Genomic DNA, 56,035 nt, shown 5'->3' with positions numbered 1-56,035 from the left:
CTGGTCGAAGCCCGAGGCCGCGCCGGATGGCGTCATGTGGGAGCCGCTGGTGCGGGTGAGCGCCAGGGGGCCCATCGAGCCAGTGACGGCGCCTGATTTGTCGAGCTTCGGCTCGACCAGGTCGCGCGGCCGGAATTTGGGCGTGTCGGAATTGGAGACGTTCTCGGACAGGACGCGCTGGCGCTCCTGGTGCCACTGCATCTTGGTGCGAAGCGCCGACAGCACCGGGAGGTCGTTGATGGACATCGTTGCGGCTCCTTCCGCCTCTCGGACCAAAGGCCCGAAGCTAGGCAGAATTTGCCGCGTGTATGGTTAACAGGTGGTTAAAGATGGCGTCGATGCATGTCCCTTGATGGAACACCACTTTGCGCCCCCCGTGATTCTACGCATCCAAAAGCGGCATTAACCCAACCGTTTGGCGGGCCATGCACAGGCCAAGAAGTCGTTTTGGATCGAGCGATTCATAGGTTATTAAGAGCTGGGGACGGCAAAACTTGCCGTGGGACGTTAAGAAATCGCAGTTTGGGGCATCCCACGCCGATGGTTGGCGCGTCTGACCATGGGCACGAGAAAAGCGCCATTTGTCGGGGACAAGTATGCAAGGCAGCCCAATCACCTTCATCGTGGCGTTCATCGTCGTTCTGGCGTTGATCGGCGTCGCCGCATGGTTGGTTCGCCGATTCGCCAGCAGCCGGCTCGGTGCCAACACCCAGCGCGGCCGGATGCCCCGGCTTGCCGTGATCGATGCCGCCGCGGTCGATGGCCGGCGCCGCCTGGTGCTGGTCCGGCGTGACAATGTCGAGCATCTCCTGATGATTGGCGGTCCCACCGACATCGTCGTCGAGCCCAATATCGTGCGCGCAGCGCCCGGCCGCGACCAGCTTCCGCAGCGTTCCAATGCCGCCGAGCCGCCGCGCCTTGCCCCGATGCCCGATACCAGCAGCTGGACCGACGAAGCTCCGCGGCCCGAACTGCTCGATCATCCCGAACCGCAAATGCCCGAGCCGCCGCCGCGGCCGCGCCCCTCCTTCGCCGACGAGGTACGCCGGCCCGCTCCCGCACTGGCCGAGCGCCGCAACGAACCGCCACTGGCCGGCTTTCCGCCTGAGCCGATCCTGCCGCCGCGCCCCGAGCGCGAGGCACGCCCCGAGCCGGTTCCGCCGCGCATCGCCCGCAACGAGCCTCCGCTGATGCCACGTCCCCCGCGGCAGACCGAGCCGGTGAAAGTGCCCCCGGTGCGCGCCGAGCGCGCGGCCGCGCCACCGCCTCCCCCGCCCGTGCCGCAGGCTCCGCCCGTTCCGCCGCCGGCCCCCGCTCCTGCCGCGCCCTCGAACGCCGAGCAGAATCTCGCCGAGATGGCGCAGCGTCTCGAAGCCGCACTGCGCCGCCCCGCCGGCGAGACGGTCGCGCCTCCGGTTGCGCCCGAGCCGCCCGCGCCGCCGCCGCCCCGCGCCGCGCGCAGCGAGCCGCCGGCACCCCCGGCTCCGCCCGCAAAGCCGGCCGCGGAGAAGACCAGCTTTGAAAATCTCGAAGACGAGATGGCCTCGCTGCTCGGCCGTCCGAAGCCGTCTTCGTGAGGCTGCCGGCCCTCCCGCGTAGAGTTGTTTTTCTTTCTGTCCTGATCGCCGCGGCTTCGCTCGCGATGCCTGCGCATGCGCAGGACATCAGCATCAATCTCGGCGGTCAGGGGGGCGGCGTCACCGAGCGCGCGATCCAGCTCATCGCGCTGCTCACGGTGCTGTCGATCGCGCCGTCGATCCTGATCATGATGACGTCATTCACGCGCATCGTGGTCGTCTTGTCGCTGCTGCGCACCGCGATGGGCACGGCGACCGCGCCGCCGAACTCGGTGATCATCGCGCTCGCGATGTTCCTCACCTTCTTCGTGATGGGACCTGTCCTGCAGAAGTCCTACGACGAGGGCATCCGCCCGCTCGTCGCCAACCAGCTTGGCGTCGAGGACGCACTCCAGCGCGCTTCCGTCCCCTTGCGCGGCTTCATGCAGAAGAACGTGCGCGAGAAGGACCTCAAGCTGTTCCTGGATCTCTCCGGCGAGCCGCCGCCGGCCACGCCGGACGACCTCGCCCTGCGCATCCTCGTCCCCGCCTTCATGATCTCCGAGTTGAAGCGCGCCTTCGAGATCGGCTTCCTGCTGTTTCTCCCCTTCCTGATCATCGACCTCGTCGTCGCCTCCGTGCTGATGTCGATGGGCATGATGATGCTGCCGCCCGCAACGATCTCGCTGCCGTTCAAGCTGATCTTCTTCGTGCTGGTCGATGGCTGGTCGCTGGTGGCGGGAAGCCTGGTGCAGAGTTACGGGGGCGGATAGCTGCGGCTCCATCCGCCGTCATGCCCCGGCTTGACCGGGGCATCCAGTACGCCGCGGCCTTTCGATTTCATCACTGCGGTCTCTGGAATACTAGATCGCCCGATCAAGTCGGGCGATGACACCGAGAACGTGGCGTACAGTGAGACGGCGTCGACAGCGCCCCTACCCCTTCACGTCATACTGCTTGCTGAGGTGATCGCCGATCTGCACCAGCATGGCGACGCTTTCGGGGAAGCCCGGCTTATCCGTCGCGGCCTGGTCGGCATCGGCGCGGAATTCCCAGCTATCGCCGTCGCGGACGATCAAGATGACGAGGTCATCCGGACCATCGGCATGGACCTTCAATTCGGCCCGCGCCATGGCGATGAGTTCGGCTTCGGTCTTGGCAGGCTTGCTCATATCGACGCTCTCCCGGCATGAAGACGCGCAGGTTGCCGCTTCAACGGGCACCTGTCGAGAGGCCTCGTAGTAGCAGGGTTCCTACCGCGTCATCTTGATCTGCCGCACGACGGGGATCGTGGGCAGCGAGCCGGTGTGGTCGGCCTCGTCCTTGGCTTGCGGCGAGGCCGGCGCGCGGGCGGTTGCGTCGGGGAAGCGCTGCTTCATCTCGCGCAGGAAGCCGTCGAGCGTGTCGACGCTGGCAGCGAGCTTGGCGATCTCGGCAAATTCGGCGCTGGAGGACGCTGCCGGCTTGCTCGCGATGTCGAAGGCGACCCGGTCCGCACTCTCGCTCATCAGCGGCGCATATTTCTCGCGGAAGCGCGACAGGCCGATCGAATCGTCGGCGAGCGCATAGCCGACGGCGGCGCGGATGATGTCGCTCTTCTCCACCGCGTTGAGTGGCTTGAAGTCGCGGAAGCGGTCGCCGTAATAGAGCTCGATCTGCTCGGCGGATTCGCGCCAGCGCCGCGCCGCCCAGAAGATGTCGGAGCGCAGGCGGAGCACCTCGCGTCCGGAAACGTTGGAGACGATGTCGAGCGCGAGATCGTGGCGGCCGACGTCGCTCTGCGCGCGCGCCTCCAGCAGCAGCCGCTGCTGCCGTAGCTCACCGGAGAGATCGCTGATGCGGCTCGCGCGCAGCGCCGAGATCGCCATGTCGGGCTTGCGGTTGGCGAGGTAGATCATGGACAGGCGCGCGGCGACCTGGGCGCGGGCTGCGCCTTCGAGGCGATGGTCGACCTGGTACTGCAACAGTTCGGCGGCCTGGTCGAGCAGGTCAATCGAGGCGAGACGGTCGGCGAGGCGGCGGATCAGTTCGTCGCCGCGGCGGCCGATCGGCGTCAGTTCGCGGAACTCGTAGAACATCCCGAGCGCCTCGACCGGCGGCAGCTCGTCGCCCTTGGGCCCCAGGAAGATCTGCGTGAACAGGTCGGAGGCGAGGTCCTGCGCCTGACGCGAGGCCTCGGCGTTCGGCTGGAGCCTTGTCGCGGTGCGCGCCGCCCTGAGCGCGTCCCGGTAGCGCCCGTTCTCGGCATATATCTGCGACAGCATCTGGAGCGTCTTGACCTCGATCGAGTCGCCCCGCCAGGTCATCGACAGCGTCTCGAGCTCACGCAGCGCGTCTTCCTTGCTGATCTCGTCGCGCTTCTGCCGCAGCGCCACTTCGAGCTGCTTGGCCTCGGCCGCCGCCTGACGATCGTTCGAGGCGACCGCGAATTTGTAGTCGTCGAGCGCATCCCTGTCGTGCCCGAGCGCCTCGGCGAGCCGGCCGCGCAGCACGGCGAAGCCGGGCGCCGCCTCTGGCGATATGCCGACCACCTCGATCTCGCTGCGGCGCTTGGAGGCGCCGGCATAATCCTTCACCTCGAGCGAGGCGCGCATCGCCTCCATCGTCACGATGCGCTGGATGTCGATCGGCAGCGAGGCGATGGCGAATTCGACGTTCTTGAACTTCTCGCGCGCATCCGCCCACTTGCCCTGGCGCGCATAGGCGAGCGCCTTCCAGAGTTGGGAATCGTGGCTGTTGCCGATCACGGGATTGGCGAGGTCCTTCAAGCCCTGCGCCGGCCGGCCGATCAAGATGTTCGCGATCGCATGCATGATCAGCGCGCCGCTCTCCTCCTTGTTGAGGGGATCGGCCAGCATCAGGTCGGTCACCGACTTGGCTTCGTGGTACATGGCGCGCGACATGTAGAACTGCGCGAGATCGAGCCGCGGCAGCGAGCGCTGCGCCGGCTCGACGGCCGCGATCGCCGTGATCAGACTGCCCTGGCGCGTCCAGAAATCCTCCGACTGGCCCTTGCGCCAGCCTTCCGGACTGAAGACCGGCCGCACCGCGGTCGGCGCGCGCTCGGCGGAGATATCGACCGGCGACAGCGTCAGTCCGCCCTTCTTGCCGAGAATGACCTTGTCGGATCCGACCTCGACGCCGACCTCGTCGGAGTTCGGCCGGATCGCGATGCCGTGCGCGGATTCCAGCAGCGAGAGATCGACGAGATCCTGCCGCTTGATGAAGCCGCGCACCGGCCGCTGCCCGGTGACGACATAGAGCGTGTCGCCGGCGTCGGGATCGGTCAGCTTGTGCAACAGGCCCGGATTGGCGAAGGGGATCGCGATATTGGCGAGTGCGGGGTCGGTGATGTTGCGCGACATCATCAGCGGCAGCGGCGTCGCCTGGATCTTGTCGGCGAGCGTCAGGAGCCAATTGGTCTCCTTGCCGACCTCCTCGCTCGTCAGCGAGTAGACCAGCGGCCGGGTGAGACGGATGCGGACCGCCTGCCCCTTGTCGAGCGGCATGCGGCTGACCTCGCCGATCATCGCACCGCCCCGACTGCGGATCGCCTCGACGTCGATCGGCTTCGGCGTATCGAACACCAGCCACACCGTATCACCGCGGCGGAACGCCGCCGCAGGCGTTGCCACCTGAAGCGGGAAGATCACGCGCAAGCCATCGCTGTCGCGGCGCACATCGACGCTGGCCACGGTGGGCTGCGGCGCAGCCGGCGCCTCGGCAGGTGCGACCTTGACGCTGTCCTTGACCGGCTTTTTCGCAGCCTCCTTCACGACCTCCTTGGGCGCTTCGGACACCGCGGGCTTGACGGGCGCGACCACAGCTTCCGTTGCCGACGCCGCAGGCTTCGACACGTCCTTGTGCGGTTCCGCGGCATGCGGTGCTTCGGCCGCTGGAGCCGGCGCAGGCTTCGGTGCTTCGGCCGGCGGCATCGCCGCCGGAGCTTCCGGCTTCACCTCGGGCTTGGCTTCGATCTTGGCTTCGATCCTGGCTTCGCGCGCGATCGTCTCGGACGTCGGCGGCGCGATCTCGCGATGGACCTCCTTCGGCTTCTCCGCCGCCGGCTTTTCCGCCGCCGGCTTTTCCGGAGCCGGTCCATGGCCTTGGGCCATAGGCTTCGCCTGCGCGATCACCGCCTCAGCCGTCGCGGCGGTCTTGCCCTTGTCGGGTTGGAAGGAGATGTCGACGACGTAATTCTTCTCGTCGCGGAAGGAGTGCACGTCCGAATCGCCGATCAGCGCGATCTCGACACTGGTCTGGTCGATGTCGGACTTCTGCTTGATCGAGGCGACGTTCGGGGGCGCGGCGACGACCGCGTCCGCCAGATCGAAATTGAGGCCGGCATTGAACGCGAGCGTCAGCTTCTGCTCGTTGAGCACGGAGGACACGCCGACGCCGTCGGGCATCTCGAACACGAAGCGCACGAAAGTCGGCTGCACCGAGGCGCGCACGCGGATCTGCGGACGCTTCTTGGTCTCGGCTGCGGCGCGCTGGGCGCGCAAGGCACGTTCGGCGACACGCGCACGCTCGGCCAGTTCCCTGACCACGTCCATGGGCAGGCTTGGCGGCGGCCCCTTCCAGCCCTCCGGCAAGAGATCGATGAAGGTGCGCTCGCCGGCATTCATGGTGTTGACGGTGACGCGCCGCGCCAGCGACAGGCGGATGGCGCTGCCGTCGGGATCGCGGCGGGCAGAATTGACGTAGTCGGGCGCACCTTCCGGAACGCGATCGACGGGAACGTCGACCGCCCGGTCGAAGCGAATGATGAGAATGGAGCCGGCCGTCGTCACCTCGGAGGGAACGTCCTCGCCGAGCTTGATCACCAGACGGGCAAAGCCGCCACCGGCCGAGAAAGTCGCCTCGCCCCGGACCACATCGGCGGCGCGGGCGGGCGCACCAAGGCCGATAAGCAGGCAGGCCGCCAGCACGGGCGCCTTGCGGACATGGCGCGACAACCCCCGCGCCAAAGCGCGGGCTCGCGACATAAATCCAGCGGCAGCCTTCTGCGCCATTGGCGGCGTTTCTTCCAATTCGGCGGTCCATGCCGGCACTGGCGCCGGCCCGTGCCGTCGACTGTAGGTTTTGCCAATTAAGGACTTGTTAATGCTGTAATGACGAATTCACCCGGCACAGTGCGTCGCGACGCCTGCTTGCGGGCTCGGGCGTTCGTGCTTCGAAATCTGGGGAGCAAGTGTTAAGGAGGTGTTAACACCCCCTTCGTCCGCACCCGTCAGGAATGCCAATCAAACCCCGCGATTGGCCGGCAAGGCATTCAACTTGCCTCGCGCTTCGCGAATTGACTGCAAGGTCAATCGCTTTTCCGAGATTCGGCTCTCGATGTACTCACGCTCGAGATCGGTCAACTGTGTGTTCAACAACCGCTGATAGCGGCGAATGCTATCGTCGTGAGCTTGAATGAGCGCGAACCTTGCATCCATATTCACCTCCGATTCGTTCCGCCTCAACCGAGCCAACTCAGTCGTAATCGACGCCATAACGCGCGAACTCGTCGCCGATGTTCTTCTGAATTGTCCTTGCAGTCGAAATGTCAGATTTTCCGCCGATCGCATCGCCTTGCTTCAGCTTGGCAAGCCCGCGACCAAAAAGCGCGCTCGCCAATTCGGGGGCGACTCGCAAGGCAGCATTGTAGTCATCGATCGCCGCACCGAACTCACCCATCTTCAGGTGGATCAGCCCACGCGAGTCGTACACGGCAGCGCTGGTCGATCCCGATTGAAGCGCTCTGTCGCAATCCTCCAGCGCTTCTCGCGAGGCGCTGAGAACCGCGCGGGTCCAACATCGTCCGCTCCATGCCGCCCGCGAGGCGGGCTGGAGACGGATTGCCTCGTCGTAATCATGCGCCGCGCGCTGGTGGTCGTTTTTCTTCAGATAGGCTCCGGCGCGGTTGACGAAGGCAGCGCCATAGCCGGGATCGAGCTTGATCGCATCATCAAAGGCTTCGATCGCGAGCTCATATTCACGTCTCCTCAAGTGAGCCACGCCGCGGTTGTTGAAGGCCTTTGCGTATGTCGGATTGAGTGCGATCGACTGATCGAAGTCGCTGATGGCGCTGTCGTAGTCGCCCTTTGCCGTGTAGGCGCTGCCGCGATTGTTATACGCGATTGCCAGAGCTGCCGACGAATCTGGACGCGCCTGTATGAAAGTCGTGCAGGCGCCGATCCGGGCATCGAGCGAGGTGGTACCCGTCCCGTTGCACAGTTCGATATTGCTGAGATAGCTGTCCTTCACCCCGGAGTTCTGGGCCGCGACCGGCAAGCCGACCCACATCAGGACGACAAGCGCCAGTCCGCCTTCGGCAACGGAGGATCCTGGTTTCATGTCAGGCTCCCGATCTTCTGAGATCTGGCGATTGCACCGGCTCGGACCAATTCTCTAGCAGCCGCGACAGATGTTCAGATTGAGCCTTTGCTCGGCCCTTTGCTCGGGTTGGCGTGGCCCCGCTGCGCCGGGCTTCTTCGTATATTTGGTCTTGCCCTCTTCGATCAGAGTGGAAAACCTGGTGGTTCCGTCGTCCGAGATTTCGACGTGAGGTGTAGTGCCTCGAATGCCCATCGTCGCGACCGGCGTTTCGATCTTCATGTCACCGGTCTTCGCAACCTGGCCGGCAACAAAAACGAACGTACCCTTGGTCAGGTTGAAGGCTGTCGAATTGGACTTTCCACCCGGCTCGTAGACGTATTCGTCCAATGTCATGCGGGCGTTGCTCGACAAGTTGAACGAAGTTCCATCGACGAAATTGATGCCGACCCGACTGTCGGCACCGGTTCGAACCACATCGCCCAAATAGACGGGATCACCGACTTTCGTCTGGATGGATTCGGCCCCGACGTTTGCCTGGACAATGGCGGCGCCCGCATGCTCGATGATGACCGAGCCATCGGCTGTCACAACTTTCCCGATTGGCTTTGACGACGAGTCCAGCACGGCGCGCCGCGGAGAATCGTCCTGCGCCTGAACCGGGCGGGGTGACGAAGCGGCCAGCGCAAGCACGAGACCTGCCACGAGAACAATCGCTGCACGAGCGCCCATGGCTTCCTCCTTTTCGAAGATATGATCCTCGAGCATCCGAACGGCTCCGACAGCGCTGGCGAAAGCCATCGGGGATAATGGCAGACCAGCAACAGCAAACCACGACAGCCAAAATGGTTATTCCGGGGTAATCCGAATGGCTGATCGCCGTGTCCAAAAGAGTCACTATCCGCGCCAGGCAATTTCAAACAGCTTTTAGCGCTGAAAGCGGTACCGTCGGGCGAAACGTCAGCAATTCTGCCGTGATCAGCCTGGGCGGAATTCTCAGAAACGACAACTTTTTAGCGGGCATAGCTGAGGTTGCCGGCACAAAATTGTTCCCGATCGCGTGACGCGGCAAGCCGGCCAAGACGCGGCGGCATAGGGCGACGCCTGAGGCCGACCGCTAGGGCAATCGAGGTTGAAAAATGGCCGTCACGTCCACTGCAGAGCACGGGGGCGAGCGCGAAGCCGCTGCGGGCCTGCATCGCCGCGTGAAGACGGCGAAGAGCAATCCTCCTGATGTACCCGCTATTCAATCTCATGAGCGAGCCTCTGCCGGCCGTTTCGGGATGCTGTCGCTCACGGCATTGCTCTTCTCGATGATCAAAGAGGTCAGGGCCGCAGACCCGAACGCAACGTTCCTGGACGACGATACGATTACATACAAGGACTTTGCACACGGCACGTTCGAGCTCACGACCAAGGAATCAATCCCGCGGCACATCATCGTCGAGGACCCCGGACAAACGGTCGTGCTGAGCAAGGTCGGCTCCGGGCTTACCGTGAATCAGCTCGACAACAGCGCGACCCGCATGGAGGAGCTGCGGGTGGCCCAGCAGGAGGCGCTCGAAAATTTCTCGAAGGGATTTGGCAAGAACGGGTCCGGCACGCCTCCGTTCGTCGAATCTCTGCCGCTGGAGCCGATCAATTTCATAGCGCCCGCGGCGCCAAGCGCACTGCTGCCGTTGCAGCCGATCATCGTCACGGTGCCCGACATCATCACGCCCGTGCGGACGCCGCCGATCTTGAATGTGCAGGCGGGCCCGCTTGAACTCGACACGGTCGCGTTCGACGTCTTCGCCGCAACGAGGGGAACCTTCAGCGCCAGCAGCTCCAGCGCCGCGCTGACTTTCGGCATCAGCGGAGGCGCTACGGGCGCTACCGCGCTGGAGGGAGCGATCTACGACGTATCGAAGACCAGCTCTTATGGCACGCTTTATCTGAACAGCTCGACTGGCGCCTATGCCTTCGTTCCCAACAGTGGCGCGATCAACGCGCTGAAGACGCCGACCACCGATAGCTTTGTGATCACCGTGTCCGACGGGTCGCTTTCGGCTCAACAGGCCTTCACGATCAACATCAACGGAGCCGACGACGCGGCGATCATCTCCGGCACGACGACCGGCTTGTCAATCGAATCCGGCGGCGTCGCCAATGCCCCATCCGGCCCACCTGTCACAACCGGCCCACCTGTCACAACCGGCAAGCTTTCGGATATCGACGTCGACGACCCCGCCAACACTTTCACGGCCGTCAATTCCCCGACGAAGAGTGCACACGGCTACGGCACTTTCACCATGACCGCCGACGGCGTCTGGAGCTACACGCTCGATCAATCCAACAGCGCAGTGCAGGCTCTGAACGTCGGCAAGACGCTGACAGACACCTTCACGGTGACCAGCATCGGCGGCACCCCGCAGTTGATTACCATCACGATCAACGGCTCCAACGACGCTGCCATCATTTCCGGGACGACGACCGGCACCGTGACGGAAGCCGCGTGTTGGAAGCCCGGGACTCCGATCGCGACCGGCAAGCTTGCAGATACGGATGTCGACAATACTCCCGACAGCTTCACGCCGGTGACCTCGCCCAGGGCGAGCGACCACGGTTACGGCTGCTTCCGGATGACGGCTGACGGCGTCTGGACCTACACGCTCGATGACACCAATTGCGCCGTCCAGGCGCTGAACGCCCACGACACCCTGACCGACACCTTCACCGTGACCACCGTCGACGGCACCGCGCAGGTGGTGACGATCACCATCCACGGCACGAACGATCCGGCCATCATCCACGGCTGCATCACCGGCTCGGTGACCGAGCCCGATTGCAGGGAACACGGCAAGCCGACGGCGAGCGGCAGACTGACTGACACCGACGTCGACAACACGCCGAACACATTCACGCCGGTCACTTGTGCGACACGGAGCGCGGGCGGCTACGGCACTTTCACAATGACCGCCGCCGGTGTGTGGACCTACACGCTCGACACCGCCAACTGTGCCGTGCAGGCGCTTCCTTCCTGCGAGACTTTGACCGACACCTTCACGGTCACGACCATCGATGGGACGGAACAGACCATAGCCATCACAATCCACGGCGCCGACGATCGCGACCATTTCGGCCACGCGGCAGCTCTCAATGCCGCCGATCCGCCCCACGCCACCGCGCCGCCCGAAGACAATGCGGCTGCGAGAGCCTTTGCCGCCGGTCCGACGGTGGCTGCGAGCACCCATGACGCGAACACGGATGGCATCGGCGCCTCCGGCGAAAGTCCGGATCATGGCAAGATCGGCACAAACGGCGGTCGCGACGCCTCTCACGACGGGCACGAACAGACCCTTCTTGCCGGCGGCTCCAGAGACGATCATTTCGTCTTTGCCTCGACGTCGAATTCCAGTGCAGCGCGCCCTGATATCATCTCTGGTTTCAAGGCAGACTCTGAGCGGGGCGACCTGATAGCGCTCGGCGCGCTCACCCTCTCCGTTCTGGCACTCGACCCCTCCAGCACGACGGTGCCCGCACATACGATCGCCTGGCTCTACGACAGCTCGGCGAACCAGACCATCGTGTACGTCAATCCGACGGATCAAAGCCTGAGCATCGGCGATTCCAGTCTGGTGGAAATCCATCTCGATGGCTTCTCCACCGTCCAGACGTCGGATTTCATGCTCGCGCAGGAAACGTCGGGTCATGCGATGGCAGCCGCGCCGGCCAATCTGGAACCGGGCGCGGACAACGACGCGGCCGGTAGCCCGACGACGGCGACCAGCCCCTCATCAGGCGAAATCGTCCATGAGCGAGCCGCCCTGATCGACGGAGACGGGCCCGGGCAAGCTGCAAAGGCGAGCGGGTGCAGGTTCGATGCCGATTGCGACCGGATTGCCCTCGTCAGGCACACCGAGTTCGTTCAGCCCGACGATACGAACACGCGATCGGACGCCCCCACCGGCGGGAACGTGGCCTCCGCGGTGAGCCACGTGCAGCCCGTCCACCAGCTTCATTCCACGGCAGTCGCGGAGAATAGGTTCGTATTCGACAAGCTGACACCGTTCGACAACGGCAAGGAGATCGCGCCCGCTCCAGAGAGCGTGGCCGCCAAGGACAGCGGCCCGGTCGCACCGTCCACGGTCGACCCAAGCGTCGAGTCCGGCCCAGACTCCATCGAGACGTCACGCCACGAAAATCACTTGCGCGAGCATCATCATGGGGAGCCGATAGCCGAGAACGATCTTCCCCGAGTTGCTTTTGTTCACCTCGGGGACTCATTTCATTTCAAGCAGCACGGCTCTGACGGTTCGGGTGACATTGCGCCCGCGCCCTGGCACACGGCGGTCGAACCCTACGCCATCAAGGATGGCGCTGTGCATGGCCACCATTCAGAGCTCAGCGCAGGATGGGACGATCCTTCGGACCCGTCCGGTCATCACGAACATGCTGGCGTCGTCCACGGATTCAGGGCGGCGTCGATGCCTGAGCCGTCCCCGCCGCATATTGATCCGGCTCACGGCGCAGGCTCAGCTCACGCCCATGTGCCGCACGATCTGATCGTGTGATGTCCGCAGGGCAATTGATCTTCAGTGTTGTTTCCCCGTGCCATCCGATGCGGCGGAGCTGTCCCGCTCGGGACAAGCATCGTCAATGTCGCCATCCTCTTCTTGCGGCGGCAATGCATGCTGATGGTCAAGCGCGGATGTCCAGGCCAACGTCATCGCCGCGATGAGCAGCCGATTGACGGCTTCGATTGCGCGTTCTGCTACGGACGAGTAATTCATGGCTTCCGCCCGCGCGGCTGATTGCCGCTGGCGGGAGCCTAGGACGAACTCTCCAGCACCACTGTACTCCAGTTCACAGTTGCACGCGTCAACTCATCGCAGCCTCAGAAGATGCCGCTTGCTTCAGCTGCATCTGCAACGCGAGCCGACGAGCTTCGTGCGGCAAAGACATCAAGCTCGCGATCACCCCACTCCCCGGCGCGTTTGATCTGCGTACTTGGTTGCCGAGTAGGCTCGCACAACCTCAGAGGTGTTGCGGTCCATCAACGACTCTGAATCAAATGTGATCATTGCGATGCGAATGCGATTGGTCAACTTTTTTGGGGGAGCAATCAATGAGCGGAGAAGCCAACTGCATTGTATGTAGCCAGGCAAGAGCGGTCGTAGCCGTCTTTCCAATCGCGCGGGGCTATGCACTAAAGGTATACGAGTGTTCCTGCTGCCACAGCACCCTTCATCTCGTGACTCGCACGACGAAGGCTGCGCTGATCAGGCAGCACTGCGAGACCCTCCTTCCCGTCGAGAAGCCGCTGAGCGCGACGGGTCCCAGGGTTCAACAGCGGTTCGCGCACTAGACACGCAAGGCGTCTAGCCGCGTACAGGCCGAACGACCGCGCGATTGCGCGCAGGCTGCCGCAGCGCGCCGCGCCTTCGGAGCCTTCAATTCGGCTTTTGCGTCGGCTTGCCGTCGATCTTGGGGAGATCGCCGGCCGCGGCCGATTGATCGCCGCCGCCATTGGCCCGGCGGGCCATCTCGACCGTCAGCCGCTCGGCGGCCTCCGGCGACATCACGCCCATGATGTCCGACATCTTTCGCGGCGCGATCTGCGAGGCGATCTCGATCAGCACGCCCATCTCGAGCCGGTCGAACACCCGTGCGGCGTCCTTGGGCTTCATGCCCTCATACATGGTCACGAGGCCCTTCATGCGCTGGGCTTCGGCGGCCTTCTGCTCGGCCTGGGTCGCGGAGATGCGGGATTCCACCGCCTTCATCTCCTCGACCTTGTTTTCGATGCGCTTCTCGGCCGACTTCAGCAGGCTCTCGCGGATGTCGATCTCGCGCTGGCGGGACTCGATCTCCTGGCGGCGTGCCTGCAAGCGCTCCAGGATCGCGCGCTCGGAGGCCGAGACCTGCGGCTGGGCCTCGTCCATCTTGACCACAGTGCCCTCGGGCTTGGTTTCGGGCGCGGCGGGCTTTGGCGCCTCCTTCGGCGCGCCGTGGGTAGATCCCGTGATATCGGAGTCTTCCCGCCCCGTCGGAAAGTTCAGATTCTCCTGCGCCCAGGATTTCTTGATCTGGCTCGGCTGGTAGTCGAAGACATAGCCGCCATTGATCACGAGGCCCACGACCTTGAGCGTGGCGAGCCCTGCGACGGCGACCAGGACGACTGGAATGACGCGGATGTTACGAAAGGATTTCATACCCTGACTTTATGCCGCAAGGCCGTTGGATCGTCGGCGCTCGGAGAAGGCTTCGGCCGCAGCCGCCACCGCCTTCGCCGATGAGGGCTTGGCCGCGGGCACCGCGGCCGCTTCCGGGCTGGCCGCAGGGCGCGCGGCGATCGCGATCTTGGACAGGCGCCGCACCACATTGTCGGCTTCGCCGAGCTGCTTGTAGAGCTGGTCCGACATCTGCGTCGCCGCCGCCAGCTGGCTGCCGAGGTTCTCGTTGACGTCGCGTACCGCGAGCTTCAAGCCGCCAATCGCGCGCTCGGCGATCTCGGTGGCAGTGATCAGCTCGCCGATGACCGCCTTCAGCGAATGCTCGTCCGCCTTCAGCCGCGTCAGCCGCTTGTTGAGCATGACACAGTAGACGATGGTCAGCATCAGCAGGATAGCCACCAGCGTCTCGATCGCCATTCCCAGGGAGTGGTTCATGGGGCCTCCATCATCTTGTTCTGCTCGTCCACCTTCTCGAACATCGCAAGTGTCGTACTTGGCTTGCGCAGGGGTTTCGTCACCCGTATCGCGACGCGGTCGCCGACCCGACCCATCCGCCCCTCGGTCAGGGTGACGTCGCCGCAACGCACGGTCACGTTGGCATCCGCGTGCATGTCGAGCGGCAGGGTGTCGCCGACCTTGAGCCGCATCAGCTGCTTGAGCGGGATTTCGGCCTCGTAGAGCACGGCATCGACCGCGATCTCGGCCTGGTTGATCTCGGTGGCGAAATGGCCCTCCCAGATCGTGTCGCGGCCGAATTTTTCGCCCATGAACATCTGGAGCAGGACGCCCCGGATCGGCTCGATGGTCGCGTAAGGCAGCAGCAGCTCGATGTTGCCGCCGCGATCTTCCATGTCGATGCGCAGGCGCACCAGGATCGCGGCGTTGGCGGGACGGCTGATCGCGGCGAAACGCGGATTGGTCTCGAGCCGGTCGATCGTGAAGGTGACCGGCGACAGCGGCCGGAACGCCTGCTCGGCGTCGACCAGCACCACCTCGACCAGCCGCTTGACCAGCTCGGTCTCGATCGTGGTGTAGGGCCGGCCCTCGATGCGGAGCTGGCTCGCGCCACGGCGACCGCCGAGCAGCACGTCGATCATCGAATAGATCAGGCTGGAATCGACCACCGCCATGCCGAAGTTTTCCCACTCCTCGGCCTTGAACACCGAGAGAACGGCCGGCAGCGGGATCGAGTTCATGTAGTCGCCGAAGCGCACCGAGGTGATGCGGTCGAGCGAGACTTCGACGTTGTCGGAGGTGAAATTACGCAGGGAGGTCGTCAGCAACCGCACCAGGCGGTCGAAGACGATTTCGAGCATCGGCAGACGCTCGTAGGAGACCATCGCTGAATCGATGATCGCGCGAATGCCGGAATGGTCGTCGAGCGTGACGTCGCCGACCGCGAAGCCGAGAAGATTGTCGATCTCCTCCTGCGACAGCACCCGCTCGCCGGAATTCTTGCCGGCGCCGAGATCGCGGCTGCCGTCCTCGACCATGGCCGCCCATTGCAGGGCCATGGTCTCGGATAGTTCGTTTGCGGCAGCAGCCTTCGCGGCCTCCGCGGGATCCTCGGAATCAAGCGAGGCCTCCCATTGGGCGGCAATTGCATCCTGGTCTGGTTGGTCGGTGCCTGCCATGATCCCTAGCCCGTCATGCTCACTGGATCACGACTTCCTTGAACAGCACCGCGCTGACCTGGATCGGGGAAACCGCCGCATTGACGCGCTTGGTCAGCTCTTCCTTGAGGCGGAAGACGCCGGCGGAGCCGTTGAGGTCGGAGGAGCGCAGCTCGCGCACATAGGTCTGGAAGATGTCGGTGATGCGCGGCATCGTCGGCTTGATCGCCTCGATCTGCTTCTCTTCCTTCAGCTCCAGCACGATCTTGAGCTTGAGATATTGCACGCGCTCACCGGGCGCGCCGGCGAGGTTCACCATGATGTCGGGCACGTCGACGAAGGCCGGTGGCTTCGGCGGCGGCGCCGCCTCGGCGTGATGCTCGTCGTCGCCATGACGGAAGAAGAAGAACCAGGTCGCGGCACCGCCGCCGAGGACGGCGAGCAGACCGACGGCCAAGATGATGAGCTTGAGCTTGTTCTTTGGCGGAGCGGCTTCCGCGCCTTCGGCGGCTGCGCCGCCTTCCGCTTCATTGTCTGCCATGGTCGATAGGCTCGCTCATCTCATAAAGGGTCGAAAGAGCGAAGCCTCCTGGCAGACAGTGACGCGATACAAATGCCCCAGCGCAGTGCGCTCCTCTTACACGCAAACGCTACGGTAATAATGGTTAACGGAATCTTTCGATTGGGCCTCCACTAGGAAAAATCTGCCGGGCAAACATGGCTAACAGAACCTTTCTGCCGCCTTCTCGCACCCCTCAAAAATCGACAAGATATTGAAATTACATATTTTTTCGAGTTGGCACGGCTTTCGCTGAGAGAGGACCGAGGCCGGAGGGTTTGGGAGAACCTGGCGGTCTCGTTCACGGGTCGGCCAAGGCGCTTGGGAGAGCGAGGTGGCAGGCTCACTCAGGGGAGATTTCCGATGCAGAACGCGCTTCTGATCGGCTTGTCACGGCAGATGACGTTGGAACGGCAGATGGATGTCATCGCCAACAACGTCGCCAATGCCAACACCAACGGCTTCAAGGCCGACCATTCGCTGTTCGAGGAGTTTCTCAACTCGAACGCGCGTGAGGACAATTTCATCGCGTCCGACCGCCGGGTCTCCTATGTGCAGGACCGCGGCACCTTCCGCGACGTCGGCCAGGGACCGATGGAGCCGACCAACAACCCGCTCGACATGGCGATCGACGGCAACGCGTTCTTCGCGGTGCAGGCCAATGGCGGCGAACGCTACACCCGCGACGGCAAATTCTCGCTCAACAGCACCGGCCAGCTCGTCACCTCCGACGGCAGCCTCGTGCTCGGCACCGGCGGCCCGATCACCTTCCAGCCCACCGACCACGACATCAATGTCGCACCCGACGGCACCGTCACGGTGCTCGAGGGCACCGCCAAGACCGACTCGATCCGCGGCAAGATCCGCATGGCTGCGTTCGACGATGCGGCGAAGCTGACCAAGCTCGGCGCCAACCTCTACGACGTCGGCTCCGCGACCCCCCAGGCCATCACCAAGTCGACCGTGCGCCAGGGCTACATCGAGAAGTCCAACGTGAACTCGGTCGGCGAGATGAGCCGCATGGTCGAGGTCATGCGCAGCTACACCGCCATCGCCAACCTGCTCCAGCAGCAGAGCGACCTCCACAAATCGGCGATCGAGAAGCTCGCCGACGTTCCGGCCTGATTAGGGGATCACTGACATGCAAGCGCTCCACACCGCTGCGACCGGAATGGCGGCCCAGGAACTCAACGTCCAGGTCATCTCCAACAACATCGCCAACCTGCGCACCACCGGTTTCAAGAAGCAGACGGCGGCGTTCCAGGACCTGATCTACGAGCACGTCCGCCGCGTCGGCGCGCAGGCCTCGGACCAGGGCACCATCGTGCCTGTCGGCGTCGACATCGGCGGCGGCGTCAAGACCGTCGGCACGCCGCGCAGCATGACGCAGGGCACGCTGTCGCAGACCGGCAACGACCTCGACCTCGCGATCTCGGGCGAAGGCTTCTTCAAGATCCTGATGCCCGACGGCACCTTCCAGTACACCCGCGACGGCACCTTCCAGATGGACAACCAGGGCCGCGTCGTCACCGCGCAGGGCAACCCGGTGCAGCCGACCATCACCATCCCGAACAACGCCTCCGGCCTCGCCGTCAACGAGCAGGGCCAGGTCTCGGTGACGCTGCCGGGCTCGTCGACGTCGGCCGTTCAGGGCCAGATCGGCGTGACCCGCTTCATCAACAAGGCGGGCCTCCAACCCGTCGGCAACAATCAGTTCGTCGAGACGCCCTCTTCCGGCCCGCCGCAGGACGGCACCGCGAACTCCGAAGGCTACGGTAAGGTCACGCAGGGCAGCCTGGAGCAGGCCAATGTCGACGTCGTCTCGGAGATGAGCGACCTGATCGCCGCGCAGCGCGCCTACGAGATGAACGCCAAGGTCATCAGCGCGGCCGACCAGATGATGCAATCGACCACGGCGCTGTTCCGCTGAGGCAATGACGATGATCCGCACCACCCTCGCCACGATCTCCGCTCTCCTACTGCTGGCGCTGCCGGCGCAGGCCGCCGACGATTTCATCGCAGCGCCGACGCTGCGCGCGAGCGTCACCGTGACCTCGGACGTGGTGCGGGTCGGCGATCTCATCGACAATGCCGGCTCGGCCGCGCTGATCCCGGTCTACCGCTCGCCCGATCTCGGCACCACCGGCGCGCTGCCGGTCGCGCATGTGCTGTCGGTGCTGCGCGCAAAGCAGGTGATCGGCGTGATGACCGGCGACATCAAGGAAGTCCAGGTCACCCGCCTCGCCCGCACGCTCGCCAACAAGGACCTCGAAACCGCGGTGGCCTCGGCGCTCGAGCGCCGCTTCGGCCTTGGGGAAGCCGCCAACATCGCCGTCACGTTCGACCGCGGCGTCGCCGACATGCGGCTCGACGCCTCCAACACCGGTGCGCTCCAGCCGGTCGCAACCCGCTATGACGCCCGCAACGGCCGTTTCGACGTCGCCTTCGAGATCAACAACGACAACAATCCGACGCCGACTAAGCTGCGCTTCACCGGCACCGCGATCGAGACGGTGGAAGTGGCCGTGCTGACGCGCGACATCGACCGCGCCGATCTCCTCAAGTCCTCCGACATCGCGCTGGAGCGCCGGCCCAAGGCCGAGGTCACCGGCGAGCCCGCCTCGCGCGATCGCACGCTCGGCATGCAGCTGCGCCGGCCGATGCGGGCGGGCATGCCGATCCGCGTCGCCGACATCGTCAAGCCGGACTTCGTGTCGCGCGACCAGAGCGTCACCGTCATCTACCAGGTCCCCGGGATCTACCTCACCACGCGCGGCAAGGCGCTCGAGAGCGGCGCCGACGGCGACACCGTGAGCGTGCTCAATCTCCAGACCAAGCGCACACTAAGCGGCGTCGTCACCGGTCGCGGCCAGGTGACGATCCAGGGCGCGAGCCAGTCCGCGCCGATGGCGCCTGCGGTCGAGCAGACCTCCTCGCTCAAGCGCGACGAAGCGCCCACCCCCGCGGACGCTGCTGCTGCGCTCGCACAGAGCCTGGTCCAGGCCCCCGCGTCTCCGGCCCAAGCCGCTCAAGCCCAGATCGCCCAGGCCCAGATTCCGCAAGTTCGCGTCCCGCAAGCTCCAGCCAAGTCAGAGTAAGTCATGTCCAGGTTCAGTTCGGCTTCCCGTCTTCGTCGCGTCGCGATCTCTGGTCTGCTGCTGGCAGTTTGCGCGCTGGCGAGCGGCTGCTCCTCGATCGACCGCCTGTCGCAGATCGGCGAGCAACCGAAATTGTCGGCGATCGACAATCCGACGACGCAACCCGGCTACAAACCGGTGCAGATGCCGATGCCGAAGCCGGAAGTCGCCTCCTACAATCCGAACTCGCTGTGGCGCAATGGCAGCCGGGCCTTCTTCAAGGATCAGCGCGCGACCCATGTCGGCGACCTCCTGACCGTGACCGTGAACATCACCGACAAGGCCAACATCGCCAACGAGACCCAGCGCAGCCGAACCGCCAAGGAGGATTCGGGGATTACGGATTTCATCGGCAGCAAGACGGTCACGCAGCCGCTCAAGATCCTGCCCGGCCGCCTTCTCACCACCGACTCGACATCCTCCGCCGACGGCAAGGGCTCGGTCAATCGCACGGAGGCCTTGCAGACCAACGTCGCCGCGGTCGTGACCCAGGTGCTGCCGAACGGCAACCTCGTCGTCGAAGGCAAGCAGGAGATCCGCGTCAACTACGAGATCCGCGAACTCATCGTCGCCGGCATCGTCCGCCCCGAAGACATCCAGAGCGACAACACCATCGATTCCAGCAAGATCGCACAGGCCCGCATCGCCTATGGCGGCCGCGGCCAGATCACGGACGTGCAGCAGCCGCGCTACGGTCAGCAGGTCATGGACGTGCTGTTGCCCTTCTAAGCCTCTCCCGAGCTCCCACATCGTGTTCGCGAACCTAGGCGCGAACGACGATGTACTACGCGGCCCTCGCTAGCTCCCCTGGCAAGGGCCGCATGTATTTTGTAAAGCCGATTGGGACGACTGACGGCGGGGATTGCCGTAGGAGCCTCACGTAAACTCCGCCTCCACCACGCCCAGCCCGTCCAGCTCCATCCGCACCTTGTCGCCGGCCTTCAGCCACAGCGTCTTCACCAGGCTCCCCGTCAGCACGAGTTGCCCCGCGTGCAGACCCTTGCCTTCGGCGGCGAGGTGGTTGGCGAGCCAGGCGAGTGCGTTGTGGGGATGGCCGAGCACGTCGGCGCCGGTGCCGTGGCTGACCTCTTCGCCATTGACGATGGCGCGGCCCTTGACCGCCTTCAGATCCGGCACCGACGAGCGCGGCACCGCCTCACCCAGCACGCAGCCGGCGGCGAAGAAATCGTCGGCGATCAACGTCGGCGCACCCATCGATTCCCACTTCACATAGCGGTCGTCGACGATCTCGATCGCGGGATGATAGGCCTCGACGGCCTCGCCGACCCATTCGGCCGTGAACGGCGCCTCGCCGGCGGCGAGATCGCGCTGCAATCGCACCGCGATCTCGCACTCGACGCCGACACGGACATAGTCGGCAGCCGCGAGCTTGGCCCCGCTCTCGTGCACGCCCTTCTGGAACACGCCGCCGCCGCAGGGATGCGGGATGCCGATATAGTCCTGCATCACCTGGCTGGTGCAGCCGATCTTGTAGCCGACCAGGGGCCCGACATGCGGCAGCAGCAGATCATGCAGCGCGCGCTGGACCTGATAGCCCTCGGCCTCATCGGCGGGCGGATGATCCAGGGCCGCGAGCGGCGCGCGGTTACGGCGCGCGAGCGCAATCGCCTTTGCGGCTTTGAGAATCTTGTCCATTGGCGCCGGCTCCCACGCTACGCAATTGAGGTCGGCACTTCAGCATCCCCGCCGCGGCGTGACAAGCGCGGGCCAACGGACGGCGCACGGGGCGCCCTCAGCCCTTGACGAGGCCGAGCCGGATCAGGCTCTCGGCCGTCGCGAGGATCGCCTCGTCGTTGGAACGGGCCTCCCAGCCGAGCAGCGACCTCGCCTTGGCGCTGGTTGAATGCCGAACCCTTCCAAGCATCGGCACGACCGCGCGCAGCAGCGGAATCCGGTTCGCGGCCAGCCGCACCAGCCAGTCCGGGGCCTGGAGCCGTGGAACTCGGCGCGCCCTGGGTCCGAGTTCCCGCCGCAGCACCCTGGCGATATCGAGGATCGACATCGTCTCACCGGAGACCGCGATGAAGCGCTCGCCTTTCGCTTCGGGCGCCGTCATCGCGCGCAGGTGCAAATCGGCCACGTCGCGCACGTCGACCACGCCGAAATAGACCCGCGGCACCGCCGGCATGGCGCCGTCGAGCAGCGATTTGACGATCTCGATCGAGCCGGAGAAGTCCGGCCCCAGCACGGGGCCAAAAATGCCGGCGGGATTGACGACGGACAATTCGAGCCCACCGCCCTCGCGCGCGACGAAATCCCAGGCCGCCCGCTCGGCCAGCGTCTTGGATTTGATGTAGGGCTGCACGTCGGCGCCGTCGAGATTGGTCCAGTCGGTCTCGTCGAACGGCCTGTCGCTCGCCGGATGGCCATAGCCGATCGCGCCCAGCGACGAGGTGACGACGACCCGCCTGACGCCGGCCTCGCGTGCGGCACGCAGCACCCGCAGCGTGCCGTCGCGGGCCGGGATGATCATCTCGTTCTCGTCCTTGGGAACACTGGTCGACAATGGCGAGGCGACATGGAGCACGTAATCGCAGCCGGCGACGGCCTCGTGCCAGCCTTCGTCCACGGTGAGATCGGCGGTGAAAAAGGACAGGCTTTCAGGCGACGCAGCCCCACCCTCGCGCAACATCGCCAGCACGTCGGCCTGCCGGTCCGGGCGGCGCACCGTGGTCCGCACCTGATGGCCGGCGGCCAGAAGTTGCAGGACGACATGGACGCCGACGAAGCCGGACCCGCCGGTGACCAGAACAATGCTCATTGCCGAATTCCCCTCATTGCGCAGGCTGGGCGAATTGGTTCCGCCACCCTGCTCAAGGCCGCATCTGGTCACTATCTCCCGGGGAACAAGTAGAATGGATTTCGAGACCGGTATGGAAAACCTGACCAGCGTTTGCGACGGCGACTGCGATTGCAGCCCCGACCCTGCCCTGCTCGCCGACTTCAAGCGCGCCATCCATGCACTCGGCGGCAAGTGGAAGCTGGAGATCCTGTTCGCGCTGATGAACGGCGCCGTTCGTTTCGGCGCGTTGCGGCGATCGATCGGCGGCATCACCCAGCACATGCTGACCACGCAGCTGCGCGAGCTAGAGCAGGACGGATTGGTGTCGCGAACCGTCTTCGCGGAGAAACCCTTGAGGGTCGAGTACGAGTTGACGGATGCGGCCTACGGCCTGTTACCGGCATTTAAGGAAATATTGAGCTGGTCCAGGCTTTATGGCGATGCGCACCTTGTGGCGTCGCAGCAAGCCTGATTGCAGCCAAGCCTGATTGCAGCGATGTGTGAAGCTGCCGGATCGGTGCCTCAGCATTCGAGTCGATCTCGTTGATGCGACTCGCAAAACCTCCCGCACCTGAAGTGAAGGCTGTTTCTCATCGGAACTTACGTGAGCTCGGAGGAAGTGACTCCAGCCCATTGATCGTGATTCACTTTTCACGATCGCGCCTGCGCTGATGCGCGTCACGGCAAGCGGCAGACAAAATGCTGATCACGGCGCTCAAGCAGCACCGTGCGTCCAAAAACAAAGAGCCGCATCGCTGCGGCTCGGACTCTATTCGTCGCGGTAGACCTTCTCGCGTTTCTCGTGGCGCTCCTGCGCTTCCACCGAGAGCGTCGCGATGGGCCGGGCTTCGAGCCGCTTCAAAGAGATCGGCTCGCCGGTGTCCTCGCAATAGCCGTAGGTGTTGTCCTCGATACGCTGGAGCGCGGCGTCGATCTTGGCGATCAACTTGCGCTGGCGGTCGCGGGCGCGGAGTTCGATGGCGCGGTCGGTTTCGGACGATGCCCGATCGGCGAGATCGGGGTGGTTCACGTTCTCCTCCTGCAGAGCCTGCAGGGTGAGCTTGGACTCTTTGAGGATCTCATCCTTCCAGGCGAGGAGCTTCAAACGGAAGTACTCCTTCTGCCGGTCGTTCATGAAAGGCTCTTTTTCGGTCGGTCGGTAGTTTTTCAACTTTTCCAAGGGCGGCCTATCTGTCTAAGCAACGACTCGCAACGGAACGGGGTCCGTTAAGCCGGGCTTATATAGCGGCCTCCTGTGACAGACAATATTTCCCTGATCGTTCGGTTAGCGCCCCCAAGCCCTTGCACAGGAAGGTTTATCCTGGAGAACCCGGGGGCGGCCGAAGGCCTAGTAACCGACCGTGAAACGCTGCCTCGGATGGGCCGGCCGCTCGATCTCGTCGGCGAGCGCAATGGCGTAGTCGGCGAAGCTGATCCAGCTTTTCCCGTTCGCATCTGCGAGAAGCTGATCGGTCCCGAGCCGGAACTTGCCGGTTCGCTCGCCCTCGATGAAGAGAGCCGACGGCGAGATGAAGGTCCAGTTCAGGTCCTTTTCCTGTCGTAGCAGGTCAAGGAAAGCCCCGCCCGCTTCCGCTTCGGCCTTGTATTGGGCGGGAAAACCGGGGGTTGTAACCAGTTTGACGCCGGGAGCGACTTCCAGGCTGCCGGCACCGCCGACAACGAGGTAGCGACCGACGCCGGACGCCTTCGCCGCGCCGATCAGCTTGAGCGGGTCGCTGGCCAGGAAGTGCACGGAACTCACGGCGACGTCATGCCCCGCCCACAGCTTAGCAAGGCCGGCCTGGTCGAGCACGTCACCCTTCGTGGACGTGACGTTCGGCAGGGGCGCGATCTTCTCGGGGTTCCGGGCGATGGCGGTGACGGCATGGCCGCGGCGCGACAGTTCCTTGGTGATCTCCGACCCGGCCCGGCCCGAGGCGCCGGCGACTGCGATTTTCATGGAAGGCTCCTTTGCTTCTTTTGGTAACTAACAGTTACTAGATATCGCAAAGGATGCTGGTGTTAAGAGAGCACTTTGTGCTTACCTGATTACGCAAGAGTAACCGGGACCCGTCACCGGCGCGCGAGCCGGCAAGGGGCCAAACGGATCGTGAGGACTTGACGATGAAGCCAGACGTCTATGCAGCGAACTGCCCCACGCGCCAGATCCTCGACCGCGTCGGCGACAAATGGGCGGTGCTGATCCTGCTGCTGCTGCGCGAGGAGCCGATGCGCTTCAATCAGTTGCGCCGAACGATTGAAGGCATTTCGCAGAAGATGTTGAGCCAGGTTCTCAAGTCGCTCGAGCGCGACGGCCTGATCAAGCGTCACGCCATCGCAACCGTACCGGTGACGGTGGAGTATTCGATCACGCAGCTCGGGGGGACGCTCGCGGCCGCCGTCGATCCCCTGCGCGATTGGGCCGAGCAGAATCTGAAGGACGTGCTCGCCGCCCAGCGCCGCTACGACACGCAGCAGAAGGACGAAGCGGCCTAAGCCTGCCCGGCCTTGGCCAGCTCGACCTCGACGCGCAGCTCGATCTCGGACAGCAGGGAATCCAAACTAGGATCGCCCGAGGATGATTTCAGGTTCGCCGCGGCATCGCGCAGCCGCATCACGGTCGAGGCGTCGAGATTGCCGGACAGTAATCCCATCTTGAGATCGTCGAGCACGTCGAGCGCGGTCCTGCCACGGGCGACCGAGCGCTTGCGGCGCTCGACCGGATCTTCCTCGATGCCTTGCAGTGCGAGCAGCCCATCGATGTTCGCGGCGGCCTTCGGTGCGGCAGCGCCCCGCGTCTCCTGCGCCGACGAGGTGTCGGGCAGCACGAAGGTGCCGGAGCTCGTCCGCCTGGCCTGGCTGGCCGGCGTACCAAGCGTGGTGCCGTTCGGTCCGTAGATGCGCATCGCAGGAATCCGGGTGATCGATGCCGTCACCTTCGCCGTCTTATGGTTAACGGCGCGTAAACGGCCCGGCAAAATCTGCCGACAGGCGGCAGTTTCGCTCCTCAGGGAGAACGCTCCCTGACACCGGTGGAAACAGCTTTATTCAACCTATTCAATCGCGTAACCCCGCTGCCCCGCGTTGGCACAGCACTCGCAAGGAAAGCGTCGGACCAGCTCGTCATGGGAGTGTGGAGGATGGTCCGAGATGTGAGGAGCCTCGGGGAGCAGAGGATGCCAGGCGTTCGTTGGGTGAGGATTGTTGGGGTGGCCTGCGCCGCGCTGTCAGCGCTGGCGCTCTCGGTCACGTCTGCAAGCGCGACGTCGCGCATCAAGGACCTCGCCAATATCGAGGGCGTGCGGCAGAACCAGCTCATCGGCTACGGCCTCGTCGTCGGCCTCAACGGCACCGGCGACACGCTCAACAACATCCCCTTCACCAAGCAGTCGCTGCAAGCGATGCTCGAGCGCATGGGCGTCAACATCCGCGGCGCCACCATCCGCACCGGCAACGTCGCCGCCGTGATGGTCACGGGCAATCTGCCGGCCTTCGCCACCCAGGGCACGCGCATGGACGTCACCGTCTCCGCGCTGGGCGACGCCAAGGATCTGCGCGGCGGCACCCTGCTGGTCACGCCCCTGCTCGGCGCCGACGGCAATGTCTACGCGGTCGGACAGGGCTCGCTCGCGATCTCCGGCTTCCAGGCCGAAGGCGAAGCCGCGAAAATCGTGCGCGGCGTTCCGACCGTCGGCCGCATCGCCAACGGCGCCATCATCGAGCGCGAGATCGAGTTCGCACTCAATCGGCTGCCGAACGTGCGACTCGCGCTGCGCAACGCCGACTTCACCACGGCCAAGCGGATCGCGGCCGCGATCAACGACTATCTCGGCGTCAAGACCGCCGAGCCGATCGATCCCTCGACGGTGCAGCTTTCGATCCCGCCGGAGTTCAAGGGCAACGTCGTCGCCTTCCTCACCGAGATCGAGCAGCTCCAGGTCGATCCTGATCTCGCCGCCAAGATCGTCATCGACGAACGCAGCGGCATCATCGTGATGGGCCGCGACGTCCGCGTCGCAACCGTCGCGGTGGCGCAAGGCAACCTCACCGTCACCATCTCCGAGAGCCCGCAGGTCAGCCAGCCCAACCCGCTGTCACGCGGGCGCACGGTGGTCACGCCGCGCACCGGCGTCAGCGTCGTCGAGGACGGCAAGAAGTTCGCCGTCGTCAAGGACGGCGTCTCGCTTCAGCAGCTCGTCGATGGCCTCAACGGCCTCGGCATCGGCCCGCGCGACCTCATCAGCATCCTCCAGGCGATCAAGGCCGCCGGCGCGATCGAAGCCGACATCGAGGTGATGTGATGCAGACCAGCATGATCAATACCCCGCACGTCGTCACCTCCTCGGCCTTCTCGGTGGAAAGCCGCAACGGCCGGCCCGACTTCGAGCTCGCCGCCGCGTTGCAGAAGGTCTCGCCGCAGCAGCAGTCGAAGGCGCAGAAGACCGCCACCGATTTCGAGGCGATGTTCCTCAACAGCATGTTCTCGCAGATGACCTCGGGCCTGAAGGGCGAAGGTCCGTTCGGCGACACCCCGGGCACCGGCGTGTGGCGCTCGATGCTGACCGAGCAATATTCCAAGAACTTCGCCAAGGCCGGCGGCGTCGGTGTCGCCACCGAAGTATACCGCACCCTCATCATGCAGCAGGCGAAAACGATCCGCACGGCATAAGGTCAACCGAGATGAACCATTTCAACGCCTCACGTCAGCCGGTGCAAGCGCAGCGCCCCAACACCGCACCCGGCAACGCCGAGGCGCGCAAGGTCGCGGAGCAGCTGATGGATGCGATGAACGCCCTGCTCGGACTGGTCGAGCGCGAGACCGAGCTCGTCCGCGCCGGCCAGGTCCGCGAAGCGATGACGCTCGAGAGCAAGAAGCAGGAGCTGTCGCGCAACTATGTCAGCGCCGTCAGCGAATTGAAGACGAACCAGGCCCAGCTCGCGAAATCCGCGCCCGAGCTGCTCTCGACGCTGCATCGGCACCACGATGCGTTCCGCGCGATGCTCCAGGTCAATCTCACCGTGCTCGCGACCGCACACGCGGTCTCCGAGAGCGTGGTGCGCGGCGTCAACGCCGAGATCCAGAAGCGCAACGTGCCCAACACCTACACGGCGGCGGGACGCCGCGCGGCTCCGGGCCCACGCCACATCACCCCGCTCGCGGTCAGCCGCTCGCTCTGAGCGCGCGCGAAAACTCCCTGCAATTTTACGAAAAACCGCGCGGCGATATCGTCGCGCGGTTAGGCACGTTTGCTTACCCGGTCTTCAATCCTGGTGTTCCATGGTTGCGTATTGAGAGGGGTTGGGATTTGACTCAGACAAGGCAACCAGGAGGCTGCCATGAGTACAGATTTCAGCATCAGGCCGGTGGGGATACCGGCCCCCGTGCAGATCATAACGACGTCCAATGCGGCGACGAACGAGGCCGTGCAAACTGATTTGCCGGTGAGCCAGACGGTCGCCGCGAGCGATACGAGCGCGGCTGCGCGCAATGATTTGCAGAGCACGAACGATAGCGTTTCACGCCAGGTCGTTTTCAACCAGCCCGCCGCGTCCTTCGTGTTCCAGGTCGTGAACGAAAGGACCGATGCGGTTGTCGATCAGTTTCCGGATGAAGCGATGCTGCGGCGGCGGGCCTATTTCCACGCACTGGACATGAAGTCCGAGCCCCCGCGTCCACTCAGCACCGATCGCAGCGCCTGACGTTCACGCCGCGGGTCGCGACGGCCGTATCGAGGTCGTTCGAACCGGTCGCGTTACGACCGTCCCGAAAGACCCGCGGCGATATTGCGATTGATCTCGATCAGCGGGCGGAAGTGATCGAGCTGCGGGCTCATCAGCAGCGCTGCAGTCTGGCTCAGCACGAACACGCTGATGTTGGCGATCCTCTGCCGAACGTCGAGCGGCTGCGGATTGGTGTCGCGCATCGCCTCGCTCAGGAAGATGGTCCAGAGCTTGCGGTTGAACATCAACGCCTGCGTCGTCTGCTCGTTGAAGGGATCGGCACTGTTGATGGCGTCCTGCAGCTTGTTGGCGGCCTTCAGGAGCGTCTGCGCCTCGATATCGCGAGGAGACGCAGTGGTCGTGGCTACACGCGCGTAGGCCGAAGCAGCAGAACTCGACATCGATCACCCTGGAGGTTTCCTCGCCCGTTGTACAGGCTTAAGGATTTCTTTCCCAACCCTAGGCAGCACCGCTTAAGATTTGCTTACGTGAGAGTGCGGACGATCTCCGGACAATTACGGGTCGCGGCATCCACCTTCACCTCAAGGCTAAATCCGAGTGCGCGCACTGTAAACGATTGCATCCATCATGCGCTGATCTGAGCTAATCGACAGTTAGCGATCTCGCTCAAAACAACGGCGAAGCCTAGGCTTCGCCGTTGAATGATTCATCGTGTACGTCAGCGTCGCGGTTAGCGGAGGAGCTGAAGCACGCTCTGCTGCGACTGGTTGGCGAGCGACAGCGCGGAGACTGCGATCGACTGACGCGTCGAGAGCGCCTGGCTGTTAGCCGCTTCCTCGTTGGTGTCCGCAAGCGTCAGGCTCGACGAGCCGGTCTGCAGCACGTTGATCAGGTTCTTGCTGAAGTCCTGACGGATCTGCACGATCGACAGGTTCGAACCGAGCGTCGACGCCTCGGCACGCAGCGTGGTGCTGGCCGAGTTGAGCGAAGTCAGAATAGCGTTCGCCGATTTCGAGTCCAGGAAATCAACGCCCGAGGTCAAGGGAGCAAGGTTGAGGCCGGCGTCGTTGAAGGTGACGCCCTGAATGTTCAGCGTCGAACGCCCGGTTTCGTTGAACACGAGCTTGAGCGTATCGCCGTTCAGCAGATTCACGCCGTTGTAGGAAGAGTCCTGCGCCGTGGTGTTGATTTGCGCGAGCACGTTGTTGTACTGCCCGACCAGATTGGCGCGCGTGGCTTGCGAATCCGGGTCGACGGTGGGCGCCTGCGCGATCAGGCCATAGAAGGGCTGGCCGCTCGCCGCGGCCGTGCCGCCGATTGCGCCGATCGTCGAGGACGCCGAGTCGTTGGAGGTCACGATGTTGAGATGACCGGTCGTGTCGATCGTTGCCTGCAGGTTGTTCGCCGCCAGCGCCGCGTTGAGTTGATTGAGCGTGGAAACCTGCCCGACGCCGGCACCGAAGGTGATGCTGGTGGCGGTGCCGCCGCCGGTCGGACCGATCGTCAACGTCTTGCCGCTGAGCGGGGGCGGAACGCGGGCGGTGGTGCCGGCAGTGAGGCCGAGCGCCGTGAGCACGTTGCCCGAGCCGGAGATCGCCAAATCCTGGCTCGTGCCGGTGCTGAGCACGAGCTTGCCGCCGGAAACGGTCGAGGCCGTGCCCGTACCCGTGATGCCGTCGATCGCGCTCAGTACCGACTGCACCGTGAGTGTGCTGCCCGCACCGATGCCGATCGTGACGTTGCCGAACGAGTCGGTGGTCGAGGTGGTTTGCGCGGTCGAGAAGGTGATCGTCTTGCCGTCGACAGTCAGGACCGAACCGTTGGTGATGGTCGTACCGAGATCGTCCGAACCTGCACCGGCGGTACCGACCAGCTTGGTCGCGCCCGTGATCGGCGCCGCGCCGCTCGTATCGTCATTGTTGACGACGGTGCCGGTGACCGTGTTGTTGGTGTATGCCGTGCCCAGCAGGTTGTTGGCGGTCGCACCGGGGACCGCGGCCGACGTCACGTTGGATTTGGGCGAGTACCCCGTCGGGCTCTGCAGTACCTGGCTGGCGATCGATTTGGCGCTGTCGACCAGCTTTTGCAGCGAGGTGATGCCGGTGTTGGCGGCCTGCAGCACCTGCACGCCGTTGCTGATGCCATCCAGGAGATTGCTGATGTCGCTGGCGCGATTGTCGAGCCCCTGTGCGGTGAAGAAGTTGGTGGGGTTATCAAGCGCCGTGTTCACCTTCTTGCCGGTCGAAAGGCGTCCTTGCGTGGTAGCGAGCAGGTCGGCTGTCGACTGCAGCGACAACAGGTTCTGGCGGACTGATGCCGAGAGAACGATGTTGGACATTGGCAGATCTTCCTCTTGGAGCGCGACGCGTACGGATCGGAGCCCGCCGGTCTGGCAAATGGGCTTTTGTCTAGTTCTAGACGCACTCCTTTAAATTAAGGTTAATGGCGGCTTAAGCCACAGGGTTAACAAGGTATTAACCGGCCAGGGTTCCCTGAAACCCGGCTCACGCCGCGTCACGCGCAAAAAAACGGCGGGGCAAAAGCCCCGCCGTAATGCCTTGTTTGACGATTTTCGTCGCGTATCAGCGCAGGAGCTGCAACACGCTCTGCTGCGACTGGTTGGCCAGCGACAGCGCCGAGACCGCGATCGACTGGCGGGTCGACAGCGCCTGGCTGTTGGCCGCTTCCTCGTTGGTGTCGGCCAGCGTCAGGTTTGACGAACCGGTCTGCAGGACGTTGATCAGGTTCTTGTTGAAGTCCTGACGGATCTGCACGACCGACAGGTTCGAACCCAGCGTCGATGCTTCCGAACGCAGCGTGCTGCTGGCGGCATTGAGCGAGGTCAGGACCTTGTTGGCCGAAGCGTTGTCCAGGAAGTCGGTGCCCGAGGCGAGGGTCGAGATGTTGAGACCCGCGGTGTTGAAGGTCACACCGGTGATGCTCAGCGTCGACTTGCCGGTTTCGTTGAACGTCAGCTTCAGCGTGTCGCCGTTGAGCAGGTTGACGCCGTTGAAGGAGGCATCCTGCGCGGTCGTGTTGATCTGCGCGAGCACGTTGTTGTACTGCGCAACCAAGCCTGCACGCTGGGTCTGCGAGGTCGGATCGGCAACCGGAGCCGCGATGGCAGCGCTGTGGAACGGACCGGTGGCGGTAAAGGCCGAGCCGCCGAGCGTGCCGATCGTCGAGGAGGCCGCGTCGTTCGTGGTCGTGATGGAGATCACGCCGGTCGAGTCGATCGAGGCCTGCAGGTTGTTGGCCGCCAGCGCCGAATTGAGCCCGTTCAGCGTCGAGACCTGGCCGGTGCCGGTGCCGAAGGTGATGCTGGTGGGCGTGCCGCCGCCGGTGGCTGCGATCGTCAGCGTCTGGCCCGAGATGGCGGGCGGGACGCGGGCGGTGGTGCCGGCCGTGAGACCGAGCGCGGCGAGCACGTTGCCCGAACCCGCGATCGTGAGATCCGAGGTCGTGCCGGTGCTCAGCGTGAGCTTACCAGCCGCGACGGTCGAGGCGGTGCCGGTGCCGGTGATGCCGTCGATCGCAGTCAGCACGCTCTGCACCGTCAAGGTGCTGCCCGTGCCGATGCCGATGGTGACGTTGCCGGCGGTGTCCGTGGTCGAAGTGGTCTGCGCGGTCGAGAACGTGATGGTCTTGCCGTTGACCGTCAGGACCGAGCCGTTGGTGATGGCGGTGCCGAGGTCGTCGGAACCCGCACCGGCGGTACCGACCAGCTGGGTGGAGGCCGTGATGTTGACCGCAGTGCCGGTGTTGTCGTTCAGCACGGCGGTGCCGGCGACCGTGTTGTTGGTGTAGCCGGTGCCGAGCAGGTTGTTGGCGGTCGCGCCGGTGATGGCGGTCGAGGTCACGGTCGACTTGGTGGAGTAGCCCGTCGGGCTCTGCAGCACCTGGTTGGCAATCGACTTGGCGCTGTCCACCAGCTTCTGCAGCGAGGTGATGCCGGTGTTGGCTGCCTGGAGAACCTGAACGCCGTTGCCGATGCCATCGAGCAGATTGCCGATGTCGCTGGCGCGGTTATCAAGGCCCTGGGCGGTGAAGAAGTTGGTGGGATTATCCAGAGCCGAGTTCACCTTGCGGCCAGTCGACAGACGGGACTGGGTGGTGGCGAGGAGGTCGGCGGTGGACTGGAGGGAGAGCAGGTTCTGGCGAACCGATGCGGAGAGAACGACGGACATACTGTTACCTTTCTGGTAGCTACGCGTCCTATCTGACCAAAATTGATCAGACGACCGCCGGACCGTGCGTCCAAGCCTCTAACAATCCGTGAAATGAAACCCGCACTTTTCCCGCCGCGACGCTGAAAGCGCCCTTCGAGGCCGCGGCAGACGGCTGGACATGCCGCTATCGGCCTTGAAATTGTTGCATTTTCCGTCCCCGCCGCCGTCGTTTACGACCTGTTAACCATGTTGCGCAAGGATCGGCTCCAAATCACGAACGATCGCCCTCATCGCACGAACGCCGCGACGGATCGTTGTAAAAGGGTTGATGGAGAACAGGCATGGCTCTCAAGGTTGAGCTCAAACCGCACGAACGCATCATCGTCGGCAATTCGGTGATCACCAACACCGACCAGCGCGCCCGCCTCCTGATCGACGGCGAGAACGTGCCGATCCTGCGCGAGCGCGACATCCTCACGCCGGAGACCGCCGACACGCCGGCCAAGCTCGTCTATCTCGCGGTCCAGCTCATGTACATCTCGCCGGATCCGCAGAGCCAGCACGGCACCTACTTCAACCTTGTGCGCGACATCGTCACCGCGGTGCCGAGCGCCTGGCCGATCATCGAAAGCATCAACAACAACATCATGAGCGGCGATCTCTACCGGGCGCTGAAGGATGCCCGCAAGCTGATCGCCTATGAAGAGAAGCTGCGGGACCAGTACCAAGCGACGCATCCCAAGGGCGACGTCAGCTCGGCCGCCTGATCGGCACGCATCAACCTGCCCAAACGACAACGGCCCCGGATCATCTCCGGGGCCGTTGTCGTTTCACCTGCGTTCCTGGTCACTGCGCCGCCAGCGGCGGCGCCTCGACCTCGATCAGACCATCGCCGGTCCGCCGCGCGCCGAACTCCAGCACCGCAGCCACAAGCGCGTCGATGTCCGTCTCGTCGGTACGGTGATTGACGATGGCAGCGCGGATCGCGAACCTGCCGTCCAGCGTCGTGCTCGAGGGCGCCGCAACGCCGGACTCCTGGACATCGGCGACGATCTCGCGATTGACCGCATCGTCGGCGCGATAGCGGAAGCAGACGATGTTGAGGTTCACCGGCGCCAATAATTCCAGCCGAGGCGCGGCCAGCACGCGCGTCTCCAGATATTTCGCCAGCGCGCAGCTTCGCGCGATCACCGCGCCCAGCCGGTCGGTGCCGAACGTCTTCAGCGTGAACCAGGTCTTCAGCGCGCGGAAGCCGCGCGACAGGTCTGGGCCGAGATCGCAGGGCCAGACCGCGCCCGCTGCAAGCCCCCTCGCCTCGCGGCGCAGATAGGCCGCCGGCTGCGCAAAGGCCTGCCGGTGCTGCTCGCCGTCGCGTACCAGCAGGAAGCCGGCGTCGTAGGGCACCTGCCCCCACTTATGGAAGTCGAGCGCAATGGAATCGGCGAGCTCGATGCCGCCGAGCATGGGCGCGAGCTCGGGCGAGAAGATCGCGAGCGCCCCGAAGGCGCCATCGACGTGAAACCAGATTCCTTCCTCGCGGCACAGTTCAGCGATCGCCTTGAGGTCGTCGATCGCGCCGATATCGACCGTGCCGGCGGATGCGAAGACCAGGAACGGCTTGAATCCGACCTCGCGATCGATCGCGATCTGCGCGCGCAGCGCGGCGACGTCGATACGATGATCGACATCGACATCGATCTTGCGCAGCGCATCGGTGCCGATCCCGGCAATGTCCATCGCCCTGGAGACGCAGCCATGCGCAGAATGCGACGTGTAGGCCGTGAGCAGCGCGCCGTCATTGCCGATGCCGTGCTGCCGCGCCAGCTTGCCGAGCGCGCTCGTGCGCGCCACCAGCACCGCCATCAGATTGGCCATCGACGTGCCCGTGACGAAGATGCCGCTCGCACTCTCCGGGAAATCAAACAGGCGCCGCATCCACGCGACGATCTGGCGCTCGACTTCGATCGGCATGTGATCGCGTCCGCCGAGATTGGCGTTGAGCCCAGCCGCGAGCATCTCCGCGAGCATGCCGACCGCGGTGCCGCCGCCATGCACCCAGCCCATGAACCCGGGATGGACGTTGCCGGTCGCATAGGGCGCGACATGCTCGGCGAATTCGCGATAGACATCGGCAAGGTCGCTCGCCTCGCGCGGCACGTCGGCCTTCAATGCTGCGCGGATGCCGTCGGGAATCGGCTGCCACACCGGCCGCGCGCGGACATTGGCGATGCCGTCGATCGCCTCGTCCAGCATGCGATGGGCGAGCGTGCGAAATTCGCTCCAGTCCTGCGGATCGAGCGAAGCCTGCGCGACGGAGCTTTGCGCGTTGCGGATGATCTCGTTCATGCTGCGCTCGCCTTGCCCTCTCCTGCGTGCCGCGACAGCATCGCCGTGAACGCGGCAAAGATCTTGCGCATCTGCGGCGGCTTGTACGGAAACACGACCGGCGGATCCATGTTGTGCACGACGGCGGTGTTGTCGGCTTCGAAGACCAGCAGCTCGCGGTTCTGGTTCTCGGCGCAATCGACGATGAAATAATCGAGGCCGACGCGCCGGCTCATCTCGTCGAGCGCGGTCTTGTGGCGCGCGGCGAAGGCGTGGTCAAAGTCCAGCATGAAGACGGCCTCTTCAGCCCGCTTCTCCTCGCTGAACGCCATGTAGGCGTTGAGATACCAGATGTCCCAGCGATCGGCGATCGCCATGTGGCAGGCGTAGGGCTTGCCGTCGACCATGGCGAGACGATATTTGCGGTAGAGCCCGTCGGGGCTCGCATAATCGACGAAGCGTGCGACGAAGAAATCCTGCTCCTCGCGCTCGGCGAGATAGGCCGCGAGCCCCGGCGCATCGTCGAGCTTCGCGAGCCCGACACCGGCATGCGTGCCGCGCGGCCGCGCGATCATCGGAAAGCGTAATTCGCCGGCGATGTCCTCGCAAGCGATCCGGCCCTGCGCGAGATCCGTCAATTGCGCGCGCGTCGCGTGGATGGTCGATGGAATCTCGAGACCAGGGATGCCCGCCAGCAGCCGATACAGCTTGTCGCGATCGAGGTTGCCGATGAGATCGGGGCGATTGAGCAGCGGGCGCGGCCAGCGCGGCGCCGCCTTTTCGATCAGGGCGAGCGGTTCCCGGCATTCCTCGGAATCGGATGCGATCACGATGGCGACGTCGTGATCGGGCAAATTCTCCGGGAGACCGGAGCCCTTGACCACATAGAGCGTCAACAACTCGATGTCGGAGCCCTCGAGCAGGAAATCGATCGGCGTGTTGCCGCCCATGTCGATGTCGGCCGCAAGGGCGAGCACGCGCAAGCTGGGCTTCGGAGCCGCAGCGGGCGTGCGAAACAATTGATGGAAGGTCAGCACCTCCGACTGGATCGCCAGCCCCGCCGCCTTGTCGCCGAGTAGCTGGACGATCAGCGATAGGTCAAGGCCTTCGCCCGCGTGCGCTGCTCCTTCCGTGATCCGCGTGACGAGCTGATCGCGCAGTGGCTGCAGATCGACACCTTCGAACGCCTGGCGCGTCAGCTGCGCAAAGCCGATGCGGTCGGCATAGTTCGGCACGGTCACGCCGATCGGCGCGGAAACTGGATGCTGCATCTCATACCTCGAACGCGGACTTTTCCGGTGCGGTTGCGGCTGCGCCGCGGTCAAGCAGCAGCTCGATCTTCACCAGGACATGGGCGATGCGATCGAGCAGGTGCTGCACATTGCATCGTGCCTGCGCCATATCCGGCGACCAGGCCTCGGTCACGAGCCGGGCGCCGACGCAGAGGCGCAGCACGGCTTGCGGCGCATCGTCCTGCCGCTCCAGCCGGACCGGCTGGCCGATCAGGCTGCGCTGGACGGCGATCTGCCGGTCCGCCGCGCTGCCGCTGATTTCGTCGTTCATGTCACGCCGCAGCGCCCGATGGACGGCGCCGGTCTCGGCCATCGAGACCGGCTTGCCGTCGCGCAGGAGCATGAACGGAAAGATCGTGGCGTGCGCGAACTCCTCGTCGTCCCCGGCAGTCTTCTCGGTCGCCGTTGGAACGGGTTGAAGCGACGGCGACAGCGCGATCATGCTGTCGATGCCGGCGGCAAGCTCGGCCAGCGCCCTGACGCGGAAAGCTCCGGGCACGGCGTAGTAGCTGCCGATCTCCGCGAGCGCCGCCTCCCAGCGCAGCCATTGTCCGAAATTCGGCCGGCGCTCGAAGCGTGAGCGCAGCGCCGTCCAGGCCATCGGCCAATCGCAGCGGCCGGCATAGTCGAAGAAGCCCGGCGCAATCCCCTCAATCCGGTCGAGCGACCGCGAAAACCCTTTCGGCACCAGCAGCGCGCCGCTGAAGGCAGGGCCGCCGAAGAATTTCGAGCCGGTGATCAGCACCATGTAGCCCCGGTCGAGATAGGAGCGCAGCCGGCGGCGGCCGAGCCGCGCCTGACAGGCGTCGACGACGACCTGAACCTTGCGCGGCCAGCGCCGAGCGATCTCATCGAGACAGGCCACGCCCGGCGCGCGCCAGCCGAGCTTCGAGGAATCCATGATCTGAAGCAGCACGGGCGCACCTTGCGCGATCGTCGCTTCGATCGCCTCCAGCACCGCGGCATCGGTGTCGGCGCGCATCGCGATCCCGGGCCCGGCCCGAAGCAGCGGCAACGTCACGCTGGCGCCGGCGAGTCCGGCAACCGCGCCGTCCTTGCGCACGGCAAGGCCGCTCGCCGTCATGGAGCTGAAATGGTGACCGCGTGCGGTCTGGGCCGTGCCGCTACCGGTCTGGTCGGCGCCGACCACGATCGTCACTGGCGGGGCGCCGAGCACCGCACGCGCCAGGAACAGGGCGTGGAGCTGAGAATCCGTCCCGGACGGCGAGAACACGACGTCGACGCGCGGCGAGAGCTGGAGATGGCCGCGCAGCTCCTCGCGCATGGCCTCGCAGCGCGCATCGAAGGCGATCTCGACCTCGTCGAACAGGCACCTATGCATCAGCTCTTCGCGCGCCAGCGCGGCGCGGTCATAGGCGAATTGCGAGATCGTCGATGCCGTCGAGGAGGCGAAATTCCAGATCTCCGGTTCCGGCGAGGCCGCACAGCCATAGGCATTGACGCAATCCCCAGCGTCGAGCGCCAGCCGCGGATCTCCGCCGGAGACGAGAAGCGTGTCCAGTGGCGTGAAGAGATCGCGCAGGCGGTAGCGCGAGCCGCCGTCGAATGTGCGCTCGGGGACTGACAGACCGGATGCGCCGGCGCTCATCCCGGAAGGCTCACGCCGCATCGGCAGCTGCCGCGGGCGCGGCTGCGAATTGCGAGGCGATGTCGCCGTGGAACACCGACGGCCCGACGTGATCCAGCGAGCTCTCGATGTCGGCCCAGATTTCGCCGCCGATGTCGGTCCAGCGCTTGCAGAAGGCGAAGTCCTCGGAGAGATAGGTGCCGGTCGCCGGATCGATCATGCATTCGAACAGCGCGAAGCGGTTCTGGCTCGCCGCCAGCGTGTCGTGCGAATGCTCGCGGAAGAATTGCAGGCCGGCATAGTTGGGGTGGCGGCACATCGCCTCCAGCACGTGGCGGCGGATCATCAGGAAGCCGGTGCCGGCGTAGCGCACGCGGGTAAAACCGTTGACCACCACGATGCGGTCGGGATCCTCGATCTCGAGCACATAATCGAGCGCGGCCGCCGGCACATCCGCGCGGCCGGACTCGATCGCCCGCCTCGCCTTGTCCCAGTTGACCCGCTTGATCGGATAACAGCCGGCGACGACATCCGCGCCGCATTCGATCAGCCGGAACACCTGCTCGGGCTTGAAGCCGATATCGGCGTCGATGAACAGGAAATGGGTCGCCTTTGGATCGTCGAGAAACATCGCGGCCAGATTGGCCCGCGCGCGCGTGATGAGCGCGTCGCCGTCGCGCAAGAGCACCTTGAGCTCGAGATTGGACATGCCGTGCAAGGCGCGCTGGAGCGCGAAGATCGAGCTCGCATAGATGCTCGAGACCTGCCCGCCGAAGCACGGCGTGGCCACCACCAGCTGCATCTTGTCCGACATCTACGGCCCCCGCCCCGCTCAACTCCTCACCAAAAGGTAAAGAGGCATGGTTAACGGCGTCTTAATGCGCCGTTACAGGAACTTGACGAGCGAGAGCTGTGCGAGCTTCGAGGTAACCTGGTAGGACGCCTGAAGCGCGTTCTGGAGCGACAGGAGCTCGCTCGCCACCTGATCCGGCGAGGCCGATTCCGCCTGGTCGATGATGGACTGGAGCTGCGCCTTGGCCTGGGTCTGGCGCGTGCCTGCGTCCTTCATCGTGTTCTGGGCCATCGCGAGGTCCGTCTGGATGTCCTCGATGTGCTGCTGGCCGGGCTGCTTCGTCAGCGACTGCGTCACCCGCAGGCTCAGCGCGGAGACCTGCCCGCCCGCATACTGGCTGGTCGGCGAGGTCGAGAACGTCCCGAACACGGCGATCGCCTGCAATTGCTGGCGGATCGCGTCCTCGTTGGCCTGCGCGCCATATTGCACCGTCACTGAATCATCGACTCGCGCCATCGCCGTGGAGCGCGGCGAGCCGGGCCCGTCATTGCCGGTGTACCATTTCACGGTATTGGCCGAGCCGTTGACCAGCGTCGTCGCCGAACTCGCCGGTGAAGAACCGACGCGCAATGGCGGCTGCGTCGCGGTGACCGGCGTCGAGCCGAAACCGAGCGCGTTGAGGGCGCCCGTGTTTGAGGTCGTGATGTTGAGGCTCGCCGCGTCGTCCGTGTTGATCGTGATCGAGCCGCCATGCACCGTCGAAGGCTTCGACGTGCCCGTGATCTGGTCGATCTTGCTCATCAGCGTCTGGATGCTGTCGCCGACATTGAGCTGGTTGCCGGTCGCGCCCGTATTGACGAAGGTCAGCGTGGTGCCGTTCACGGTGATGGTGTCGCCGGCGGCGAAGCCCGGCGAGATCGAGTTCGAGGGGCTCGCGCCGGACAGCGCCGTTGCTCCGCTGACCGGCGCCGGCGGTGCCGCCTGGTTGTTGGCGGGCGCACCGATCGCGGAGCTTGCAGTGTTGAAGAAATTGTCGCCGGCCGTGATCGCGGATGCCGCGACAAGCGAGGTGTTGGCGAGCTTCGTGATCGCGGTGTTCAATGCCGTGTTGAGATTCGTGGCGGTGTTGCCGGGAGTCGTCGCGTCAATCGCGAAGCTGCCGATCGGCGTCGGCGTGGCCGAGGACCCGGTCAGGTCGACCTGCCCGGTGGTGCCGTCCGGCAGCGTGAACTGGACGCTCAGCTTGTCGCCGTCGTTCGGGTTGAGGCCGTTGAGATCGACCGAGAACGACACCGGCGAGCCGCTCGGGCCGGTGACCGTCGCACCCGTCAGCGTCGAGGACACCGCCGCGATCTTCATTCCGAACGGCGATCCGGCGACGTCCTCGGATACCCGCACCGAGCTCGGCGTCGGTTGCGTCTGCACCAGCCGTCCCATGCCGTTGGCACCGAGGTCGGCGGCCTGGCGTTCCGCCATGACGGTCTTGAAGCCCGCCTGCGTGGTCGTGCCGTTGATGATGTCGCCGGCATTGGCAACCGACTGCGTGTTGAACGCCGTCCCGGAGAACAGATAGCGGTTGCCCGACTGCGTGTTGAGAACGCCGACCATCGAGCCGAACTGCGAAGCGGCTGTGTTCTGCGCGACGGTCTGTCCGTTGACGTTGAGATCCTGCGCGGTGCTTGCGGAGCCGGTCTGCACCGTGTTGCGGATCGTCGTGAGCGACTGGAGCGCGGTATTGGCGAGGTTGATGTTCACGTTCACGTTCGTGATCGTGTCGGTATAGGCGGCGATGTTGGAGAGCTGCGAACGCCCGGCGATCGCAAAGCCCTCGTTGGTGCCCATCCCGGAATAGTTCTGCGACAGCTTGCCGGTTGCGAGCTGCGTCGACAGGTCGGTAAGCTGCTGATTGATGTTGCGGATCTGCGCGCCGAGGACCGACGAAGAGTAGTTGATGCTGCTGATCGACATCTTTCAGAACCCTGTACTGGTTACACTTGAGCCTGGATCAACGTGTTCATCATGCTCTGCACCACCGACATGACGTGGGCGTTGGCGGCATAGGCATTCTGAAGCTGGATCAGGTTCGACATCTCCGAGTCCAGATTGACGCTGGAGGTCGAGTCGAACTTGGCCTGGAGCGTCGAGACCACGACGCTCTGGCCCTGCTGGAGCTGGGTGGCCTGGGTCGAGGCGTTGGCCTGGACGCTCAGGAACTGCTGGAGGTAGTTCGAGACGCTGCCGGTGAAGGGCTGGTTCGCCGAGCCGAGGCCGGTCGTCGGCGAATAGGAAAACACCGCATTGGTGAGCTGCGAATAGAGATAGTCCGAGCGCGTGGTATCGCCGGCCGGCGTCACCGGCGAGGTGTTGTAGACGGACAGCCGCGTGGGATCGCTGACCAGCTGCGTGTTCACGGCGATGCGCCCGGCAAGGCCGGTCATCTGCGAGCCCGAGGCGGTGATCGCACCGGTGTAGAGCGCCTGCCCGCCGTCGGTGAACACCGCCAGCTGCGGGCTGCCCGAGGTCAGCGACGAGATCGTCTTGGTGGTCGAGGCGGAATTGACGTTGGCAAGGCCGGTATTGTCATCGGTGACCCGCAGCGTCGTGGCCGTCGCCGGCGACGGAGCGGCGGAGAACGTCAGGTGCGAGCCTGAGAGCGCGGTGTTGAGCGCAGCGGCGATCGCATTCATGCCGCCGGAGAAATTGACGCCCACCCGCATCGGGTTGGCATTGGTGGCGTTCTGGAGCGGCAGCGCCGCCGGGTCGGTCACGTTGACGAGCGTGATCTGGCGCTGGGTGTTGGTCGCCGTGTCTTTGTAGGTGATGTTGACCGTATTGCCCGGCTGCGCACCGGCAAGGTCGAGATCGAATCCGGCCGGCGGGCCCGAGACCGTGCTGCCGGCCGTGGTCTTGTCCGACAGCGCGCTCGACATCGTCGCGGCGAGCTGGTCGATCTGGTTCTGCGCCTGCACCAGCGTCTGGTCGCGCAGCTTGAGATCAGCCGCGATCTGGCCGGAGGAGACCACGTTGTTGGCGACGACGTCGACCTGCGACCCGTTCGGCAGCTTGATGTTGAGCGCGCCGACGCCGGACTTGGCCGGGTCGGCGTTGTAGAGCGAGGTCGCCGACAGCGCGCCGGCGGAGGCAAAGGTGAATTGCGAGGCGAGCCCGGCGCCGACCAGCTGGACGCCTGTCGTGGTGTAGATATTGGCCTGGTTCGAACCGTCGGTTGTGACGCGAACGTCGACATATTTCGACAGCGTGTTGATGGCCTGGTCGCGCTGGTCCATCAGCGTCGCGGCGGATGGGTCGTTTGCCGACAAGCCCTGAAGCTTGGTGTTGATGTCGGCGACCTGCTGCATCGCCGCGTTGGCCTGCTGTGCCGACGTGCCGAGATCCTGCTCGACGTTGGAGCGCAGCGACTGGATGCCGTTGGTGGTGACATTGAGCTGCTTCGCCAACGCCTGCGCCGCACCTAGGGCAACCGTCTGCGCCGACGACGAGCCGGCGCTGGTCGACAGCGCCTGCAACGCCGTGGTGAATTTGTTCAGCGCGGTTTCGAGCGTGCCGCTGTTGCCGGGCGTGCCGTAGACACTCTGAAGCTGCTTCAGGATGTTAGCCATCTGGTCGGCGTAACCGCTGCCGCCGGTCTCGGTGCGCAGCTGGTTCTGCACAAAGGTGTCGAGCTCCCGGCTGACGCCGGTCGTCATCGCCGTCGAGCCGAAATCGCCGGTGGTGACCTCGATCTGGTTCGGCCTCTGGACGACGTAACCCGGCGTCTGCGAGTTGGCGACGTTCGAGGAGACGATCGAGAGCGCGGCCTGGTTGGCACGCAGACCGCTCATCGCACTGGCGAGGGCTGAACTCAAACCCATATCACTAGCCGCCTTTGGTTACGTCACGCGCCGATCAGCGCAACACGTTCAAGAGATCCTGCACCATCGAATTCGCTGTCGTGATCACCTTGGTGTTGGCCGAATAGGCCTGCTGGGTCACGATCAGCTTGGTGAATTCGTCGGCGATGTCGGTGTTCGAGCCTTCCAGCGACGAGCCGCTGATGCTGCCCGACGCGCCGTCGATCGCTGTGCCCGACTGTTCGGTCGCGGCGTAGGCGCCGCCGTCGAGGGCCTTGAGGTAATTGGTGCCGTTGAAGTGCGACAGCGTCACCTGGGCGAGGTTGAGGTTCTGGCCGTTGGAGAAGGTGCCGACCACGAGGCCGCTGTTGTTGACGGCAACCGAGCGGAGCTGACCGGCGGCGTAGCCGTTCTGCGTGATGGTGTTGATCGTCACCGCGCCGCTGGTGCTGGCATATTGCGTCAGCCCGCCCGAGGACATGTTGAAGGCGACCGAGCCGAGCGACTGGCCGCCGACGCTGACGTTGTTGATGGTGATGCCCGATCCGCTCGGCGAGGTCAGCGAGCCGTCGCTGGCAAAGGTGAAGGCCTGCCCGGTGTTGACCCAGCCGACCGTCGTGCCGGTCGCATTCGGATCGGTCTGGTAGAACAGGTTCCAGGTGTCGGAATGGCCGGTGCCCAGCGAGACGCTGTCGGTCTTGGCCCAACGCAGCTGCAGGTTCACCGGCGTGCCCGCGGCGTTGTAGGCGGTGACCGCACCGCCGCTGATCGATTCCTTGGTGAACGTGGCGATGTCGTTGCCGATCACGCCGCCGGTGCCGGCAGTGCCGCCACCGCCGCGGTTCTTGGAGATGGACGACGTGAAGCCGAGCGCGGCGAAGGCGCTGCTGTTGTTGGGGCTCGTCACCGTCAAGGTGGGATTGGCGATACCGGTATTCAGGGTGATCACGCCGTTGCTGATCGAAGAACCGCTCGCACCGCTGAGCGTGTCGATCTGGCTGAGCAGAGTCGCTATGGAGTCGGTGATGTTGATCTGGTTCGGAGGGGTAGCGCCGGAGGCCACGAAGGTGATCGTATTGGCAGCTCCCGTGCCGTTGACCTGGATCGTGTTGCCGACCACGAAGGGCGTCGAGAGGACTTCCGCCCCGCCGGGCGTCGCGGTGCCGCCGAGCTGTGTACCACTCGTAATCGCGGGAGTGGACAGCACGTTACCGCCGCGCGTCACGCTGCTGACGCCGAGCAATCCTGCCGCAGTGCCGCCGATCGTCACGTCGGCCGTGGTGCTGGACGTGATCTGGATGTTGCCGCTGGCATTCATAGTCACGCTGGAGGCGGGAACGCCGGCTCCAGACGCGATCGCGCTGAGGACATCCGACATCAGTGCGCTGGTGGGCGACTTCAGACCAATCGTAGTGACCGCCGGGGGGCCCGCAACCGTCGAAACGCCCGAGACGGTGTTGTCGAAGTTGATTGTTTGGCCGTTGACCGTCAACGACTTGCCGGCCAGGTTGGTGAGAAGGCTGGTGTTGAGATGCGTGGCCAAGCCCGCATCGAGAGACGTGCTGCCAGTTGCCACCGCCGAAGCGTTGTCCTGCAGCGCCACCGTGCCGGTCGCAGTCGTCGCCGTATAGGCCGAGCGCAGATTGCCGGTGGCCGCCGCGCCGGAGACCGTCGCATTCGAATAAGGCGGCGGCGGCGTGCCGACGATCAGCGGGTTGGCGGCGAAATCGGACGGGTTCAGGCCGCCGGCCGCCAGCAGCGTGCCGCTCGCCGCGGTCGAGCTCGCCCCCGTGTTCGGCACGCTCGGCAGGTTCGCGGCGTACTGGATCGAGGTTGTCGCCTGTGCCGGGATGAAGTTGTTCTGGAATTTCAGGACGGACGCCACATTGCCGGTCGGGTTGCCGGTCTTGGGGTCGACCGTGACGCCCATCAGGTAGTAGCCGGCGCCATTGACGAGATTGCCGTTGGAATTGAGCTGGAAGTCGCCGCGGCGGGTGTAGTAGGTGACGCCGCTGAACTGCGGCAAGTTGTCGACGACGTTAGTCGCCTTCTGGATCGAGAAGAAGCCGTCGCCGGTGATCGCCATGTTGGTCGCGACGGAGGAGGACGAGATCGTACCCTGGGTGGTGATGGTCGCCTTGGCGTTCGCCGTCACACCGCCCGCGACCTGCTTGCTCGGGACCGAGGCGTCGGGGATGAGATCGACGAAGCTGGTGCCGATGCCCTTGTAACCGGTGGTGGATGAGTTCGCGATGTTGCCTGAAATGTTCTGCAGCGCGTAGGACTGCGCCTGCAGGCCACCCACCGAGGTGTTCATTGCATCGAAGATACCCATAACTTTGTCTCCAGATCCGATCTCGGCGGCCGGTCGACCATGGCCGCAGTCGGAAGAGACAGTCGCAAGGGCTATGCCAATGCGGGTATTCTCAGGAAATCAATGACTTGAATGGGAAGGCCCCGGTCCGATGACCGGGGCACAATTGCCGGGCCGGCAACAATTGCCGGGGCATCGGGTCATTCCGGGGCGGCCCGCAGCACCGAACTCAGGTGCGCAATTGCGCACCTGAGAAGCTCGAGATTCCGGATTCGATGCTCACGCTTCGCTCCGGAATGTCTCCAGCGAGACCTACGTTGCCGACGCGGCGGCCGGGTGGAAGACCAGCCCGAAACCGTCGATGCAATAGCGCAATCCGGTCGGCTTCGGACCGTCGTCGAAGACGTGGCCGAGATGGCCGCCGCAGCGCCGGCAATGCACTTCGGTGCGCACCATGCCGAAGGTGCGGTCCTCGGTCTTGCCGACATTGCCTTCGATCGGCTGGTAGAAGCTCGGCCAACCCGTGCCGCTCTCGAACTTGGTCTCGGACGAGAACAGCGGCAGGTCGCAGCCGGCGCAGGCGAAGATGCCCTTGCGGTGTTCCTTGAGCAGCGGGCTGGAGCCCGGCCTTTCGGTGCCCTCCTTGCGGAGGATTTCATATTGCTGCGGCGTGAGCTGGGCGCGCCACTCGGCGTCCGTCTTCTCGATCTCGAATTTTTGCGCGGCCTTCTCTCCAGCCTCGGCGGGCGTTCCTCTCAACCAGCGGAAGGCCGAAAGGCCGAACAGGCCGGCAACAGTTGTCAGCAGGATGCGGCGGTCAAACATCTGATTCTCCGTGCGCGGGGGAGTCCACGCTCTGAGATACGGGCTCTAACGGCCGACGTTACACGTCCGGGCGGGGTTTTTCTCAACTTATCGCGAGACACCCTGGTCCTACGAGGCCGGTTCCACATCCTCGGCCACAGGTTTCGGCGGAGGGGCCGGCTGCGGCCGGACGCTGGGCGGCGGACGGCGAGGACCAGTGCCGGCGGCCCGGTTGGCTTCAGCGAGGCGCGCCTCGCGTTCCCGGTCCTTGACCCGCGCACGCTCGCGGTAGCGGGCGAGCGAGCCTGCGGCGGCGGAACTCGCCCTGCCCCAAACTCCCACCAATTGGCCCGCGACCCGCCCGGTCGTGCCGCCCGCCCAGACCAGCTCGAATGGCGAGAACAGCCGCCAGCGCTCGTCGCCCCACAAAATGCTGCGCGCGATCAGCTGCCCGGCCATGGCCGAGGTGTTCATGCCCTGGCGGCCGAATCCGCTCGCCACCCACAGGCCTTTGCGCAGCTGGCCGATCTGCGGCATGCCGTGCACGGTCTGGCCGGTGGCGCCGCCGAACATGTCGGTAATCTCGACATCGCCGAACTGGGGGAAAATCGATCTGATCCGCCGCCTGACCGCGCCCGCAAAGCGCTGCGGACGCGCGGCCCAGGTGGTCTCGGGGCTTTCCCACATCAGGCGGTCGCCATCGACGACACGGAAATGGTCGACCCCGTCGGAATCCATCACCGATCCCTTGAACGCCACGATCTCGTGCACGCGCTCGCCGAGCGGCGCGGTAATCCCGGCATAGCGCCAGACCGGCAGCAGCGTCTCTGACAGGCGCCTCAAGGGCGCGCCGAGGTGGATGTTGCCGGCAAGCACGATGTGGGTGGCGCGCAGCCGCGCCGAGGGCGTGACGATGCGCTTGCGGATGCCGGAATGATCGATGCTGACGACCGGCGTATCCTCGAAGATGCGCGCTCCCGCCCGCCGCGCCAGCGTTGCGAGGCCGTGCACATATTTGCGGCCGTCGAGCTGGAATGCCCGGGGATAATAGACGCCGTGGAAGTAGCGGTCGGTCTTGAGCGCCTCGCGGACGCGATCCACCTGCCAGCCCTCGACCTCCGTGTCGAAATCCTCGTGGAGCATCTGCAACCGGCTGATCAGCCGGTCGCCGGCATCGACGTTGGAGACCTCCAGCACGCCATCGCTCGGGCCAATGCCGGGCATGTTCTCTTCGGTGGCGTTGGCCCGGACGAACTCGGCGCCCTCCTTCGCCAGCGTCCACAATTCGCGCGCGTCCTCGAAGCCGATGCGCTCGATCAAATCGGCGAGCGGCAGCGCAAAGCCCGGCATCACGGTGCCGAGCTGGTTTCCGGAGGCGTTCCAGCCGACATGGCGGCCCTCGAGCACCGCGACGCTGGCTCCGAGCCGGGCTGCCTCCAGCGCGATGGAGAGCCCGGCAAGCCCGGCCCCGATCACGCAGATGTCGGCATCGAGATCAAACGACAGTCGCGTGCGTTCACGAAAGCCGGCTTCTTCCTGGGACACGCTTGTGAAAGTCTCGCTCATGTCGTTTCCTTAAAGGACCGATCGGGCCCTTGTCACCTTGTCCTCAACCGGCGCCTGTAGATTATTCTGGACGCGTAACGATTCGAGAATGCCATGCGCCGTTTGATGCTGCTGCGTCACGCCAAGACCGAGACTGACGCGCCGAGCGGCCGTGACCAGGATCGTCGCCTCGACGACCGCGGCCACAAGGACGCCGCGCAGATCGGGGATTGGCTCGCCACCCATCCCCCCTTCCCCAAGGCCGTGCTGGTGTCGCATGCCGTCCGGGCCCGGCAGACCTGGGACATTGCCTGGGAGACGATGAAGGACCGCGTCGCAGCGCCGCAGGTGGAGGTCCTGCCCGAACTCTACGGCGCCGATCCCGCCCAGATCCTGGAATCCATTCGCACTGCAACCGTTCCGGCCAACCCGAAGCAGTTGCTGCTGGTGGGCCACAATCCCGGCATGCACGAGGCCGCGCTGATGCTGATGGGCGGCGGCGATCCGGCCGGCGCCAAGGCGCTCGCTCACAATCTGCCCACGTCGGGGCTTGCGATCTTCGACTTTGACGTCAAGGATTGGGGTGACGTGGCCTACCGCCGCGGCAAACTGGTGCTGTTCGTCAGCCCCAAGCTGCTTCGATCGGGTTGAGACGCGCGGGGCGCGCCGTCTCGACCGGTTGATCCCAGCTTGGTCAATTGGGAGGCGCAGATGTTCAAGTCCATCCTCGTGCCCATCGACCTCGCCGACACCGATCTGGCCAAGCCGGCGCTCGCGACCGCGATAACGCTGTCGCAGACCTGGAGCGGATCGATACGACTGCTCAACGTGCTGCCGATGACGCCGGTGATGCTCGCCGAATACGTCCCGGCCGATTTCGACGAGCAGCAGCGCCAGACCTCCGAGGAAGCGCTCGCCATCGTCGCGCGGGAGTCAGGCATCGAGACGGGGCGCATTTCCAGCGTGGTGCGACAGGGCGGCATCTATCATGAGATCCTGGAGGAGGCCATGCACATGAAGGCCGACCTGATCGTGATGACCTCGCACCGGCCGGCGATGCGCACCTATTTCCTCGGCTCCAACGCCGGGCACGTCGTGCGCTACGCCAAGTGCTCGGTGCTGGTGGTCAGGCACTGAGCTCCACAACAAACGCTGTCATTGCGAGCGGAGCGAAGCAATCCAGAGTCTTTCCGCGGTGGCAGTCTGGATTGCTTCGCTCCGCTCGCAATGACGACGCGGAGGCATTGTCACCACGCCCGGACTTGCGGGCGTGGCGGCCGAACAAACTCACAGATACCGCGTCAGCTCGGCCTTGAACTGCCCGTAGACGGCGTCCTCGATCTGGCTGCGCGTGATCCCGATGTCGCGCAAGGCGTGGTCGTCGAGCTCGTTCAGCGTCTTGACGGCAGAGCGGCGCTCCAGGCGATCGAACAGCGCATGGGCGGCGTTGGCGAGCGTGCTGAAAAATCCGCCCGACGAGGATGGGCGTAAACTCCGCCCGGCAGTTTGCGAGATCGTGGTCATTTTTCTTCTCCGGCCTATTGTCCGCGCAGCGAAGCAGGTGCCGTTGGCGCGGACGCTGTGAGCGCCTGCACCTCATTTGCCATCGGATTGCTCTCGCTCTCCTCGGCTCAATCGCGGAACTTGATGGAACTTAAATGCTCCAGTACACTACTCGGAGCAAGTAAAACATTGCTCTCGGTGCAATAATGTCCAAGTTCGAATACGTGAAGCTTGCCGATGCCATTGCGGCCGATATCACTAAAGGCACGTTAAGGCCCGGCGACCGGCTGCCGCCACAGCGCAACTTTGCCTATGACCGCGGCATCGCGGTCTCGACCGCGAGCCGGGTTTATACGGAGTTGCTTCGCCGCGGGCTCGTCGTCGGCGAGGTCGGCCGCGGCACGTTCATCTCCGGCGACATCAAGCGCGAGGTCGAGGCGTTGAGCGAGCCGCGCGACGCGCGGATCGATTTCGAGGTCAATTATCCGTTATTGCCGCAGCAATGGGCGATGATCGCCAAGAGCCTTGCCGGGCTCGAGCGCGTCGACGCGCTCGAATCCGCCCTGCGCGTCTCGACAAGCACCGGCACCAAGAGCGCGCGCAATGCGGCCGTCGCCTATCTCGCGCGCAAGGATTTCACGCCGCAGGCCGAGCAGATCGTCTTCACCGCCAACGGCAAGCAGTCGCTCGCCGCCGCGCTCGCCGCCCTCGTTCCCACCGGCGGCCGCTGCGGCGTCGAGGCGCTGACCTACCCTTACGTCAAGAGCATCGCGGCGCGGCTCGGCGTGACGCTGGTCCCGATTCCGATGGACGAATACGGCGCACGGCCCGATGCGATCCAGAAAGCGCATCGCGAAGCGCATCTGTCGGCGCTGTATCTCCAGCCCATCATCCAGAACCCGCTCGGCGTCACCATGAACGCGACGCGGCGCGCCGACATCATGCGCGTTGCCGAGAAGCTCGATCTCACCATCATCGAGGACGCCGTCTACGGCTTCCTCGCCGACGACACACCGCTGGCAGCGCTCGGGCCGGACCGTTGCATCGTGATCGACAGCCTGTCCAAGAAGGTCGCACCGGGCCTCGCGCTCGGCATCCTCGTGACCCCGCCGCATCTGCGCGAGAGCGTGATGAGCGCGGTCCGGACCGGCGGCTGGATCGCCTCGGGCCACGCGCTGGCGTCCGGGCAGCGGCTGATGGCCGACGGCACCGTCGCCGAGCTGACGCGGCTGAAACGGATCGACGCTGCGCGCCGGCAGCAGACCGCGGCAAGGCTGCTTGCCGGCTACCAGATCGCGGCCGACGCCCGTTCCTATCATTTGTGGCTGACGCTGCCGCCACACTGGCGCTCGCAGACCTTCGTCGCCGCAGCAGCCCGGCGCGGCATCGCACTGACGCCATCCTCGACGTTTGCAATTGCGCACGGACATGCACCGAACGCGGTGCGGCTCGCGCTCGCCCCGCCCTCGCTCGAGCAGCTCGATTCCGGCCTGCGCACACTCGTGTCGCTGCTCGGCACCAAGGAAGAGGATTTCGACTCGACGGAGTAAGCGAGAGCGTTGCGAGCGAAGTGATACCGGTTCGAAAACGCGTCGCAACAAAGATCCGGCCCTTCGCCGCTCAGGTCGCCGGCCATTCCGCGATAAAGCCCCTCGCCTTGTACGGCTCGATCTTGTCCCATTCGTGCAGGACACGCCGGCGAAACTCGACATTGGTGTGCCAGAGCGCGCGCGGCGTCGCAAAGCTGTCGACGGTGAGCAGCATCTTCTCGACGTCAGGCCAGTGCCGGTGCAGCGTCATCGGGTAGCGGCGCGCCGTCCAGGTGTTGCCGAGGCAGATCACGCTCCGGATGTTTCGCAGTCCAAGCGCTGCATCAATGATCGGCAGCGAGAAGATCACGTTCTCGCCGGTGTTCATTGCGCGATGTTCCTCGAGGATGAGGTCCGCCGGAATGCCGGCCGCGACCATCGCTGCCTTGATGATGGTGCACTCAGATTGCTCCGAGCCCGGCGTCACACCACCGCTGACAATCGACCAGCGGAAAAGGCCCTCGCGCCACAGCCTCGCGGCGGTGTCGGCGCGCAAGCCAACGTCCTCGCGGGTGCCGAACATGAACAACAGATCGGCCGGCCGGAGCGGCGTATCGATCAGATGCGTACGGTTGATTTCGACGATCTCATCCGCTGTAGGCTGCTGCCTGTTGCGATCCATGGTTGGCATGACAGCACGATGCGACACCGGCGCAGGGGCACGAAGTCACGTTTGATTGCGGCCGATTGCACCTAGGGCAGCAACGCCTTCGGCACACGATCAAAACTGTAGCTGTGCGGCTGGTTGCGCCGCACGAAGCCGCCGACCTGCCAGGCGAACAGCGCGGCAAAACCGATGATGAAGAGGGCGCCGGCGAATTCGCCGATCAGGAGCGCGCGGATCAGCAGCCCCGTCATCGCCACCGTCAGCACCGCCAGGAAGGCCAGCACCGCCGCATAGGTCTTGCGGCCGAGGCCTGCGGTCAATTCGGCGCGGCTGCCGGCTTGCGCCATACGTGCGTGCAGTTCGATGATGAAATCGCGAAAACCGTTGTCCTGCGGCGCCATTAACGCCGCGGTCTGCCAGCTCGTCGACAGGATCCTGATGCGGCCGCCGCCGGTGTGGCTGACATCGGCGCGAAAGCGGTGCTGCTGCATCGACACCGGGCGAAACGACAGCCGGATCGCCGAGATCTCGTCATAGCGCCACAGGCCGGAGCGGCCGGCGATGTGCCAGGACAGGCCCTCGTCCGTCAGCTCGAAACGATGCGCCGAGCCGATCAGCGACGCCTTGTAGGCGTAGCTCGTGACCGACGGGCCTTGCGCTCCCGAAACCTGTATCCCCACAATCAATCCCGTCCGCGCAATCCCGCCTGCGATCGGCTTGCGCGATCGCCCTCGCCCATCCTACAAGCGGGGCATGGCTGAGACGACCTTTTTTCCGCGCCGCCTGATTCTCGGCGCCGCCGTGATCTCCGGAGTGCTGCTCGCGCTCGCGGTGCACATGCTGGGCGCGCGCTACGGGCTCGACCTCGGCGGGCTCTGGCATTCCGACACGCACGAATTCATACCCGCGGGCGCAGCGATCGCCTGGTGGCTGATTGCCACGGTGGGTTTCTCCGGCGGCTATTTCACGGCGACATTGATGCAGAGCGCCGTCTCCGGACAGATCCCGCAGCGGATGCGGCAGTTCCTGATCGCGGTCGGCGTGCTGCTGCTTGCCGGTGCGGGCCAGGTGGCCTCGGCGCCGAGCCCGATCCCGTCCGTCTCGGGCGTGCTCGCCGGGCTCGCCGCGCTATGTCTTGGCGCCGTGATGGCGTTTTGCGGCGCGCATTTCGCGCTGCGCCGCGGCTAGACATCAGGCCGAGGCGAGCAGCCGCGGCCGGTTCAGCATCAACGCGACATCGGATGCGGGCCGCGGCTTGCTGAAAAGATAGCCCTGCGCCTGGGTGCAGCCCTCGCGCCGCAGCAGCTCGAGCTGCGCGTCGTTCTCGACGCCTTCCGCCGTGGTGACGATGCCGAGGCTGCGCCCGAGGCCGGTCACGGCGCGGATGATCGCCATGGAATCCTCGCGCGTCGCAAGCTCCGACACGAAGGAGCGGTCGATCTTGATCTTGTCGAACGGGAAGCTGCGCAGGTAGCTCAGCGACGAATAGCCGGTGCCGAAATCGTCGAGCGAGATCCGCACGCCCATGGCCCGCAGCTCGTGCAGGGTGGTCAGCGTCGCCTCGCTGTTCTGGAGCAGCACCGATTCGGTGATCTCGAGCTCGAGCCGCCGCGCCGCGAGCCCTGAGGCTGCCAGCGCATCGGTCACGGATGCGATCAGGTTCGGACTCTTGAACTGCACCGGCGACAGGTTGACGGCGACATCGACGTCGTCCGGCCAGGTGGCGGCGTCACTGCAGGCGCTGCGCAGCACGAACTCGCCGAGCTGGACGATGAGGCCGGTCTCCTCGGCCACCGGGATGAAGTTGATGGGGGCGATCAGGCCGCGCTGCGGATGGTTCCAGCGCAACAGCGCCTCGAAGGCGACGACGCGACCGCTGGCGACGTCGCGGATCGGCTGGTAGTACGCCTCGAACTCGTCGCGCAGCAACGCCGCCCGCAAGTCCATCTCCAGCAGCCGCCGCGCCTGCGCACGCGCATCCATGCCGGTCTCGAAGAAGCGATAGGTGCCGCGGCCGTCCGCCTTGGCGCGGTACAGCGCGAGGTCGGCGTTCTTCAACAGCTCGTCCGGATTGTCGCTGTCCTGCGGCGACAGCGAGATGCCGATCGAGACGCCGATCACGATCTGATGGTCGTCGATCTCGTAAGGCGCAGAGATCACCTCGACGAGGCGGCCGGCAAGGGCTCGCGCCGCGGCTTCCTCGGAGCGCCCGATCTGGACCACGGCGAACTCGTCGCCACCGAGCCGCGCCACGGTGTCGCTCGCGCCGACAGTGGCCTTCAGCCTGCGACCGACTTCCTTGAGCAGCGCATCGCCGATGGGATGGCCGAGCGAGTCGTTGACGTCCTTGAAGTGATCGAGATCGAGGCACAGCACCGCGAGCTGGTCGCCCGACTTCGCCCGGCCCAGTCCCTGCTCGAGCTGCTCGTGGAACAGCACGCGGTTCGGCAGATTGGTCAGCGCGTCATGGCGCGCCATGTGCGAGATCTTGGCCTGCGCCTCCAGCCATTCGGTGATGTCCTCGAAAGTCGCGACCCAGCCGCCGCCCTGCATCGGCTGGTTGACGACGCGGATGGAGCGACCGAACCGGGTGACGACCTGGCTGGTCGTGCGGCCCTCGCGCGCGTCGGCCACGAGGCGCGCGAAGAATTCGCCCGCATCGCCCTGCCACTGGCCCTTGGCCTGCTCTTCCCGCAACACGTCGACGAGCAGGCGGCCGGCGAGCGGAATGTCGGTGCGGCCGAGCAGCGCCGCGTAGCGCTCGTTGAAGAGCTGGATCTTGCCGTCCGCATCGAACATGCACAGTCCCTGCGACATGTTCTCGAGCGCGGTATCCAGCACGACCTGCTGGCGTCCCAGTTCGCCCTTGGCGCGGCGGTCGAGCAGAGCCGCCGCGAGCGCGATCGCGATGATCGCAGCGGCGGCGCTGGCGGTGAGGATCGACAATGAGGCCGGCGGGATCGACAGGCCACTGATCACGACCGCAGGATCCGGCGTCAGCTCCACGGCGCCCATGGCGGTGAAATGATGTGAGACGATGGCAAGCGTCAGCAGCACCGTCGCGCCGAGCGCGCCCGCAAGGCTGTCGCGGCGCCCCGCAACCACCAGGGCAAGCGACCCGAGAACGATGCCGAGGATGATCGAGACCGTCACTGTGCCGGTCGTCCAGCCGATGTGCGCGGGAATCTCGAGCGCCATCATGCCGGTGTAATGCATGGCGGCAACGCCGCCACCAACGACGGCGCCGCCGAGCGCAACCAGGCCCGCCCGCGTCACCGACACCGAGATGCTCAGCCCGATGAAGGTGACCGCGATCGCGAAGATCAGCGACAGGACCGTCAACGGAATGTTGTAAGCGCCGCCCGCACCAGGCCCGTAAGCCTGCATCGCGATGAAATGGGTTGCCCAGATGCCGCCGCCGGCGACGACGGCATCAAGCGCGACCCACGATACGCGAGCTCCCCCGCGCGCCGCACGCGCGCGGTGGAACAGGCTGATCGCCGCCGCGCTGGCGAGCAGACATACCGCTCCGCCGAGTGCGACCAGTCGCCAATCATGCTGATCCGTCAGGCAGTAAAGAACTTGATACATTGCCGGTCCCTATTCCAACCGCACTAGAACCGGCAGAGATGGACAGTCGGTAACCGGCTATGTGCCGGTTTCGGGAATGGTGAACATAGAATGTGTGGGATCGCTCACATTGAGCGCCCTTGCGCCCTTGCGTCAGGTGCATTTGCGCCGAGGCCGATCACGGCGGCGGTGAGCAGCAGGACGGCCGCCGATATGATTAGCGACTGGTGAAGGCCCGTCATGAATGCACTGTCCGAGGCCACCAGCGAGCCGAACAGCGCGACGCCGAGCACGCTGCCGGTCTGCCGCGTCGCGTTCAGGACGCCGGCGGCAATGCCGGAGCGCGCCTTGTCGATGCTGCCGAGCAAGGTGGAGGTCAGCGGCGGCACCAGCAGGCCAAGTCCGCCGCTGATCGCGATCATCTGCGCAAAGATCGCCCAGTAGCTGGTCCCGGCTTCGGTCCAGAGCAGCCCGAGACAGCCGAGCGCCGAGATACAGGCGCCGACCACGATGGTCGGGCACGAGCCGATGCGCTCGGCCAGACGCGGCGCCAGCAGGTTGAGCGGCAACACCGCGCCCATCATCGGCACGAAGGCAAGCCCGGTCCACCAGGCCGACAGCCCGTTGATCCTCTGGAAATACAGGCTCAGCACGAAGATCAGGCCGTAGATCGCGATGTTGACGAGGAGGCCGACGATCGTGGTCAGGGTAAACAGCCGGTGACTGAACAGCGACAGCGGCAGCATCGGCTGCACGGTGCGGCTCTCGCGCCAGACGAAGAGCACCGCGAATGCGGCTGAGGCAACGAATGCTGCGATCACGGCTGGATGGCTCCAGCCGAACGCACCAGCTTCGATGATCGCGCCGGCGAGCGCGCCCAACGCACCGATCGCGGCGAGCTGTCCCGGCAGATCGATCTCGCGCGAGCGCGACCGCGTGGTCTCGCTGGCGTAGCGCCAGCTCAGCCACAAGCCGGCAAGACCGATCGGCAGGTTAACCAGGAAGATCGCGCGCCAGCCAACCAGCGTGATCAGCGCGCCGCCGACGAAGGGACCGGCAGTCAGCGCCAGGCTCGCTCCGGCGGCCCAGACCGCCACGGCACGGCCACGCTCGCGGTCGTCCGCATAGGCATGATTGAGCAGCGCCAGGGAATTCGGCACCAGGATCGCCGCCGCCAGCCCCTGGACCAGCCGTGCTGCGATCAGCACGATGGCGTTGGGCGACAGCGCGCAGGCGAGCGAGGCCGCGGTGAAGATTGCGAACCCCGCCATGAAGATGCGCTTGGCGCCGATGCGGTCGCCGAGCGCACCTGCGGTCAGAATGAAGGCGGCAAAGGCGATGGTGTAGGCGCTGACCACCCATTGCAGCTCAGCGACGCCGCCGCCGAGCGTTTTACCCATCGCGTCGAGCGCGGTGTTGACGATGGTGACGTCGAGTTGCACCACGCCATAGCCGAGGCTCATCGCGGCAAGCGTGAGGGAGGTCGCAAGGCGCGAGCCGGCACGCTGCGCGCCGGCTCCGTTGTCGAGAGGTTCATATTTGATGGTGCTGGCTCGCATGCTGCCACCTCGGTTGCAGCCCCATGCGAAACATACGCTTCCAGCCCGCATTCATGCTTCGACAATGATCGTATTATGGATGCGTCAAATGCGAACGCCGCGCGGATGACCGCGCGACGCCTTTTTCGCAGCTACGCCCGGTCCTAGCTCGCCGCGCGCAGGTTCACCTTGCTCTCGGCGAGCGCGGTCAGCTTCCTGTCGGTCGCCTTCTCTTCTTCCAGCGTCTTGGCGAGCACGGTGGCGCAGTCGTTGCGGCCGAGCTGTTTGGCCCAGGCGATCAGGCTGCCGTAGCGGACGATCTCGTAATGCTCCGCGGCCTGGGCCGCGTTGATCAGGGCGGCGTCCAGCACCGCCTTGTCGGCGACTTCACCGGCGGTCTCGTCGGCTTCCTCGATGATGCCGTCGATGGCCGGGCAGTCGACCGCCTTCACCTGCGTGCCGTGCATCTTGAATACTTCCTCGAGCCGCTTGACGTGCTGCTTGGTTTCTTCGAGGTGCGTCAAAAAGCCCTGCTTCAACTGCGGATCGGTGGCCTTATCTGCCATTTTCGGCAGCGCCTTGGTGAGCTGCTGCTCGGCATAATAGATGTCCTGAAGCTGGTGCATGAACAGGTCGTTCATGGTTTTGATATCTTTTGTGA

At 65.0% G+C, this 56,035-nt stretch carries 52 protein-coding genes (2 of these 52 cut by a window edge); 18 read left to right on the top strand and 34 right to left on the bottom strand.

Annotated features, from left to right (window positions below):
• Nucleotides 1–246: the 5' portion of a flagellar basal body rod protein FlgB gene (flgB, locus tag AB7G19_RS14865; RefSeq protein ID WP_063982288.1), read on the bottom strand. It extends 159 nt beyond the left edge of the window; the window shows 246 of its 405 coding nt (coding positions 1–246); its start codon is at nt 244–246; its stop codon lies off the left edge, out of view.
• A gap of 350 nt (nt 247–596) precedes the next feature.
• Here flgB and AB7G19_RS14860 point away from each other — a divergent pair, with 350 nt between their 5' ends.
• Nucleotides 597–1,577 (top strand): flagellar biosynthetic protein FliO, encoded by a 981-nt coding sequence (locus AB7G19_RS14860; RefSeq protein ID WP_354102234.1) that lies wholly within the window; start codon nt 597–599, stop codon nt 1,575–1,577.
• Entirely contained in the window at nt 1,574–2,329 is a 756-nt protein-coding gene (gene fliP / locus AB7G19_RS14855; RefSeq protein WP_063982286.1) for a flagellar type III secretion system pore protein FliP, read from the top strand. The genes AB7G19_RS14860 and fliP overlap by 4 nt, the downstream gene beginning before the upstream one ends.
• A gap of 162 nt (nt 2,330–2,491) precedes the next feature.
• Here fliP and AB7G19_RS14850 read toward each other — a convergent pair whose 3' ends face one another.
• The 5 genes from AB7G19_RS14850 to AB7G19_RS14830 all read right to left on the bottom strand — a co-directional run bounded on the left by AB7G19_RS14850 (nt 2,492) and on the right by AB7G19_RS14830 (nt 8,645).
• On the bottom strand, nt 2,492–2,728 hold the full coding sequence (locus AB7G19_RS14850; RefSeq protein WP_063982285.1) for a hypothetical protein: 237 nt from the start codon (nt 2,726–2,728) through the stop codon (nt 2,492–2,494).
• Between the two features lie 81 nt (nt 2,729–2,809).
• A complete protein-coding gene (locus AB7G19_RS14845; RefSeq protein WP_283017040.1) occupies nt 2,810–6,571 on the bottom strand; it encodes a tetratricopeptide repeat protein in 3,762 nt (1,253 codons plus the stop codon).
• Between the two features lie 231 nt (nt 6,572–6,802).
• Nucleotides 6,803–6,997 carry a hypothetical protein gene (locus AB7G19_RS14840; RefSeq protein ID WP_135214595.1) on the bottom strand — a complete coding sequence of 65 codons (195 nt, stop codon included), beginning with the start codon at nt 6,995–6,997 and terminating at the stop codon, nt 6,803–6,805.
• 37 nt (nt 6,998–7,034) lie between these two features.
• Nucleotides 7,035–7,808, bottom strand: a complete 774-nt coding sequence (locus tag AB7G19_RS14835) for a tetratricopeptide repeat protein (RefSeq protein WP_441267912.1) — start codon at nt 7,806–7,808, stop codon at nt 7,035–7,037.
• A gap of 144 nt (nt 7,809–7,952) precedes the next feature.
• Nucleotides 7,953–8,645 (bottom strand): FecR family protein, encoded by a 693-nt coding sequence (locus AB7G19_RS14830; protein WP_084795356.1) that lies wholly within the window; start codon nt 8,643–8,645, stop codon nt 7,953–7,955.
• A 371-nt stretch (nt 8,646–9,016) separates the two neighbouring features.
• Here AB7G19_RS14830 and AB7G19_RS14825 point away from each other — a divergent pair, with 371 nt between their 5' ends.
• A complete protein-coding gene (locus AB7G19_RS14825; RefSeq protein ID WP_441267911.1) occupies nt 9,017–12,430 on the top strand; it encodes a VCBS domain-containing protein in 3,414 nt (1,137 codons plus the stop codon).
• Between the two features lie 21 nt (nt 12,431–12,451).
• Here the strand turns inward: AB7G19_RS14825 and AB7G19_RS14820 are convergent, their stop codons facing one another.
• The 5 genes from AB7G19_RS14820 to fliL form a co-directional block, all read right to left on the bottom strand.
• Nucleotides 12,452–12,649, bottom strand: a complete 198-nt coding sequence (locus AB7G19_RS14820) for a hypothetical protein (RefSeq protein WP_071912220.1) — start codon at nt 12,647–12,649, stop codon at nt 12,452–12,454.
• Between the two features lie 660 nt (nt 12,650–13,309).
• Nucleotides 13,310–14,071, bottom strand: coding sequence for a MotE family protein (locus AB7G19_RS14815; RefSeq protein WP_354124057.1), 762 nt, complete (start codon nt 14,069–14,071; stop codon nt 13,310–13,312).
• Between the two features lie 9 nt (nt 14,072–14,080).
• A complete protein-coding gene (locus AB7G19_RS14810) occupies nt 14,081–14,527 on the bottom strand; it encodes a DUF6468 domain-containing protein (RefSeq protein WP_063982280.1) in 447 nt (148 codons plus the stop codon).
• Nucleotides 14,524–15,726 (bottom strand): flagellar motor switch protein FliM, encoded by a 1,203-nt coding sequence (fliM, locus tag AB7G19_RS14805; RefSeq protein ID WP_441267910.1) that lies wholly within the window; start codon nt 15,724–15,726, stop codon nt 14,524–14,526. Before fliM ends, AB7G19_RS14810 begins: the two co-directional genes overlap by 4 nt.
• Nucleotides 15,727–15,745: 19 nt before the next feature.
• On the bottom strand, nt 15,746–16,246 hold the full coding sequence (fliL, locus tag AB7G19_RS14800; RefSeq protein WP_441267909.1) for a flagellar basal body-associated protein FliL: 501 nt from the start codon (nt 16,244–16,246) through the stop codon (nt 15,746–15,748).
• A 381-nt stretch (nt 16,247–16,627) separates the two neighbouring features.
• Here fliL and flgF point away from each other — a divergent pair, with 381 nt between their 5' ends.
• From flgF to flgH, 4 genes are read left to right on the top strand one after another with little or no spacing between them, the layout of a single operon-like run.
• Nucleotides 16,628–17,389, top strand: coding sequence for a flagellar basal-body rod protein FlgF (gene flgF, locus AB7G19_RS14795; RefSeq protein ID WP_354099770.1), 762 nt, complete (start codon nt 16,628–16,630; stop codon nt 17,387–17,389).
• A gap of 16 nt (nt 17,390–17,405) precedes the next feature.
• Nucleotides 17,406–18,194 (top strand): flagellar basal-body rod protein FlgG, encoded by a 789-nt coding sequence (gene flgG / locus AB7G19_RS14790; protein WP_014494004.1) that lies wholly within the window; start codon nt 17,406–17,408, stop codon nt 18,192–18,194.
• A 10-nt stretch (nt 18,195–18,204) separates the two neighbouring features.
• A complete protein-coding gene (flgA, locus tag AB7G19_RS14785; protein ID WP_441267908.1) occupies nt 18,205–19,362 on the top strand; it encodes a flagellar basal body P-ring formation chaperone FlgA in 1,158 nt (385 codons plus the stop codon).
• A gap of 3 nt (nt 19,363–19,365) precedes the next feature.
• Nucleotides 19,366–20,130 carry a flagellar basal body L-ring protein FlgH gene (gene flgH / locus AB7G19_RS14780; RefSeq protein ID WP_063982276.1) on the top strand — a complete coding sequence of 255 codons (765 nt, stop codon included), beginning with the start codon at nt 19,366–19,368 and terminating at the stop codon, nt 20,128–20,130.
• 147 nt (nt 20,131–20,277) lie between these two features.
• On the opposite strand, the gene AB7G19_RS14775 is transcribed toward flgH, so the two are convergent.
• Together AB7G19_RS14775 and AB7G19_RS14770 are read right to left on the bottom strand one after the other, a co-directional pair.
• Entirely contained in the window at nt 20,278–21,057 is a 780-nt protein-coding gene (locus AB7G19_RS14775) for a 2-keto-4-pentenoate hydratase (protein WP_354114870.1), read from the bottom strand.
• A 97-nt stretch (nt 21,058–21,154) separates the two neighbouring features.
• A complete protein-coding gene (locus tag AB7G19_RS14770) occupies nt 21,155–22,183 on the bottom strand; it encodes an SDR family oxidoreductase (protein WP_441267907.1) in 1,029 nt (342 codons plus the stop codon).
• Nucleotides 22,184–22,277: 94 nt separating this feature from the next.
• On the opposite strand from AB7G19_RS14770, the gene AB7G19_RS14765 reads away from it, so the two are divergent.
• Entirely contained in the window at nt 22,278–22,676 is a 399-nt protein-coding gene (locus AB7G19_RS14765; protein WP_441267906.1) for a winged helix-turn-helix transcriptional regulator, read from the top strand.
• Between the two features lie 297 nt (nt 22,677–22,973).
• Here AB7G19_RS14765 and dksA read toward each other — a convergent pair whose 3' ends face one another.
• Both dksA and AB7G19_RS14755 read right to left on the bottom strand, forming a co-directional pair.
• A complete protein-coding gene (gene dksA / locus AB7G19_RS14760) occupies nt 22,974–23,339 on the bottom strand; it encodes an RNA polymerase-binding protein DksA (RefSeq protein WP_008554760.1) in 366 nt (121 codons plus the stop codon).
• A gap of 213 nt (nt 23,340–23,552) precedes the next feature.
• Nucleotides 23,553–24,164: an NAD(P)-dependent oxidoreductase gene (locus AB7G19_RS14755; protein ID WP_441267905.1), complete on the bottom strand. Its 612-nt coding sequence runs from the start codon at nt 24,162–24,164 to the stop codon at nt 23,553–23,555.
• A gap of 164 nt (nt 24,165–24,328) precedes the next feature.
• Here AB7G19_RS14755 and AB7G19_RS14750 point away from each other — a divergent pair, with 164 nt between their 5' ends.
• A complete protein-coding gene (locus AB7G19_RS14750) occupies nt 24,329–24,700 on the top strand; it encodes a winged helix-turn-helix transcriptional regulator (RefSeq protein ID WP_085405899.1) in 372 nt (123 codons plus the stop codon).
• Here AB7G19_RS14750 and AB7G19_RS14745 read toward each other — a convergent pair.
• On the bottom strand, nt 24,697–25,110 hold the full coding sequence (locus tag AB7G19_RS14745) for a flagellar assembly protein FliX (protein ID WP_231142313.1): 414 nt from the start codon (nt 25,108–25,110) through the stop codon (nt 24,697–24,699). The genes AB7G19_RS14750 and AB7G19_RS14745 overlap by 4 nt on opposite strands.
• 270 nt (nt 25,111–25,380) lie before the next feature.
• Here AB7G19_RS14745 and AB7G19_RS14740 point away from each other — a divergent pair, with 270 nt between their 5' ends.
• The 4 genes from AB7G19_RS14740 to AB7G19_RS14725 all read left to right on the top strand — a co-directional run bounded on the left by AB7G19_RS14740 (nt 25,381) and on the right by AB7G19_RS14725 (nt 27,904).
• The gene (locus AB7G19_RS14740; protein WP_028148517.1) at nt 25,381–26,505 is read left to right on the top strand and encodes a flagellar basal body P-ring protein FlgI; all 1,125 of its coding nucleotides are present in this window, start codon (nt 25,381–25,383) and stop codon (nt 26,503–26,505) included.
• Nucleotides 26,505–26,873 carry a flagellar assembly peptidoglycan hydrolase FlgJ gene (gene flgJ, locus AB7G19_RS14735; protein ID WP_028148518.1) on the top strand — a complete coding sequence of 123 codons (369 nt, stop codon included), beginning with the start codon at nt 26,505–26,507 and terminating at the stop codon, nt 26,871–26,873. The genes AB7G19_RS14740 and flgJ overlap by 1 nt, the downstream gene beginning before the upstream one ends.
• An 11-nt stretch (nt 26,874–26,884) precedes the next feature.
• A complete protein-coding gene (locus tag AB7G19_RS14730) occupies nt 26,885–27,382 on the top strand; it encodes a hypothetical protein (RefSeq protein WP_028158316.1) in 498 nt (165 codons plus the stop codon).
• A 159-nt stretch (nt 27,383–27,541) separates the two neighbouring features.
• Nucleotides 27,542–27,904 carry a hypothetical protein gene (locus AB7G19_RS14725; RefSeq protein WP_441267904.1) on the top strand — a complete coding sequence of 121 codons (363 nt, stop codon included), beginning with the start codon at nt 27,542–27,544 and terminating at the stop codon, nt 27,902–27,904.
• Nucleotides 27,905–27,957: 53 nt separating this feature from the next.
• Here AB7G19_RS14725 and flaF read toward each other — a convergent pair whose 3' ends face one another.
• The 3 genes from flaF to AB7G19_RS14710 all read right to left on the bottom strand — a co-directional run bounded on the left by flaF (nt 27,958) and on the right by AB7G19_RS14710 (nt 32,073).
• On the bottom strand, nt 27,958–28,326 hold the full coding sequence (flaF, locus tag AB7G19_RS14720; RefSeq protein WP_014493991.1) for a flagellar biosynthesis regulator FlaF: 369 nt from the start codon (nt 28,324–28,326) through the stop codon (nt 27,958–27,960).
• 290 nt (nt 28,327–28,616) lie between these two features.
• Nucleotides 28,617–30,224: a flagellin N-terminal helical domain-containing protein gene (locus AB7G19_RS14715; protein WP_071912196.1), complete on the bottom strand. Its 1,608-nt coding sequence runs from the start codon at nt 30,222–30,224 to the stop codon at nt 28,617–28,619.
• Between the two features lie 244 nt (nt 30,225–30,468).
• Complete coding sequence (locus AB7G19_RS14710; protein ID WP_441267903.1) at nt 30,469–32,073, bottom strand: flagellin N-terminal helical domain-containing protein; 1,605 nt, start codon at nt 32,071–32,073, stop codon at nt 30,469–30,471.
• A gap of 323 nt (nt 32,074–32,396) precedes the next feature.
• Between AB7G19_RS14710 and flbT the strand changes: the two genes are divergently transcribed.
• Nucleotides 32,397–32,822: a flagellar biosynthesis repressor FlbT gene (flbT, locus tag AB7G19_RS14705; protein ID WP_063982266.1), complete on the top strand. Its 426-nt coding sequence runs from the start codon at nt 32,397–32,399 to the stop codon at nt 32,820–32,822.
• A gap of 79 nt (nt 32,823–32,901) precedes the next feature.
• Here the strand turns inward: flbT and AB7G19_RS14700 are convergent, their stop codons facing one another.
• From AB7G19_RS14700 to AB7G19_RS14660, 9 genes are all read right to left on the bottom strand, one after another.
• A complete protein-coding gene (locus AB7G19_RS14700) occupies nt 32,902–34,401 on the bottom strand; it encodes a pyridoxal phosphate-dependent decarboxylase family protein (protein WP_439035208.1) in 1,500 nt (499 codons plus the stop codon).
• The gene (locus AB7G19_RS14695; RefSeq protein WP_441267902.1) at nt 34,398–35,651 is read right to left on the bottom strand and encodes an ATP-grasp domain-containing protein; all 1,254 of its coding nucleotides are present in this window, start codon (nt 35,649–35,651) and stop codon (nt 34,398–34,400) included. The genes AB7G19_RS14700 and AB7G19_RS14695 overlap by 4 nt, the downstream gene beginning before the upstream one ends.
• Before the next feature lies 1 nt (nt 35,652).
• Nucleotides 35,653–37,302 carry a hypothetical protein gene (locus AB7G19_RS14690; RefSeq protein WP_441267901.1) on the bottom strand — a complete coding sequence of 550 codons (1,650 nt, stop codon included), beginning with the start codon at nt 37,300–37,302 and terminating at the stop codon, nt 35,653–35,655.
• Nucleotides 37,292–38,074: a hypothetical protein gene (locus AB7G19_RS14685; protein ID WP_441267900.1), complete on the bottom strand. Its 783-nt coding sequence runs from the start codon at nt 38,072–38,074 to the stop codon at nt 37,292–37,294. Before AB7G19_RS14685 ends, AB7G19_RS14690 begins: the two co-directional genes overlap by 11 nt.
• A 72-nt stretch (nt 38,075–38,146) precedes the next feature.
• The gene (locus tag AB7G19_RS14680; protein WP_441267899.1) at nt 38,147–40,021 is read right to left on the bottom strand and encodes a flagellar protein; all 1,875 of its coding nucleotides are present in this window, start codon (nt 40,019–40,021) and stop codon (nt 38,147–38,149) included.
• A 20-nt stretch (nt 40,022–40,041) separates the two neighbouring features.
• Nucleotides 40,042–41,925 carry a flagellar hook-associated protein FlgK gene (flgK, locus tag AB7G19_RS14675; RefSeq protein WP_441267898.1) on the bottom strand — a complete coding sequence of 628 codons (1,884 nt, stop codon included), beginning with the start codon at nt 41,923–41,925 and terminating at the stop codon, nt 40,042–40,044.
• Between the two features lie 34 nt (nt 41,926–41,959).
• Nucleotides 41,960–44,239, bottom strand: coding sequence for a flagellar hook-basal body complex protein (locus AB7G19_RS14670; protein WP_441267897.1), 2,280 nt, complete (start codon nt 44,237–44,239; stop codon nt 41,960–41,962).
• A gap of 291 nt (nt 44,240–44,530) precedes the next feature.
• Entirely contained in the window at nt 44,531–45,043 is a 513-nt protein-coding gene (msrB, locus tag AB7G19_RS14665) for a peptide-methionine (R)-S-oxide reductase MsrB (RefSeq protein WP_071912177.1), read from the bottom strand.
• 108 nt (nt 45,044–45,151) lie between these two features.
• Entirely contained in the window at nt 45,152–46,588 is a 1,437-nt protein-coding gene (locus AB7G19_RS14660; RefSeq protein ID WP_439036825.1) for an NAD(P)/FAD-dependent oxidoreductase, read from the bottom strand.
• 93 nt (nt 46,589–46,681) lie between these two features.
• Here AB7G19_RS14660 and AB7G19_RS14655 point away from each other — a divergent pair, with 93 nt between their 5' ends.
• Nucleotides 46,682–47,218, top strand: a complete 537-nt coding sequence (locus AB7G19_RS14655; protein ID WP_038956013.1) for a SixA phosphatase family protein — start codon at nt 46,682–46,684, stop codon at nt 47,216–47,218.
• Nucleotides 47,219–47,278: 60 nt separating this feature from the next.
• Complete coding sequence (locus tag AB7G19_RS14650; protein ID WP_071917342.1) at nt 47,279–47,704, top strand: universal stress protein; 426 nt, start codon at nt 47,279–47,281, stop codon at nt 47,702–47,704.
• Nucleotides 47,705–47,854: 150 nt separating this feature from the next.
• On the opposite strand, the gene AB7G19_RS14645 is transcribed toward AB7G19_RS14650, so the two are convergent.
• A complete protein-coding gene (locus AB7G19_RS14645; protein ID WP_038933822.1) occupies nt 47,855–48,091 on the bottom strand; it encodes a DUF1127 domain-containing protein in 237 nt (78 codons plus the stop codon).
• Nucleotides 48,092–48,276: 185 nt separating this feature from the next.
• Here AB7G19_RS14645 and AB7G19_RS14640 point away from each other — a divergent pair, with 185 nt between their 5' ends.
• Nucleotides 48,277–49,620 carry an aminotransferase-like domain-containing protein gene (locus AB7G19_RS14640; RefSeq protein ID WP_014493975.1) on the top strand — a complete coding sequence of 448 codons (1,344 nt, stop codon included), beginning with the start codon at nt 48,277–48,279 and terminating at the stop codon, nt 49,618–49,620.
• Nucleotides 49,621–49,690: 70 nt separating this feature from the next.
• Here AB7G19_RS14640 and AB7G19_RS14635 read toward each other — a convergent pair whose 3' ends face one another.
• Nucleotides 49,691–50,281 (bottom strand): YdcF family protein, encoded by a 591-nt coding sequence (locus AB7G19_RS14635; RefSeq protein ID WP_434057416.1) that lies wholly within the window; start codon nt 50,279–50,281, stop codon nt 49,691–49,693.
• Between the two features lie 71 nt (nt 50,282–50,352).
• Complete coding sequence (locus AB7G19_RS14630; RefSeq protein WP_085405938.1) at nt 50,353–50,940, bottom strand: hypothetical protein; 588 nt, start codon at nt 50,938–50,940, stop codon at nt 50,353–50,355.
• Between the two features lie 79 nt (nt 50,941–51,019).
• On the opposite strand from AB7G19_RS14630, the gene AB7G19_RS14625 reads away from it, so the two are divergent.
• Entirely contained in the window at nt 51,020–51,454 is a 435-nt protein-coding gene (locus tag AB7G19_RS14625) for a hypothetical protein (RefSeq protein ID WP_028158298.1), read from the top strand.
• 3 nt (nt 51,455–51,457) lie between these two features.
• Here the strand turns inward: AB7G19_RS14625 and AB7G19_RS14620 are convergent, their stop codons facing one another.
• The 3 genes from AB7G19_RS14620 to AB7G19_RS14610 form a co-directional block, all read right to left on the bottom strand.
• A complete protein-coding gene (locus AB7G19_RS14620) occupies nt 51,458–53,857 on the bottom strand; it encodes a bifunctional diguanylate cyclase/phosphodiesterase (protein ID WP_283017056.1) in 2,400 nt (799 codons plus the stop codon).
• A gap of 104 nt (nt 53,858–53,961) precedes the next feature.
• The gene (locus tag AB7G19_RS14615; RefSeq protein ID WP_085405883.1) at nt 53,962–55,395 is read right to left on the bottom strand and encodes an MFS transporter; all 1,434 of its coding nucleotides are present in this window, start codon (nt 55,393–55,395) and stop codon (nt 53,962–53,964) included.
• Nucleotides 55,396–55,538: 143 nt separating this feature from the next.
• Nucleotides 55,539–56,035, bottom strand: the 3' portion of a protein-coding gene (locus AB7G19_RS14610; RefSeq protein ID WP_439035215.1) for a YciE/YciF ferroxidase family protein. The gene runs 10 nt beyond the window's last position; 497 of the gene's 507 nt are visible here — the last part of the coding sequence; its start codon lies off the right edge, out of view; the stop codon is at nt 55,539–55,541.

It is taken from the genome of Bradyrhizobium sp. 215_C5_N1_1, assembly GCF_052075935.1.
In the GTDB taxonomy this organism is placed as follows: Bacteria; Pseudomonadota; Alphaproteobacteria; order Rhizobiales; family Xanthobacteraceae; genus Bradyrhizobium; species Bradyrhizobium barranii.
Note: the sequence above shows the minus strand (reverse complement) of the source record. Positions and strands in the feature narration are given on the sequence as shown.

Coding starts and splice junctions, on each gene's coding strand:
- AB7G19_RS14860 (WP_354102234.1), top strand. CDS start 597: ATGCAAGGCAGCCCAATCACCTTCATCGTGGCGTTCATCGTCGTTCTG.
- AB7G19_RS14850 (WP_063982285.1), bottom strand. CDS start 2,728: ATGAGCAAGCCTGCCAAGACCGAAGCCGAACTCATCGCCATGGCGCGG.
- AB7G19_RS14845 (WP_283017040.1), bottom strand. CDS start 6,571: ATGGCGCAGAAGGCTGCCGCTGGATTTATGTCGCGAGCCCGCGCTTTG.
- AB7G19_RS14840 (WP_135214595.1), bottom strand. CDS start 6,997: ATGGATGCAAGGTTCGCGCTCATTCAAGCTCACGACGATAGCATTCGC.
- AB7G19_RS14830 (WP_084795356.1), bottom strand. CDS start 8,645: ATGCTCGAGGATCATATCTTCGAAAAGGAGGAAGCCATGGGCGCTCGT.
- AB7G19_RS14825 (WP_441267911.1), top strand. CDS start 9,017: ATGGCCGTCACGTCCACTGCAGAGCACGGGGGCGAGCGCGAAGCCGCT.
- AB7G19_RS14820 (WP_071912220.1), bottom strand. CDS start 12,649: ATGAATTACTCGTCCGTAGCAGAACGCGCAATCGAAGCCGTCAATCGG.
- AB7G19_RS14815 (WP_354124057.1), bottom strand. CDS start 14,071: ATGAAATCCTTTCGTAACATCCGCGTCATTCCAGTCGTCCTGGTCGCC.
- AB7G19_RS14810 (WP_063982280.1), bottom strand. CDS start 14,527: ATGAACCACTCCCTGGGAATGGCGATCGAGACGCTGGTGGCTATCCTG.
- fliM (WP_441267910.1), bottom strand. CDS start 15,726: ATGGCAGGCACCGACCAACCAGACCAGGATGCAATTGCCGCCCAATGG.
- fliL (WP_441267909.1), bottom strand. CDS start 16,246: ATGGCAGACAATGAAGCGGAAGGCGGCGCAGCCGCCGAAGGCGCGGAA.
- flgF (WP_354099770.1), top strand. CDS start 16,628: ATGCAGAACGCGCTTCTGATCGGCTTGTCACGGCAGATGACGTTGGAA.
- flgG (WP_014494004.1), top strand. CDS start 17,406: ATGCAAGCGCTCCACACCGCTGCGACCGGAATGGCGGCCCAGGAACTC.
- flgA (WP_441267908.1), top strand. CDS start 18,205: ATGATCCGCACCACCCTCGCCACGATCTCCGCTCTCCTACTGCTGGCG.
- flgH (WP_063982276.1), top strand. CDS start 19,366: ATGTCCAGGTTCAGTTCGGCTTCCCGTCTTCGTCGCGTCGCGATCTCT.
- AB7G19_RS14775 (WP_354114870.1), bottom strand. CDS start 21,057: ATGGACAAGATTCTCAAAGCCGCAAAGGCGATTGCGCTCGCGCGCCGT.
- AB7G19_RS14770 (WP_441267907.1), bottom strand. CDS start 22,183: ATGAGCATTGTTCTGGTCACCGGCGGGTCCGGCTTCGTCGGCGTCCAT.
- AB7G19_RS14765 (WP_441267906.1), top strand. CDS start 22,278: ATGGATTTCGAGACCGGTATGGAAAACCTGACCAGCGTTTGCGACGGC.
- dksA (WP_008554760.1), bottom strand. CDS start 23,339: ATGAACGACCGGCAGAAGGAGTACTTCCGTTTGAAGCTCCTCGCCTGG.
- AB7G19_RS14755 (WP_441267905.1), bottom strand. CDS start 24,164: ATGAAAATCGCAGTCGCCGGCGCCTCGGGCCGGGCCGGGTCGGAGATC.
- AB7G19_RS14750 (WP_085405899.1), top strand. CDS start 24,329: ATGAAGCCAGACGTCTATGCAGCGAACTGCCCCACGCGCCAGATCCTC.
- AB7G19_RS14745 (WP_231142313.1), bottom strand. CDS start 25,110: ATGCGCATCTACGGACCGAACGGCACCACGCTTGGTACGCCGGCCAGC.
- AB7G19_RS14740 (WP_028148517.1), top strand. CDS start 25,381: ATGCCAGGCGTTCGTTGGGTGAGGATTGTTGGGGTGGCCTGCGCCGCG.
- flgJ (WP_028148518.1), top strand. CDS start 26,505: ATGCAGACCAGCATGATCAATACCCCGCACGTCGTCACCTCCTCGGCC.
- AB7G19_RS14730 (WP_028158316.1), top strand. CDS start 26,885: ATGAACCATTTCAACGCCTCACGTCAGCCGGTGCAAGCGCAGCGCCCC.
- AB7G19_RS14725 (WP_441267904.1), top strand. CDS start 27,542: ATGAGTACAGATTTCAGCATCAGGCCGGTGGGGATACCGGCCCCCGTG.
- flaF (WP_014493991.1), bottom strand. CDS start 28,326: ATGTCGAGTTCTGCTGCTTCGGCCTACGCGCGTGTAGCCACGACCACT.
- AB7G19_RS14715 (WP_071912196.1), bottom strand. CDS start 30,224: ATGTCCAACATCGTTCTCTCGGCATCAGTCCGCCAGAACCTGTTGTCG.
- AB7G19_RS14710 (WP_441267903.1), bottom strand. CDS start 32,073: ATGTCCGTCGTTCTCTCCGCATCGGTTCGCCAGAACCTGCTCTCCCTC.
- flbT (WP_063982266.1), top strand. CDS start 32,397: ATGGCTCTCAAGGTTGAGCTCAAACCGCACGAACGCATCATCGTCGGC.
- AB7G19_RS14700 (WP_439035208.1), bottom strand. CDS start 34,401: ATGAACGAGATCATCCGCAACGCGCAAAGCTCCGTCGCGCAGGCTTCG.
- AB7G19_RS14695 (WP_441267902.1), bottom strand. CDS start 35,651: ATGCAGCATCCAGTTTCCGCGCCGATCGGCGTGACCGTGCCGAACTAT.
- AB7G19_RS14690 (WP_441267901.1), bottom strand. CDS start 37,302: ATGCGGCGTGAGCCTTCCGGGATGAGCGCCGGCGCATCCGGTCTGTCA.
- AB7G19_RS14685 (WP_441267900.1), bottom strand. CDS start 38,074: ATGTCGGACAAGATGCAGCTGGTGGTGGCCACGCCGTGCTTCGGCGGG.
- AB7G19_RS14680 (WP_441267899.1), bottom strand. CDS start 40,021: ATGTCGATCAGCAGCATCAACTACTCTTCGTCGGTCCTCGGCGCGCAG.
- flgK (WP_441267898.1), bottom strand. CDS start 41,925: ATGGGTTTGAGTTCAGCCCTCGCCAGTGCGATGAGCGGTCTGCGTGCC.
- AB7G19_RS14670 (WP_441267897.1), bottom strand. CDS start 44,239: ATGGGTATCTTCGATGCAATGAACACCTCGGTGGGTGGCCTGCAGGCG.
- msrB (WP_071912177.1), bottom strand. CDS start 45,043: ATGTTTGACCGCCGCATCCTGCTGACAACTGTTGCCGGCCTGTTCGGC.
- AB7G19_RS14660 (WP_439036825.1), bottom strand. CDS start 46,588: ATGAGCGAGACTTTCACAAGCGTGTCCCAGGAAGAAGCCGGCTTTCGT.
- AB7G19_RS14655 (WP_038956013.1), top strand. CDS start 46,682: ATGCGCCGTTTGATGCTGCTGCGTCACGCCAAGACCGAGACTGACGCG.
- AB7G19_RS14650 (WP_071917342.1), top strand. CDS start 47,279: ATGTTCAAGTCCATCCTCGTGCCCATCGACCTCGCCGACACCGATCTG.
- AB7G19_RS14645 (WP_038933822.1), bottom strand. CDS start 48,091: ATGACCACGATCTCGCAAACTGCCGGGCGGAGTTTACGCCCATCCTCG.
- AB7G19_RS14640 (WP_014493975.1), top strand. CDS start 48,277: ATGTCCAAGTTCGAATACGTGAAGCTTGCCGATGCCATTGCGGCCGAT.
- AB7G19_RS14635 (WP_434057416.1), bottom strand. CDS start 50,281: ATGGATCGCAACAGGCAGCAGCCTACAGCGGATGAGATCGTCGAAATC.
- AB7G19_RS14625 (WP_028158298.1), top strand. CDS start 51,020: ATGGCTGAGACGACCTTTTTTCCGCGCCGCCTGATTCTCGGCGCCGCC.
- AB7G19_RS14620 (WP_283017056.1), bottom strand. CDS start 53,857: ATGTATCAAGTTCTTTACTGCCTGACGGATCAGCATGATTGGCGACTG.
- AB7G19_RS14615 (WP_085405883.1), bottom strand. CDS start 55,395: ATGCGAGCCAGCACCATCAAATATGAACCTCTCGACAACGGAGCCGGC.